The organism is uncultured Victivallis sp. (genome assembly GCA_944389935.1).
Taxonomy (GTDB): domain Bacteria; phylum Verrucomicrobiota; class Lentisphaeria; order Victivallales; family Victivallaceae; genus Victivallis.
Map to the genome: position 1 here is coordinate 1 of CALXOE010000008.1, position 54,543 is coordinate 54,543.

At 58.2% G+C, this 54,543-nt stretch carries 59 protein-coding genes and 2 tRNA genes; 41 read left to right on the forward strand and 20 right to left on the reverse strand.

The features are described from left to right. The 3 genes from Q0J85_RS04010 to Q0J85_RS04015 all read left to right on the forward strand — a co-directional run. Positions 1-223: hypothetical protein (locus Q0J85_RS04010; RefSeq protein ID WP_294478430.1), on the forward strand; the 223-nt coding region annotated here is incomplete at its 5' end. Then, entirely contained in the window at positions 210-431 is a 222-nt protein-coding gene (locus tag Q0J85_RS15430) for a DDE-type integrase/transposase/recombinase (RefSeq protein WP_367274597.1), read from the forward strand. The genes Q0J85_RS04010 and Q0J85_RS15430, both read left to right, overlap by 14 nt. Before the next feature lie 390 nt (positions 432-821). Continuing rightward, a complete protein-coding gene (locus tag Q0J85_RS04015) occupies positions 822-1,112 on the forward strand; it encodes a hypothetical protein (RefSeq protein ID WP_294478432.1) in 291 nt (96 codons plus the stop codon). A 323-nt stretch (positions 1,113-1,435) separates the two neighbouring features. On the opposite strand, the gene Q0J85_RS04020 is transcribed toward Q0J85_RS04015, so the two are convergent. Further along, entirely contained in the window at positions 1,436-3,001 is a 1,566-nt protein-coding gene (locus tag Q0J85_RS04020; protein WP_294478434.1) for an ATP-binding protein, read from the reverse strand. Between the two features lie 589 nt (positions 3,002-3,590). On the opposite strand from Q0J85_RS04020, the gene Q0J85_RS04025 reads away from it, so the two are divergent. The 3 genes from Q0J85_RS04025 to Q0J85_RS04035 all read left to right on the forward strand — a co-directional run bounded on the left by Q0J85_RS04025 (position 3,591) and on the right by Q0J85_RS04035 (position 4,831). Then, positions 3,591-3,667, forward strand: a tRNA-Met gene (locus tag Q0J85_RS04025). A 13-nt stretch (positions 3,668-3,680) separates the two neighbouring features. After that, a tRNA-Met gene (locus tag Q0J85_RS04030) sits at positions 3,681-3,757 on the forward strand. 252 nt (positions 3,758-4,009) lie between these two features. Next, positions 4,010-4,831 carry an AraC family transcriptional regulator gene (locus tag Q0J85_RS04035; RefSeq protein ID WP_294478437.1) on the forward strand — a complete coding sequence of 274 codons (822 nt, stop codon included), beginning with the start codon at positions 4,010-4,012 and terminating at the stop codon, positions 4,829-4,831. Positions 4,832-4,837: 6 nt separating this feature from the next. Here the strand turns inward: Q0J85_RS04035 and Q0J85_RS04040 are convergent, their stop codons facing one another. Genes Q0J85_RS04040 through Q0J85_RS04055 form a run of 4 tightly spaced genes read right to left on the reverse strand, consistent with a single transcriptional unit; the run spans position 4,838 to position 8,859 of the window. Then, positions 4,838-6,121, reverse strand: coding sequence for a hypothetical protein (locus Q0J85_RS04040; RefSeq protein WP_294478439.1), 1,284 nt, complete (start codon positions 6,119-6,121; stop codon positions 4,838-4,840). Between the two features lie 7 nt (positions 6,122-6,128). After that, the gene (locus tag Q0J85_RS04045; RefSeq protein ID WP_294478441.1) at positions 6,129-6,608 is read right to left on the reverse strand and encodes a GNAT family N-acetyltransferase; all 480 of its coding nucleotides are present in this window, start codon (positions 6,606-6,608) and stop codon (positions 6,129-6,131) included. After that, the gene (locus tag Q0J85_RS04050) at positions 6,605-7,612 is read right to left on the reverse strand and encodes an acetyl-CoA carboxylase carboxyltransferase subunit alpha (protein ID WP_294478443.1); all 1,008 of its coding nucleotides are present in this window, start codon (positions 7,610-7,612) and stop codon (positions 6,605-6,607) included. Before Q0J85_RS04050 ends, Q0J85_RS04045 begins: the two co-directional genes overlap by 4 nt. A 29-nt stretch (positions 7,613-7,641) precedes the next feature. After that, a complete protein-coding gene (locus Q0J85_RS04055; RefSeq protein ID WP_294478445.1) occupies positions 7,642-8,859 on the reverse strand; it encodes a L,D-transpeptidase family protein in 1,218 nt (405 codons plus the stop codon). Positions 8,860-9,073: 214 nt separating this feature from the next. On the opposite strand from Q0J85_RS04055, the gene ilvB reads away from it, so the two are divergent. Genes ilvB through Q0J85_RS04070 form a run of 3 tightly spaced genes read left to right on the forward strand, consistent with a single transcriptional unit; the run spans position 9,074 to position 12,774 of the window. Then, positions 9,074-10,840 carry a biosynthetic-type acetolactate synthase large subunit gene (gene ilvB, locus Q0J85_RS04060; RefSeq protein WP_294478449.1) on the forward strand — a complete coding sequence of 589 codons (1,767 nt, stop codon included), beginning with the start codon at positions 9,074-9,076 and terminating at the stop codon, positions 10,838-10,840. Positions 10,841-10,854: 14 nt separating this feature from the next. After that, entirely contained in the window at positions 10,855-12,123 is a 1,269-nt protein-coding gene (gene aroA, locus Q0J85_RS04065; RefSeq protein ID WP_294478451.1) for a 3-phosphoshikimate 1-carboxyvinyltransferase, read from the forward strand. Between the two features lie 12 nt (positions 12,124-12,135). Next, a complete protein-coding gene (locus tag Q0J85_RS04070; RefSeq protein WP_294478453.1) occupies positions 12,136-12,774 on the forward strand; it encodes a hypothetical protein in 639 nt (212 codons plus the stop codon). Between the two features lie 12 nt (positions 12,775-12,786). Here Q0J85_RS04070 and murD read toward each other — a convergent pair whose 3' ends face one another. After that, a complete protein-coding gene (murD, locus tag Q0J85_RS04075) occupies positions 12,787-14,040 on the reverse strand; it encodes a UDP-N-acetylmuramoyl-L-alanine--D-glutamate ligase (RefSeq protein WP_294478454.1) in 1,254 nt (417 codons plus the stop codon). Between the two features lie 98 nt (positions 14,041-14,138). Here murD and larB point away from each other — a divergent pair, with 98 nt between their 5' ends. Genes larB through Q0J85_RS04090 form a run of 3 tightly spaced genes read left to right on the forward strand, consistent with a single transcriptional unit; the run spans position 14,139 to position 17,815 of the window. Beyond that, positions 14,139-14,888, forward strand: coding sequence for a nickel pincer cofactor biosynthesis protein LarB (gene larB / locus Q0J85_RS04080; RefSeq protein WP_294478456.1), 750 nt, complete (start codon positions 14,139-14,141; stop codon positions 14,886-14,888). Positions 14,889-14,913: 25 nt separating this feature from the next. Then, positions 14,914-16,632: a 2-isopropylmalate synthase gene (locus Q0J85_RS04085; protein WP_294478459.1), complete on the forward strand. Its 1,719-nt coding sequence runs from the start codon at positions 14,914-14,916 to the stop codon at positions 16,630-16,632. Next, the gene (locus tag Q0J85_RS04090) at positions 16,625-17,815 is read left to right on the forward strand and encodes a D-alanyl-D-alanine carboxypeptidase family protein (RefSeq protein ID WP_294478460.1); all 1,191 of its coding nucleotides are present in this window, start codon (positions 16,625-16,627) and stop codon (positions 17,813-17,815) included. The genes Q0J85_RS04085 and Q0J85_RS04090 overlap by 8 nt, the downstream gene beginning before the upstream one ends. 334 nt (positions 17,816-18,149) lie before the next feature. Here Q0J85_RS04090 and Q0J85_RS04095 read toward each other — a convergent pair whose 3' ends face one another. The 8 genes from Q0J85_RS04095 to Q0J85_RS04130 all read right to left on the reverse strand — a co-directional run bounded on the left by Q0J85_RS04095 (position 18,150) and on the right by Q0J85_RS04130 (position 27,665). After that, positions 18,150-18,707, reverse strand: a complete 558-nt coding sequence (locus Q0J85_RS04095; protein ID WP_294478461.1) for a hypothetical protein — start codon at positions 18,705-18,707, stop codon at positions 18,150-18,152. A 366-nt stretch (positions 18,708-19,073) separates the two neighbouring features. Then, positions 19,074-22,142, reverse strand: a complete 3,069-nt coding sequence (gene secA / locus Q0J85_RS04100; RefSeq protein WP_294478462.1) for a preprotein translocase subunit SecA — start codon at positions 22,140-22,142, stop codon at positions 19,074-19,076. A 1-nt stretch (position 22,143) separates the two neighbouring features. Continuing rightward, positions 22,144-22,710, reverse strand: a complete 567-nt coding sequence (pyrE, locus tag Q0J85_RS04105) for an orotate phosphoribosyltransferase (protein ID WP_294478463.1) — start codon at positions 22,708-22,710, stop codon at positions 22,144-22,146. Positions 22,711-22,902: 192 nt separating this feature from the next. Next, the gene (locus tag Q0J85_RS04110) at positions 22,903-23,295 is read right to left on the reverse strand and encodes a hypothetical protein (protein ID WP_294478464.1); all 393 of its coding nucleotides are present in this window, start codon (positions 23,293-23,295) and stop codon (positions 22,903-22,905) included. Positions 23,296-23,323: 28 nt separating this feature from the next. Beyond that, positions 23,324-23,788 carry a PTS sugar transporter subunit IIA gene (locus tag Q0J85_RS04115; protein ID WP_294478466.1) on the reverse strand — a complete coding sequence of 155 codons (465 nt, stop codon included), beginning with the start codon at positions 23,786-23,788 and terminating at the stop codon, positions 23,324-23,326. 190 nt (positions 23,789-23,978) lie between these two features. Further along, positions 23,979-26,012: a SpoIIE family protein phosphatase gene (locus Q0J85_RS04120; protein WP_294478468.1), complete on the reverse strand. Its 2,034-nt coding sequence runs from the start codon at positions 26,010-26,012 to the stop codon at positions 23,979-23,981. Beyond that, positions 26,009-27,013, reverse strand: a complete 1,005-nt coding sequence (locus Q0J85_RS04125) for an ABC transporter substrate-binding protein (RefSeq protein WP_294478469.1) — start codon at positions 27,011-27,013, stop codon at positions 26,009-26,011. Before Q0J85_RS04125 ends, Q0J85_RS04120 begins: the two co-directional genes overlap by 4 nt. A 22-nt stretch (positions 27,014-27,035) precedes the next feature. Further along, positions 27,036-27,665, reverse strand: coding sequence for a hypothetical protein (locus Q0J85_RS04130; RefSeq protein WP_294478472.1), 630 nt, complete (start codon positions 27,663-27,665; stop codon positions 27,036-27,038). A 187-nt stretch (positions 27,666-27,852) separates the two neighbouring features. Here Q0J85_RS04130 and Q0J85_RS04135 point away from each other — a divergent pair, with 187 nt between their 5' ends. The 7 genes from Q0J85_RS04135 (at position 27,853) to pdxB (ending at position 34,337) form a co-directional block, all read left to right on the forward strand. Further along, positions 27,853-28,443, forward strand: a complete 591-nt coding sequence (locus Q0J85_RS04135) for an RnfABCDGE type electron transport complex subunit A (protein ID WP_294478474.1) — start codon at positions 27,853-27,855, stop codon at positions 28,441-28,443. An 18-nt stretch (positions 28,444-28,461) separates the two neighbouring features. Beyond that, positions 28,462-29,307, forward strand: a complete 846-nt coding sequence (locus Q0J85_RS04140) for an RnfABCDGE type electron transport complex subunit B (RefSeq protein ID WP_294478476.1) — start codon at positions 28,462-28,464, stop codon at positions 29,305-29,307. Beyond that, positions 29,304-30,632 (forward strand): electron transport complex subunit RsxC, encoded by a 1,329-nt coding sequence (gene rsxC, locus Q0J85_RS04145; RefSeq protein WP_294478478.1) that lies wholly within the window; start codon positions 29,304-29,306, stop codon positions 30,630-30,632. Before Q0J85_RS04140 ends, rsxC begins: the two co-directional genes overlap by 4 nt. A gap of 24 nt (positions 30,633-30,656) precedes the next feature. Further along, on the forward strand, positions 30,657-31,793 hold the full coding sequence (locus Q0J85_RS04150; RefSeq protein WP_294478480.1) for an RnfABCDGE type electron transport complex subunit D: 1,137 nt from the start codon (positions 30,657-30,659) through the stop codon (positions 31,791-31,793). A 6-nt stretch (positions 31,794-31,799) separates the two neighbouring features. Then, complete coding sequence (locus Q0J85_RS04155; RefSeq protein WP_294478481.1) at positions 31,800-32,474, forward strand: RnfABCDGE type electron transport complex subunit G; 675 nt, start codon at positions 31,800-31,802, stop codon at positions 32,472-32,474. Then, positions 32,471-33,157, forward strand: coding sequence for an electron transport complex subunit RsxE (gene rsxE / locus Q0J85_RS04160; protein ID WP_294478483.1), 687 nt, complete (start codon positions 32,471-32,473; stop codon positions 33,155-33,157). The genes Q0J85_RS04155 and rsxE overlap by 4 nt, the downstream gene beginning before the upstream one ends. 76 nt (positions 33,158-33,233) lie before the next feature. Next, entirely contained in the window at positions 33,234-34,337 is a 1,104-nt protein-coding gene (gene pdxB, locus Q0J85_RS04165; protein ID WP_294478485.1) for a 4-phosphoerythronate dehydrogenase PdxB, read from the forward strand. On the opposite strand, the gene Q0J85_RS04170 is transcribed toward pdxB, so the two are convergent. The 5 genes from Q0J85_RS04170 to Q0J85_RS04190 all read right to left on the reverse strand — a co-directional run bounded on the left by Q0J85_RS04170 (position 34,327) and on the right by Q0J85_RS04190 (position 38,691). Continuing rightward, the gene (locus tag Q0J85_RS04170; RefSeq protein WP_294478486.1) at positions 34,327-35,826 is read right to left on the reverse strand and encodes an NAD(P)H-hydrate dehydratase; all 1,500 of its coding nucleotides are present in this window, start codon (positions 35,824-35,826) and stop codon (positions 34,327-34,329) included. The two genes, pdxB and Q0J85_RS04170, sit on opposite strands and share 11 nt — an antisense overlap. A 59-nt stretch (positions 35,827-35,885) precedes the next feature. After that, entirely contained in the window at positions 35,886-36,434 is a 549-nt protein-coding gene (lspA, locus tag Q0J85_RS04175; protein ID WP_294478487.1) for a signal peptidase II, read from the reverse strand. Positions 36,435-36,438: 4 nt separating this feature from the next. Then, positions 36,439-36,825, reverse strand: a complete 387-nt coding sequence (locus Q0J85_RS04180; RefSeq protein WP_294478489.1) for a TraR/DksA family transcriptional regulator — start codon at positions 36,823-36,825, stop codon at positions 36,439-36,441. A gap of 158 nt (positions 36,826-36,983) precedes the next feature. Beyond that, positions 36,984-38,084, reverse strand: a complete 1,101-nt coding sequence (ychF, locus tag Q0J85_RS04185) for a redox-regulated ATPase YchF (RefSeq protein ID WP_294478492.1) — start codon at positions 38,082-38,084, stop codon at positions 36,984-36,986. A 175-nt stretch (positions 38,085-38,259) separates the two neighbouring features. Then, the gene (locus Q0J85_RS04190; RefSeq protein ID WP_294478493.1) at positions 38,260-38,691 is read right to left on the reverse strand and encodes an exosortase system-associated protein, TIGR04073 family; all 432 of its coding nucleotides are present in this window, start codon (positions 38,689-38,691) and stop codon (positions 38,260-38,262) included. A 212-nt stretch (positions 38,692-38,903) separates the two neighbouring features. Between Q0J85_RS04190 and queF the strand changes: the two genes are divergently transcribed. From queF to thiH, 7 genes are all read left to right on the forward strand, one after another. Continuing rightward, positions 38,904-39,338: a preQ(1) synthase gene (gene queF / locus Q0J85_RS04195; protein ID WP_294478495.1), complete on the forward strand. Its 435-nt coding sequence runs from the start codon at positions 38,904-38,906 to the stop codon at positions 39,336-39,338. Next, positions 39,331-40,557, forward strand: coding sequence for a bifunctional glutamate N-acetyltransferase/amino-acid acetyltransferase ArgJ (gene argJ / locus Q0J85_RS04200; RefSeq protein WP_294478496.1), 1,227 nt, complete (start codon positions 39,331-39,333; stop codon positions 40,555-40,557). The genes queF and argJ overlap by 8 nt, the downstream gene beginning before the upstream one ends. 22 nt (positions 40,558-40,579) lie before the next feature. Continuing rightward, the gene (locus tag Q0J85_RS04205) at positions 40,580-41,386 is read left to right on the forward strand and encodes a phosphoribosylformylglycinamidine synthase subunit PurQ (protein ID WP_294478497.1); all 807 of its coding nucleotides are present in this window, start codon (positions 40,580-40,582) and stop codon (positions 41,384-41,386) included. Positions 41,387-41,518: 132 nt separating this feature from the next. Beyond that, a complete protein-coding gene (gene thiS / locus Q0J85_RS04210; RefSeq protein ID WP_294478499.1) occupies positions 41,519-41,716 on the forward strand; it encodes a sulfur carrier protein ThiS in 198 nt (65 codons plus the stop codon). A 21-nt stretch (positions 41,717-41,737) separates the two neighbouring features. Next, a complete protein-coding gene (gene thiF / locus Q0J85_RS04215; RefSeq protein WP_294478500.1) occupies positions 41,738-42,346 on the forward strand; it encodes a sulfur carrier protein ThiS adenylyltransferase ThiF in 609 nt (202 codons plus the stop codon). 30 nt (positions 42,347-42,376) lie between these two features. Beyond that, positions 42,377-43,150, forward strand: coding sequence for a thiazole synthase (locus tag Q0J85_RS04220; protein ID WP_294478502.1), 774 nt, complete (start codon positions 42,377-42,379; stop codon positions 43,148-43,150). A gap of 16 nt (positions 43,151-43,166) precedes the next feature. Then, positions 43,167-44,264, forward strand: a complete 1,098-nt coding sequence (thiH, locus tag Q0J85_RS04225; protein WP_294478504.1) for a 2-iminoacetate synthase ThiH — start codon at positions 43,167-43,169, stop codon at positions 44,262-44,264. 4 nt (positions 44,265-44,268) lie between these two features. On the opposite strand, the gene Q0J85_RS04230 is transcribed toward thiH, so the two are convergent. Beyond that, positions 44,269-44,967, reverse strand: coding sequence for a hypothetical protein (locus Q0J85_RS04230; protein ID WP_294478505.1), 699 nt, complete (start codon positions 44,965-44,967; stop codon positions 44,269-44,271). Positions 44,968-45,067: 100 nt separating this feature from the next. Between Q0J85_RS04230 and aspS the strand changes: the two genes are divergently transcribed. The 15 genes from aspS (at position 45,068) to rplE (ending at position 54,537) form a co-directional block, all read left to right on the forward strand. Beyond that, positions 45,068-46,873: an aspartate--tRNA ligase gene (gene aspS, locus Q0J85_RS04235; RefSeq protein WP_294478506.1), complete on the forward strand. Its 1,806-nt coding sequence runs from the start codon at positions 45,068-45,070 to the stop codon at positions 46,871-46,873. 3 nt (positions 46,874-46,876) lie between these two features. Then, positions 46,877-47,881: a hypothetical protein gene (locus Q0J85_RS04240; protein ID WP_294478507.1), complete on the forward strand. Its 1,005-nt coding sequence runs from the start codon at positions 46,877-46,879 to the stop codon at positions 47,879-47,881. Further along, the gene (locus Q0J85_RS04245; RefSeq protein WP_294478508.1) at positions 47,878-48,462 is read left to right on the forward strand and encodes a lytic transglycosylase domain-containing protein; all 585 of its coding nucleotides are present in this window, start codon (positions 47,878-47,880) and stop codon (positions 48,460-48,462) included. Before Q0J85_RS04240 ends, Q0J85_RS04245 begins: the two co-directional genes overlap by 4 nt. Before the next feature lie 41 nt (positions 48,463-48,503). Beyond that, the gene (locus Q0J85_RS04250) at positions 48,504-49,238 is read left to right on the forward strand and encodes a DUF3047 domain-containing protein (RefSeq protein WP_294478509.1); all 735 of its coding nucleotides are present in this window, start codon (positions 48,504-48,506) and stop codon (positions 49,236-49,238) included. 79 nt (positions 49,239-49,317) lie between these two features. Further along, complete coding sequence (locus Q0J85_RS04255; RefSeq protein ID WP_294478511.1) at positions 49,318-49,542, forward strand: twin-arginine translocase TatA/TatE family subunit; 225 nt, start codon at positions 49,318-49,320, stop codon at positions 49,540-49,542. Further along, positions 49,539-50,474 (forward strand): twin-arginine translocase subunit TatC, encoded by a 936-nt coding sequence (tatC, locus tag Q0J85_RS04260; RefSeq protein WP_294478512.1) that lies wholly within the window; start codon positions 49,539-49,541, stop codon positions 50,472-50,474. Before Q0J85_RS04255 ends, tatC begins: the two co-directional genes overlap by 4 nt. A 62-nt stretch (positions 50,475-50,536) precedes the next feature. Beyond that, entirely contained in the window at positions 50,537-51,355 is an 819-nt protein-coding gene (locus Q0J85_RS04265; RefSeq protein WP_294478514.1) for a hypothetical protein, read from the forward strand. Between the two features lie 78 nt (positions 51,356-51,433). Next, positions 51,434-51,766, forward strand: a complete 333-nt coding sequence (gene rplV / locus Q0J85_RS04270) for a 50S ribosomal protein L22 (protein ID WP_294478516.1) — start codon at positions 51,434-51,436, stop codon at positions 51,764-51,766. Positions 51,767-51,784: 18 nt separating this feature from the next. Then, positions 51,785-52,492 (forward strand): 30S ribosomal protein S3, encoded by a 708-nt coding sequence (rpsC, locus tag Q0J85_RS04275; RefSeq protein WP_294478517.1) that lies wholly within the window; start codon positions 51,785-51,787, stop codon positions 52,490-52,492. Then, a complete protein-coding gene (rplP, locus tag Q0J85_RS04280; protein ID WP_294478519.1) occupies positions 52,440-52,853 on the forward strand; it encodes a 50S ribosomal protein L16 in 414 nt (137 codons plus the stop codon). Before rpsC ends, rplP begins: the two co-directional genes overlap by 53 nt. A 15-nt stretch (positions 52,854-52,868) precedes the next feature. After that, positions 52,869-53,066: a 50S ribosomal protein L29 gene (gene rpmC / locus Q0J85_RS04285; RefSeq protein WP_294478521.1), complete on the forward strand. Its 198-nt coding sequence runs from the start codon at positions 52,869-52,871 to the stop codon at positions 53,064-53,066. Positions 53,067-53,074: 8 nt separating this feature from the next. Then, positions 53,075-53,353 carry a 30S ribosomal protein S17 gene (gene rpsQ / locus Q0J85_RS04290; RefSeq protein WP_294478523.1) on the forward strand — a complete coding sequence of 93 codons (279 nt, stop codon included), beginning with the start codon at positions 53,075-53,077 and terminating at the stop codon, positions 53,351-53,353. Between the two features lie 18 nt (positions 53,354-53,371). Further along, on the forward strand, positions 53,372-53,737 hold the full coding sequence (gene rplN, locus Q0J85_RS04295) for a 50S ribosomal protein L14 (RefSeq protein ID WP_294478524.1): 366 nt from the start codon (positions 53,372-53,374) through the stop codon (positions 53,735-53,737). Then, positions 53,737-53,994 (forward strand): KOW motif-containing protein, encoded by a 258-nt coding sequence (locus Q0J85_RS04300; protein ID WP_294478525.1) that lies wholly within the window; start codon positions 53,737-53,739, stop codon positions 53,992-53,994. Before rplN ends, Q0J85_RS04300 begins: the two co-directional genes overlap by 1 nt. Before the next feature lie 6 nt (positions 53,995-54,000). Further along, positions 54,001-54,537 (forward strand): 50S ribosomal protein L5, encoded by a 537-nt coding sequence (gene rplE, locus Q0J85_RS04305; RefSeq protein WP_294478526.1) that lies wholly within the window; start codon positions 54,001-54,003, stop codon positions 54,535-54,537. The last annotated feature ends 6 nt before the right edge of the window (positions 54,538-54,543 follow it).

Consider the following 54,543-nt stretch of genomic DNA (forward strand, 5'->3'; position numbering starts at 1 on the left):
GGTTGTTGAAGCGGCAAGCGAGACGAATTACCGTCGTGCGGTTCAGGAGTTGGCGCGTGATGGGAAACTGCCGATCTTGTTTCATTCCGCGCATGGTTGGGTGCTGCGCACGAATTGCGATGAAATAGACATTTCAAAGCGCGTGATTGGTTTCGCTCCGATTCAAACGGGCATTTGTGATAGGAATCGTCGACTGGTTCAGCCGCAAGGTGTTGGCTTATAATGTAGTGAATACAATGGACGCTTTTCATTGTGTCGAAACATTAAGAATGGCTGTGGATTCCTATGGGAAACCGGAGATTTTTAATTCGGATCAAGGGAACCAATTCACCAACTCGGAGTTTATGGCGGAACTTCGGGATCATGGCATTCTGATCAGCATAGACGGGCTGATTACATCAGTTTGCCGCAGCTTCGCTTCGGGGTGGTAGCATTATGTGAACTTTTACAACTCCAAGTGGATTCATTCGGTACTCCAATATCGGATGCCGGATGAAGTCTATCTCGGAACTTGTAATCGGCAAGCAATGGGATATAGTAATTCAAAGGCTTTTACACCAATCTTTCAATAAGATGTTGTCCAAGCGAGGGGAGAAGCGCAGATAATTATGTCCTCAAAAAATTATAATTTGATTTTCCTCTTTTTCTTAGTCTGTTATTTTCTCATATTTAGTTGTATGTATATCTTTTTTAATGACGGGTCAATAATAGAAAATTTTATAGATTTTCTTACCATATTCATTTTTTTGGCAGGAGGGTATGCTGGATGCTTTTCAATAGTTTTTTTGTTCTTCCAATTTCAGCTAAAATGTTGGAAAATCATGTTGTCCTCAGTTGTACCACAATTGACATTGGCAACTTTATTTACTTTTTTTATTTCACATAATAGTCATACTGCATGGGAAAATGCCTCTTTAATTGGATTGTTTTTCCTGATTTTTCATCTATTGATTCTAGGAATATATTGTATATTTTCAATAATTACTTGGAGGGATACAAAAAATTGGATTCCTACATTATTAATTGGAATTATTGGTGGTAGCGGAGTAATATGGCAAATGGTTGGAAGTCAAGTTCTGCTGAGTTTTGGAGGTATGGGAATACTCAGTTGAAAGATATGTAAACTCCCCCGATCCCAACAAACCTTTTAAGGAACTTTTCTTCATGCTGTTAAGACATTACGAGACGATTGCCATGAAGCATAAATTTCCTGTGCTAAGCAGCGGGAAAATGGTTTGAAGAGTTTGTAAAAACGGGTAACACTTTTCTCTGTGGGATAACGTCCGGAAAATTGCACACATTTTGAGAGAGGGCACTTGAAAAAGGGCCTGTTTTCTGATTGATTATAGAGACCAAACTCCCAGGCCCCATGCGCGATATGCCGGAATTCTTAGGAGACCAATTCACATTCCGGCACGTTTTCTGGGAACAGGGATTATAAGCAGACTTCTTCCTGTTTCCAGTCGTCAAGCTGGCGGGTTTCCATGTTGAGGTTTGCGCCGATCAGGATGATCCGTTTCCCGGAATGCTGATATTTCCGGAAATACTCTTTTTCTTTGATCTGATCGAGGGCGCACTCCGCGTTCCGGTTGATTTTGAACTCGAAGAGGTAGATCCACTCGCCGCACATGGCAACGGCATCGATCCGTCCGTCGTTCGTACGGGATTCCGCCTCGATGTAAACGCCGAGCATCAGGAACAGCAAAAAGAAAATCGTCTGGTAATACTTCTCGTTGCTGAGCTGAATGTCATACGGGATCGCGGCCAGAAAGATTTTGAAATCCTTCATGATCCCCTCCGTATTGCCGCTGCGAACATGCCGTGCCAGACCGACCGCTATCCCCTCGAGTTCATCCTTGGTGATGGAGGTATAGGCATTCAGCAGATAGGTGTCGAATGCCGAACGAACCTCGAAATTCGGGAAATCGAGATGGTAAAAGGTCGCTCCGAAATCCACAAAGGAACTTTTGATGGTCAGATAACCGGTCTGGAGCAGAAGCGCCAGAGGCTCGATCCGGTCAACCTCATAAGCGGCGAACGCAATCCCGGAGACCGGACGGGTCAACGCATCTTCAAAATCGAAGTTCTTCTTTTTGATGAGCTCCAGCAGAAACGACGGTGTTCCGGTGGAAAACCAGTAATTTTTGAATTCACCATTGTCCGTAAAAAATGAGGCCAGAGAAACCGGATTGTAGACCGTCTCTTTTTGCGCGTGAAACCGGTAGCCGTTATACCAGTTTTTGATCTCCCTGAGGTACGCTTCGTGCGGAAGCTGCTGCCGGGATTCCGCCGCGGAAATCCATTCGGCGAAGTTGGTTTCAAACTCCCGCTGCGTGTACCCGAGCATGGTTGCGTAATCCGCATTCATCGTAATGTCGGTCAGGTTGTTGAGATCGGAAAACAACGAAACGTGGCAGAATTTCGAGACCCCTGTCACAAAGACGAAATGCTCCTGCTGTTCACAGGTTTTGATGGTGGAATAAAATCCCTTCAATACGAACAGCATTTCCTTCAGCTCAGGATTCCCGATATTGTTCAGGATCGGCTTGTCATATTCATCAACAAGAATGACTACCGGAGCATCTTTTGATACAGCGGAGATCAATGCTCCAAAGGAAGATGCCAATTCATCATTTTGTATCTGAATCGAGACTTGATATTCCTCCGCCTTATCTTGCAGGAGGCGGGTTATAAATTTTCTCAATGTCTCCGGTGTAGTTGCATCGCAATTTCCCATATCCAGATGGATGACGGGGTATTTTTTCCAGTCGTAGGACTTGTTGTAAATCGCCAGCCCTTTGAAGAGTTCTTTTTTTCCGGAAAAAACGGCTTCCAGCGTGGAAACGGTCAGCGACTTCCCGAAGCGGCGCGGTCTTGACATGAAATACATGGCGGGGGCGGAATCGATGAGCCGCCAGATGTACTCCGTTTTATCCACATAGAGGAAGTTGTTTTCGATCAACTTCTCAAATGTATAAATGCTGCTCGTCAATTTCTGCATGATTCATCGCTCCCAGTCAAGACATGTGTTAATGTACTGCCGAAAAGAATTGATTTCAAATGGATGATTGACAAAATGAGTGATCTTCAGAATGCCCTCTCTCAAAATGTGCGCAATTTTCCGGACATTATCACCAATTTCCATCGCAAATGGTATTTCATTGCAATGGAACGAATGCTCATCTCATGGCGTTCCGCGATGATTCTCCGTTCCAATTCTCTGGTAGTTCGGGCGTTGGCGAAAGACAGAAAATGCAGGTGTTCAAAGTTGCGACGGTGGCAGGCTTGACAATACAATCGATGAATCCTGATTCTGAAGTAACCCAGATGCAGCCCCATCGGCAAACCCTGTATATCGCGAATGCGAACACATTCCGGTCGCACCTTCAACGAACCGCATCGAGAGCAGTGAAAATCCTTGCGTTTGATGACCGAAATCAATTTTTCAGGTAAATCGTGGCTCAAACCGGAGAAGAACCGACAAAACCGCATCTCAAAACGACGCAGAGCCTCCCTTTTGCGGCTTTTTCCTGTTTTTTTTACCCTTGCGGCTTGTAAAAATGCAAAAGTCAACTATTTTAATAAGGCATGGCGGCTTAGCTCAGTTGGTTAGAGCGTCGGAATCATAATCCGCAGGTCCCTGGTTCGAATCCTGGAGCCGCTACCACTTTTGGTCGATTGGCGGCTTAGCTCAGTTGGTTAGAGCGTCGGAATCATAATCCGCAGGTCCCTGGTTCGAATCCTGGAGCCGCTACCATCTTCTCGCAGCTTCGGAGAAATCCGGGGCTGCTTTTTTATTCATTCCACCCCCGGGTGGCATACTCACAGCCTGGCCTGGTATCGCTGGGGTGGTCCGAGATCGGAATTTCGCTTTAAATCCCGATTTTTATATGGGTTTATTACATTCAGGCAAGGAAACGGGAATTCGTGCTTGCATTTCCCGCGCGGTTCATTATATTGAATTGATGAGAGGGGGCAAGGATCAAACAGGGAGACCGGAATGGTTAAAATGGATCACAGGAACGAAAAGGGCGGATATTCCCTGCTGCGGGACTATCACAGTCTGCTGGAACTCAGACTGCTTGAACTGGCCAATTCCCGTTTTGTCTGGAAAGGAAAAAACTCGTTTTCGTTCAACCGCTGCTTCCTCGTGATCGAAGGGGGCGGCCGTATGATAAACCATTCCGGGAATCAGGAGCTTGAATTACGTCAGAATCATGCGTATTTCGTCCCCCCTCGGGCGGAAATCTCCTGCGATTTTCAGCCCGGAATCTCTCTGCTGAGTCTCCATTTTCAACTTTATATTCTTCCCGGCGTCGAGGTGTTCGGCGGCGAACTTCTCTGCCGGGAGGCGGCTGTTGATCCGGAACGGCTTCGCGAATTCGCCGGATTGATGGCACGTACGCCGGACTGGGAGGTTTTCTGTCGTTTCGAGTCTCTGATCTGGCTGCTGTTCTCCCGCTTTCACGAACCCGACCACCGCCGCATCGAACGCTTCTGCGGGCTGAATGAAAAGTACGGGAAAATTCTCCGCTATGTCCACAGCAACATCAATGCGGAAATGGGCGTTGACGAGATTGCCGACAAGGCCGGTGTGAAACGGGACACGTTCTCCCGCCACTTTTCCAATGATTTCGGAATCCCGCTGAAAACGTTCGTCATGGATGAACTTATGGCGGTCTCGGAGCGGTATCTGCTGCATACGGAAATGCCGGTTCGCGAGATCGCCTCCCGGCTGAAGTTCAGCAGCGAATTTTACTTCTCCACTTTTTTCAAACGTCTGAAAGGAGTCTCCCCCACCCAGTTCCGGGCGTTTCGCCGGAAGATTTGACCCCGATCAGTTTGATTTGCTTCCGAACTCCGCCGGGATCAATTTCACGATCGGTATTGTCACGAGGAAACTCGGGATCGTGCAGACCATGACATACCAGAAGAAGCCCGTATAGCCGAGTGACTCCGCCATGTAGCCGGAGACTCCGCCGATCAGCATCATGCCGAGAATCGTCACGCCGGTCATGATTGCGAAATGGCTGGTCTTGAATTTTCCGGATCTCTCCGCAAGCGCGACCATGACCAGCAGTACCGCCGTGTATCCGAGTCCGTAGCCGAACTGCTCCACGGCGATGCAACTGCCGACCGCCCAGAGTGAGGCGGGGCGTTCCACCGCGAGGTAGACGTAGACGATATCCGGCAGATTGATCGCACACACCAGCGGCCAGATGCACTTTGCGAATCCGCGCGACGCCACGAGTACGCCGCCGAGAATCCCCCCGGCAATCAGCGCAATCGGGCCGACGGTGCCGTACAGTGTTCCGATCGCTTCCAGACTCAGTCCGAGCCCTCCCTGTTCCCGGCTGCTCTGCAGGAAAAGCGCCGCGATTTTACCGAGCTGCGCTTCCGCCAGACGGAACAGGAAGAGAAACAGCAGAATCCAGATGATCCCTTTCATCCGGAAAAAGCTCAGAAACGATTCGAGAAATTCGGACAGCACTCCCCCCTGCCGGGTCGCCGCGCAATCCCCGGCCGGACGCGGCAATGCGAGGGTGTGCCAAAGAAAAACCCCGCCCATCGCCACGGCGGCACAGAGCAGCGACAACGCCCAGCCGGACCGCAAACTGCCGTGCAGATGTTCGACCACGCCGGCCAGCGTGACAAGCCCTCCCTGCACCGACACCGAGGCGATTCGGTAGAACGTCCCGCGGATTCCCGCGAAAAACGCCTGTTCGTGCTTGTCGAGCGCGATGAGGTAGAAGCCGTCCACGGCGACGTCGTGGGTCGCCGAGGCGAACGCCAGCAGGAAGAATACACCGATGAGAATCAGGGAGAGACTCTCGCTCACGATCAATCCCGCCATGGCGGTGAACAGCAGCGCCATCAGAAGCTGAGTCGCAAGAATCCATTGCCGCTTGGTGCGGAACATATCCACGAACGGCGCCCAGAGCGGCTTGATGGACCACGGCAGCATCATGAGGCTCGTCCAGAGCGCGACGTAGCGATCCTCCATCCCGAGTGATTTGAAGAGAATCGCCGAGACGGTCGACACGGCCATGAACGGACCTCCCTCGGCAAAATACGCGGTCGGCACCCAGAGCCAGGCTCGTGTTTTACCGGAGAGGATCATTGTGAACTCAATCCTCCTGCGAAAATTCGATCAGCATGGCGGTTTCGTCGCAACAGTCGTTTTTCGGGCATTTCGCACAGTCGCTCCAGATCTTTTCCGGAAAGAGGTTGCGATCGACGACCCGGAAGCCGAGCGCCTTGAAAAACTCAACCTGGTAGGTCAGTGCGAACAGCCGGAACTTCTTCCGGCGGATTCGGAGTCCCGCAACCAGCGCTTCGATCATCGCGCGGCCGATTCCCTTGCCTTGAAAACCGGGTTCGACCACCATCGAGCGCACTTCCAGGAGGTCGTTGCCGAAGTCGCGTGCGGCGGCGCAGCCGCGCACCACGCCGCCGACCTCGGCAACCAGAAAGTTGCCGAGGTAGAAACGGATGTCCTCCTCGCTGCGCGCGAGCACGATCGCCTTCTCCGAGTAGATCGTCAGGAGTTCATGGATTTTTTTAACGTCCGATTCGACTGCTTCGCGAACCGTCAGGAGATTTTTCACTCGTCGGCCTCTTTTGCTGCTTCTGCCGGTGCTTCCGGCGTGAGCGGGAGTTCCGTGAATTTGCCCATGGCACGGAATTTTTCGTAACGCTGTTCGCGCAGTTTGCAGCCGGAGAGCTTGCGCAGTTCGGAGAGCTGTTTCGCGATCGCCTCGCCGACGAGTTTGGCGGCCTGTTCATGGTCGCGCTGAGCGCCGCCGAACGGTTCCGGAATGATGCCGTCGGCGATGCCGAGTTCAAGCAGTTTCTCCGCCGTGAGCTGCAGCGCTTCCGCCGCCTGCGGCGCGAATTTGCGGTCTTTCCAGAGAATCGCGGCGCACCCCTCGGGCGTGATGACCGAATAGTAGGCGTTTTCCATGATGAGAATCCGGTTGCCGACGCCGATGCCGATCGCCCCGCCGGAACCGCCCTCGCCGATGATGACCGAGACGATCGGCACCCGAAGCGTGAACATGTCGCGCAGATTCACCGCGATCGCTTCAGCGATGTGACGCTCCTCACTCGAGATGCCGGGGAAGGCTCCCGGAGTGTCGATGAGCGTGATGATCGGCACTTCCGCCTTGTCTGCGAGCTGCATGAGCCGCATCGCCTTGCGGTATCCCTCGGGGCTCGGCCAGCCGAAATTGCGGTAGACGTTGGACTTCATGTCCCGTCCTTTCTGGGTGCCGATCACCATGACCGGTTTGCCCTGAAATTTCGCAAAGCCGCCGATGATCGCCTTGTCGTCGCGGAAGCGGCGATCGCCGGAAAGTTCCATGAAATTCGGGAAAATATGGTTGATGTAATCGAGCGTGTAGGGCCGTTCCGGATGGCGCGCAAGCTGTACCCGCTGCCACGGGGTGAGCGAGCTGTAGATCTCTTTCATCGTCTCATTCATGCGTTCGGTCAACGAACGGATCTCCGCGGAGAGATCGAGCTTGCTGCTTTCGGAGAGCTCCTGAAGCTCCTGAAGTTTCTTGCGCAGCTCGATGATCGGTTTCTCGAATTCCAGATGGATTTCCGGCATAATGGTGAACTCCCTTGCGTGGTAAGTATTTATTCAACGATTTCGACCGGCGTTCTGGCCGGAATGATGATGTACAGTTTGGAAACGTCCGCGTCGCGCATGCGGATGCAGCCGTTGCTGAGCGATCGGGTGATGTCCGATTCATCCTGCGTGCCGTGGATGCCGTATCCGAGCAGCGGGCGGTCCGGACTGCCGGTCGGCGCGAGTTTCAGAAAATAGTTGCCGAGCGGATTCTCCGGGTCGCCGTACTTCACGACGCCGCCGCCGGGCATATACCAGTCCGGATTGCGCAGCTTGCTTGAGATGACGAATTTCGCCGTCGGGGTTTTGCCGAGTCGTCCGATCCCGACGTCGAAAACCGCGTAGAGCGTGTCGCGGTTGTAGAGCTCCAGCACGCGCGCATTCTTGTGAATCATGATCTTCCACGGTCCGGGGTGAATCAGCAGTTTCTTGCCGATTCTCAGGATGTTGTCTTTCTCCGGAACACGGTTGTAGTGCTTGATCGCATCGATTGTCGTGTGGTATTTCGCGGCGAGGGCGCTGTAACTTTCTCCGGGTCTGACCGGGTGGATCAGAGTCGAATCCCCCATTTCCGCGCGGGTCTCGAATGCCGTCAGATTCGCTTCCGTCAGCAGTGCGGCCGCCTGTCTCCACTCGGAGGAGTAGGGAATGACCGACGAATTTCCCAGAATCGCGCGAGCGCTTTCCGCGGCGGCGGCGAAATTTTTCTCTCCGAGGCTGGTCTCAGCCCGGGTGAATGCCGCGTCCAGCGACGGCTTCACATCGGTCGGGATGTCGGTTTTCGGCACGTCGGGACGGTCGATGATCGGATCTCCGATCCACGGCTTGCCTTTCTCGGGAAGCTGCGTCGCCTCTTCCGGCTGTTCAGGGGAGGCCTCGGGCGGGGTCTCTTCTGTCCCGGACGTCTCTTCGACTGTCGTTTCCGGATCGGGCGATTGCCCGTCGGCCGGCTGCGGCAGTTCGCTTTCCGTTCCGGGAGAGACTTCGACCGGATCCCGACTCTCTGCCTCCCGGACGTTTTCGTCATCGGCGGGGAGGGTCGTGCTTTCCTCCGGCGGCAGGGCCGGAAGTTCCTCCGGCGTCCCGTCCGATTTCGGAATCAGAAAATAGACGATCGCGCAGGTCAGGGCCGCGACGACGATGAAGATCGCCGCGAGACGCAGACGCATTCCGGCCTTGTTCGGTCTCCCGTCTCCCTGATCGAACTCGTAATCGATCTTTGCCATATCTGATTTCGTCCTCCCGGTTTCATGAGCGTTACAGCGAAACAGGAATAATATAGTGCAAGATCCCTGTTTTTCAATGAGATAATTTGATTTTTGCTGGAAAGAGCGGTATATTTACCGATTGACTGAACCGGAGCCGGGGGAAATTGCGGAAAATCCCGGGCTTTGCCGGAGACAGACTGGAGAAATCATTACAGCGTAAGGAAATAAAACGATGGATACACCAAAGACGCCGACTCTTTTGAAAGGCAGTGAAATCACGATCAAATGCCTGGAGCTCCTCGGAGTTGAAGTCGTCTTCGCATATCCGGGCGGGCAGGCGATCGAGCTGCACCAGGCGTTGTCGAAATCGAAGATGCGCGTGATTCTGCCGCGCCACGAGCAGGGCGGGGCGTTCGCCGCGGGCGGTTACGCCCGGATTTCGGGCAAAGTCGGCGTCTGTATGGCGACGAGCGGCCCGGGGGCGACGAACCTCGTTTCCGGCATTGCGGACGCCTATATGGATTCCATTCCGACGGTTTTCATCACCGGGCAGGTCTCGAGTTCGATGATCGGCAAGAACGTGTTTCAGGAGACCGACATCATCGGGGTGACCCGTCCGATCGTGAAGCACAGCTTCCTCGTGCTTGACGCGAAAGATATCCCGCAGATCATGAAAGAGGCGTTCTACATCGCCTCCTCGGGTCGTCCCGGCCCGGTGGTGGTCGACATCCCGAAGAACGTGCAGCAGCAGCGGGTTGAATTCAACTTCGATGTGCCGGTCGCGCTGAACTACTATCATCCCGATCCGGTGTTCGATCCGGCCGATGCGGAGAAGATCCGTGAATTGATCGCCGCGTCGAAGCGTCCCTGCATCTACGCAGGCGGCGGAATCATTTCGGCGGGAGCCTCTGCTGAACTTTTGAAGTTCGCCGAGAGTTACAACATTCCGGTGGTGACCACGCTGATGGGGATCGGGGCGTTTCCCGAGAAGCATCCGCTGTCGCTGCGCTGGCTCGGCATGCACGGGTCGGTGTTCGGCAACTACGCCGCGAATGAGTGTGATCTGCTGCTCGCTTTCGGTGCGCGGTTCGACGATCGTGTGACCGGCAACCCGCAGAAATTCGCGACCCGCGCGAAGATCGTCCACGTCGACATCGACGACTCCGAAATCAACAAGAACAAGCCCGCCGATCTCGGGATTGTTGCAAATATCAAGGAGATGCTTGCGGCTTTGAACGAGCATCCCCTCCGGCAGGAGTACGCCGACTGGTTTGCGCGCATTGCCGAGTGGAAAGCGAAGTACCCGTATAACTCCTATCGCGTGAAGCCCGATCATGTGCAGCCGCAGTTTGTCATGCAGGAGCTTTCGCGCCTGACGGACGGCAAAGCCGTCATCGTTCCCGGCGTCGGCCAGCATCAGATGTGGGCGGCGCAGTATTACGATTACAGTTTCCCGCGCCAGCTGCTGACTTCCGGCGGTCTCGGCGCAATGGGGTTCGGGCTCCCGGCGGCGATGGGGGCAAAGGTCGCCTGCCCGGAAAAGACCGTCATCAACATCGACGGCGACGGCAGTTTCCAGATGAACATTCAGGAGCTCGGGACGCTTTTCGTCGAGGAGATCGACGTCAAGATGATCATTTTGAACAATCAGCACCTCGGTATGGTTGCGCAGTGGGAGGACCGTTTCTACGATCACAACCGCGGCAATACGGTGCTCGGACGCTGCAAGGGGTCGAACGGCTGCGGGACGGGAAAGGATTGCGACCACTGTGACGGCACGCGCTGCACGGGCGGGCCGTATCCGGATTTCGTCACGATCGCCTCGGGGTACGGGATTCCGGGGCGCCGGGTGTTCAAGCGGGAGGAGCTTGCGCCCGCCATCGAGGAGATGCTCGCTTACGACGGTCCGTTCCTGCTCGACGTTTATATCGGCTATGATGAACACGTTCTGCCGATGATTCCGCCGGGTGGCGACTACACGACCATCATCATGGAGTGACGGGGAGGCGTCGCATGAAACTGCTGGTGAAACCCTCCCGGGTTCGTGGAAAAATCGCCGTGACCGGATCGAAGTCGCACACGATCCGCGGCATCGCCGCTGCGCTCGCGGCGGAGGGGAAGAGCACACTCATCGCCCCGCTGGAGTCGGCGGATACCCGTTCGACGCTTGAAGCCGCGAAATTGCTCGGGGCAAATGTGACGGAGGGGGACGGCTTCTGGGAGATCGCGGGAACGGGCGGGAAATTTGCAGATCCCGGTCGTACGCTTGATCTCGGCAACTCCGGAACCGGAATGCGGATGCTGACCGGTTTCTGCGCCCGGCAGAATTTCCCGATCCGTTTCGACGGCGACGAGAGTCTGCGGACGCGCCTGATGGCAGGGCTCTTTGACGCGCTTGCGCCGCTCGGCTGCCGGATTGAATCGACGAACGGCAAGTGTCCGTTCACGGTCGAGGGGCCGCTGAAAGGGGGCGCGACGAAAGTGGACGGCACGACGTCGCAGTTTCTCACGTCGCTGCTTTTCATGCTGCCGACGCTGGCGGAGGATTCGACGGTCGATCTGGATTTTCTTCATGAGAAGCCTTATATCGGCATAACGCTCGCGTGGCTCGACGCTTTGGGAATTCGCTATGAGATGAGTGACGACATGCTGCACTGGCGCATTCCGGGCGGGCAGAAGATTCCGGCGTTCCGGCGGGTGATTCCGGCGGATTTCTCGACTGCGGCATTTCCGCTCTGCGCGGCGGCGCTTTGCGGGGACGGGGTTGTGATCCGGAATCTTGACTTCTCCGATGCGCAGGGGGACAAGAAAGTGTTCTCCTGTCTCGAACGGATGGGTGCGAAGATCGAGCACGGTACGGAGCTCACTGTTCTGCCGACGGGAGGAAAGTTGCACGGCTGCGCGATCGACATGAACGAAACGCCGGATGCGCTCCCGGTCATGGCGGTCGTGGCGGCGCTGGCGGAGGGGGAGACCCGACTCCTGAATGTGCCGCAGGCGCGCGTCAAGGAGACCGACCGGATCGCGGTGATGGCCTCCGAACTTGCGAAGATGGGGGCGGAGGTCGAGGAACTGCCGGATGGAATGGTGATTCGCGGCGGCGCGCTGCACGGGGCGGAGGTCTCGAGTTTCGGCGATCATCGCATTGCGATGGCGCTCGCGGTCGCCGGGCTCGCGGCCGAGGGAGAAACGGTGATCGACCGGGCGGAGGCGCCATCCGTCACTTATCCGGATTTTATCCGTGATTTTCAGAATATCGGAGCGGATTTCACTGTATTGTAATGGGTTGCGAATATGAAAAAGTGGCGGATCATCCTGTTTCTGGCGATGACTCCGCTTTTTTTTGCCGGCGCGTCCGAGGCGAAGCCGCCGACCCGGAACGAGCTGCTGATAAAGCTCTATTCTTTCATGCACGGAAAAGAGGCGGAGCCGGTTGAGTCGGCGCGGATCGAACTGGCCGGGCCGCATAAACTCGAGTTCCTGCGCCGGGGAAAGAAAAGTTCGCTCCTCCGTGACGGGAAGCCCGCCGTTGTTTTCGACGGGACCCGGTGCTGGCGGGACGGGACGATCGGCGGCAACGATGAGACCTGGATCTTCCAGCTGCTCTTCGCGATCCGTCCCGTGCCGGAACTGTTCGGTGATCTGAAACTCTTTCCGCGTCCCGGAACGGAGGGCGTTTATACGTTGCTCGGGCGGCGTGACCGCTATCTGACCACGGCACTCATCGCGGTGGACGGCGCGTCGGGGCGGCTCGAATCGGTGACGGTCATGCGTGACGGTGTCACGCGCCGTTTCCTCCCGTCAGAGTTCCGGCGCGAGCGGGGACGGAACATTCCGGGAAAGCTGCGGATCGACGGCGAGGAGTACGAAACGCGTCGTGTGGAGTGGAATCTCCCGCTCGACGACGCGCTTTTCCGCTTCCCCGCCGAATGACTCCGCGCCTTTTCAGAGCTGTTTCACGAATGCGGCGAACCGGTCGCCGCGCTCCTTATAGTCCCGGAACATATCCATGCTGGCGCAGGCGGGAGCGAGCAGCACCGTGTCCCCGGGCTGTGCATGGTCGCACGCTGTGCGAATTGCCCGCTCGAACTCCATGCCGCAGTCGGCGGTCGGAATCGACTCCGGCAGCGCGGCGGCGATCTTTGCGCGGCATTCTCCGTAGAGCACCGCGAACCGGATCCGGTCGGCGAATGGCGCGAGCGGAGAAAAGTCCATCTCCTTGTCGAGCCCGCCGAGGAGCAGCACAACCGTCCCCGGAATCGCGCGCAGCGCTGCGACGGTCGAGGCGGGATTGGTCGCCTTGGAGTCGTTCACATAACGGACGCCGTTTTTCTCGCAGACGAGCTCCTGACGGTGGCGGCCGGGTTGGAACATGTGGATCGCAAGCCGGAACTCCGGGGAGAGCACCGTTTCGAGCGGAAGCACGCGCAGACAGAGCTCGACTGCCGCCGCGAGATTTTCACGGTTGTGCACTGCCGAGAGCGCGGTGTTGCCGAGGTCGATCAGCACTTCCTCTTCATCGATCATCAACGCATCGCCGTAAAGTGTGACCCGGCGCGGCACGGGGGAGTCCATCGAGAGGCCGTAGACGCGGTTTTCCGGCGCGACCCGGTCGAAGATCCGCTGTTTGACTGCGGCATATTCGGCGAACCCGCCCGCATAGCGGTCGACGTGGTCCGATTCGAGGTTCAGCAGCGCCGCTGCGAACGGCGCGAATGTGTCGCACCGCTCGAGCTGGAAAGAGCTGACCTCGACGACCGGCAGCGCGTCGGGGGAGAGTTTTCCCTCGCGCAGATCGGCGGCGAGTTCCGAGAGCGGCAGTCCGATGTTCCCCGCCGTGCGTGCCTCGACACCCGCAGCGGTGAGCAGTGCGGCCGTGAGTTCGGTGGTCGTGGTTTTCCCGTTGGTCCCGGTGATTGCGAGGAGTTTCCCCGGCCAGTTGCGGAATCCGAATTCAAGTTCGCTGATGAATTCGCACTGCCCCTTTCCCGCGCGGCGCATTGCGGCCTGCCAGAGCGGTGAGACGAGCGGCTTCATGCCGGGGCTGGTCACGATGAGATCGGCTTCCGCGACGGCGGCGTCGGCGTCGAGTCCCGGAGAGTCGGAAAGAATCGCGGTTGAAAACCCGAGTGAGGCGGCCAGCCGTTCGGCCGCCTTTCCCGAGAGTCCGCCGCCGAGAATCAGACAGTGCTGCTGCATGGTGTTTCCTTCGATGTTTCGATGGTATTTTTTTGGAGATAACGTTCTTAATATAACTTGATATTTTGCCGGCCGCAAGTTATATTCTTTCATTCATCATGAGAGCAAAAGATAAAATTCTCGAAGAGGCCGCGGCAGGGCGTCTCGGTTTCGTCGAAGCCGTGGCGGAATTGGCCGCCGCCTCCGGTGCGGTCGGGGAGCTGAAAGAGGCGAAGATCGACCACGCCCGGGAGGCTCGCTGCGGTTTCCCCGAGTTCGTTTACGGTGCCGGGAAGAGTCTGGAACAGCTTCTGGAGATCATTCCGGAGATCCATGGCCGGACCGGCTCGGTGCTGGTGACCAGGCTTCCGGCGGAGACCGGTTCGGCACTGGTGCAGGCGTTTCCGGCCGGGGAGTACGATCCGGCGGCCCGGACGTTCCGGATTCGCGATCCGGAGCGCAGGTTGACCGGCAAGGTGCTGGTTGTCACGGCCGGCAGCAGCGACCACGGCGTGGCGAAAGAGGCGCTCCATACGCTCGAAGCATGCGGCATCGGCGCGGAACTCGTGGCGGATGTCGGCGTGGCCGGGATCGAACGGCTGTTTGCGTCTCTCGACCGGCTGCGTTCCGCCGATGTCTGCATCGTGGTCGCGGGGATGGAGGGAGCGCTTCCGAGTGTGGTCGGCGGTCTCGTCCGCTGTCCGGTGATCGCGGTGCCGACCAGTGTGGGTTACGGTGCCGCGTTCGGGGGTGTCGCGGCGCTGCTCGGGATGTTGAACAGCTGTGCATCGGGCGTGACCGTCGTCAACATCGACAACGGGTTCGGTGCGGCGTGCGCTGCGGTGAGAATGATCAGAGCAAACAAATAAATGAACATATATACGGTTGCAGAAAATGGAAAGTTATCCGAAATATCGCTATCCGGAGCCGGTGAAGATCGAAAATCGGCAGTGGCCGGATCGTCTCATTACCAAAGCGCCCGTCTGGGCCTCCGTCGATCTGCGTGACGGCAACCAGGCGCTGCCGGAACCGATGACCCCCGAGCGCAAGCTCGAATATTTCAATATGCTCGTGAAGATCGGTTTCAAGGAGATCGAAGTGGCGTTTCCCTCCGCTTCCGCAGACGACTTTCACTTCGTGCGGATGCTGATCGAGGAGAATCTGATTCCGGACGACGTGACGATTTCCGTGCTGACCCAGGCGCGCAAACACTTGATCGACAAGACTGCTGAATCGCTGCGTGGCGTGAAGCGGGCGATCATCCACTGCTATGTGCCGACGAGCGATCTGCACGGCCGGTTCGTTTTCAACGATACGCGCGAACAGGTTCTCGAGATGGCGGTCACCGGGACGCGCCTCGTTCGCGAGGCGATCGCCCGCGAGGGGTTGACGGAGGTGTGCGGCTACGAATTTTCGCCGGAGGAGTTCACTGACAGCGACCTTGATTTCGTGGTGGATCTCTGCTGCGCGGTCAAACGCGAGTGGGGCCCCTCGACGCCCCGCGATTTCATTCTGAATCTGCCGGCGACGGTCGAGCGGCGGCCGCCGAACCAGTATGCGGATATGATCGAGCTGTTCTGCCGCAAATATCCGTATCTTGCGGAGACCACCATCAGCATTCACGCCCACAACGACCAGGGGTGCGCGGTTGCGGCGAGCGAACTGGCGATTCTGGCCGGAGCGACCCGCGTCGAGGGAACCATCTTCGGGCATGGAGAGCGGACCGGCAACCTCGACCTTTCGGTGCTGGCGCTGAATCTCGAATCGCGCGGGATTTCGACGGGACTGTCGTTTCACAATATGCCGGAGATCGTCCGGATCGTCGAGCGCAACTCCGGAATTGAGGTGCATCCCCGTCATCCGTATGCGGGGGATCTGGTGTTCACGGCTTTTTCCGGGTCGCATCAGGATGCGATCCGCAAGGGGCTCGAGCGGCGGCGGGAGATCTCCGATTTCTTTCAGCAGGGGTGGAAAGTTCCGTATCTGCATATCGACCCGGCGGATCTCGGCCGCCAGTACGAGAAGCTCATCCGGATCAACAGCCAGTCCGGCAAGGGCGGTGTTGTTTATGTGCTTGAGAAAGAGTTCGGAATCTATCCGCCGAAGAGCATGCACCCCGAGATCGGCGCTGTCGTCCAGAAATACATCGACGAAACCGGCGGCGAGATCGACTCGAAAAAGCTGCGCGAAATCTTCAATTCCGCGTTTGTGAACATCGCCGGCCGATACCGGATGGAGAACTATCAGCGCGCTTCGGTCGGCGACCGTTCGGGCGCGACGTTCTCCTGGTTTATCGACGGGAAGCAGTATGAGTTGACCGGGCAGGGGAATGGTCCGCTGTCGGCGGTGGTTCATTCGCTCAAGAGTTCGGGCTTGATGCCGTTCTTCAAGCTCGAGGATTTCTCCGAAAGCACGCTCGGGAAAGATGCCGACGCCCATGCCATCGCGTTTGTCGGATTGCGCTGCGGCGGGAAAGGGGAACACCTGATCTACGGTGCGGGTGAGCATTCCAACATCGACCGCGCCGCGATCGCCGCGCTGGTCAGCGCCATGAATCGTGCCGCTGCCATGGGCGTATTCCGGAAGGGGGAGGGAGCGCCCGAACATGAATGAAGTGAACCGGGCCCGCTGGAAACTTCTGGGCGGGATTTTCATTGTCATCATCCTCATTCACGTGATTGCGGTGAGCTGCATTGTCGCGAGTCATCATCCGCCTGTGGATTCTGCGGCAGCGGCTTCTTCGGAGGAGTCGTCCCGGGAAGTTGCCTCGAAAGAGCCGGAAAAGGCTCCGGAGGAAGAGAAGAAATCCGGCGGCTTCTGGTCATGGCTCTTCGGTGGCGGGGGTGAGGAGGAGAGTGCCTCGGCCGCGCAATCCGGCGGCTCCCGGCAGGCGGCCGTGCAGAAACGCGACTGGCGTTACAAGAAGCCTTCGACTGATCCGCAGTTCGGCACGCCGTTCCATTTCGAGTATGCGAAGCGCGGGGATTTCTCTGCGCGGGAGATTCCCGGCAGCAGCGGTGCGAAGAGCGGAATCATGATCGACCTTTCGACCCGCAATGTGCTTTGGGAGAAGAATTCGACGAAACCGGTGCCGATCGCGTCGATGGTCAAGATGATGACGCTCTACACCGCGTTCGAGGAGCTCGAGGAAAATCCGAAATTTTCGCTCGATTCCCCCGTGAAGATTTCGCCGGAGGTTTTGAAAGTGCCGCGCACCGGGATCATCTGGCTCGACCCGCGCGAGACCTTTCCGCTGTCGGATCTGATGAAAGCCGCCGCGATCAAGAGCGCAAACGACGCCGCCGTTCAGATTGCGATGTTTCTCGGCGACGGCAGCCAGGAGGCATTTGTCGCGAAGATGAATGCGAAAGCGCTTGAACTCGGGATGACCAGCAGCAATTTCGTGAGTGCCTGCGGGTTGCCGGACCGGAAGAAAGGCAATTCGGTCAGCACCGCGCAGGATCTGATGATCCTCGCCGAACATCTGCTGCAGTACCCCCAGTACCTTGAGTGGAGTTCGACCCGGCTCGATTACATTCGGGAAGGCAAAAAACGCACGATGCTGAATACGACGAACCGTCTGGTGAATGCCCGTTATCCGGGAGTGGACGGACTAAAAACCGGATATACGGACGATGCCGGTTACTGTTTGACATTCAGTGTGTTGCGCAACGGGCGCCGGATCATCGGCTGCGTGACCGGGTTTGACTCCGCATCGAAAGGGCGTGATTCTTTCTGCCAGAAGCTGATCGAGTGGGGCTACAAACGGGCGGCCGAGCTCGAACAGAAGAAATAGCGCGGTGGAATGTCGGGGCGGGAAGAGCGGTTTCCCGCCCCGTTTTTTATTGTTCGGGCGGAAAAACACATCTGATGTTTTTCCAGAAAAGCCGATAACTGCCATGAAGCTGACCGGAGTCCGGCTCTGACATCTTTCCACGACAAAAAGGAGAACTCGACAGCTTGCAAACTTTACGAAAGCGGTATAGGGAACAAATGTTCGTAGAATTTTGGACCCTACCGAGGCCTCGGTCAGTGCACCGTCAGTACGCTATTTTTTGTTCCTAAGAATAAAAGCATCCTCCACATTTTTGTTGCCGTCGGTGATGCAGGTGCAAGTTTGCAATCTGCGATCATTGTTTTGGCGGTACTTTCTCTGTGCTTTCTTCTTGAGCCGAATTCTCGACTTTTTGCATAAGTTCCTGATAACGTTTCTCTTCCAACCTCTGCAATTCTGCGGCACGTTGTTCTCTAGTAGGAAATGAAAGACAAAGCCATATTGTGATTGCACACCATAAAACATACAAAACCGTAGTTTTAATCTTGATCTTTTTATTTTTTGAAAACTGTATCCAGAATATTAAAAAACTCGGAAAATGTAAAAATAAAATTACTGGCATATTAACGAAATAGAGAAGAATTATATACAACCACTCTGTTTCTAGTACACCTAATACAACCAATAAAATATATGCCAAGTATGTAGATCCCCCAAATATATTGCTCAAAATCAAAATTTGTGATTCTTTTACTAAAAATAATTGAAATAAAACATCAATACCAATAAAAAGCAGAACAGAATACCAAAATCGTTTTTTTCGTGACACAATCGCCTGGTTATGCTTATCCTTACAAAAAATGATAATAAACACAAAGACGGTAATCCCCTGGAACATCACAGCCCAAACCATGATAATTACAATCCTCCTGGACTTGCCTGCGAACCATGATGTGCTGCATCGCCTGTCATATACGGCAATCAATGGTTCTGCTTTCTTCGCGTCAATAAGAGTAAGATAGCATGGAGAATCCTGATTGCAAATCGGAATTCCTGGAGCATGAATCAATTTGCGGGACACAGAAAGAGGCAGGAAAGAACCTCGACTCCGAACCCGGATCGTCGCAGCCAGCCATGATGCTGGCTGGAGTCGGGAGTGGTTTGGAAAAGGAAGAGCGCGAGAAAAAACTTCCCTTTCTCGCATCCGGACTGACATACAAAACGTCCCGCGGCGTTGATTCACCGCGGGACGTTCCATTCTGTCCGATGTTGCCGGAGCTTACTGCTCTTTGCCGCAGCACTTTTTGTATTTCTTGCCGCTGCCGCACGGGCAGAGATCGTTCCGGCCGATCTTGGGAGCGGCCCGGTGAACCGGCATCTGCGTCACCCCGCTCTCCTCCTCCGCTTCCGCCTCCCCCTGCGGCATCGCTTCGGGCATCATGCCAGGCAGCGGCGGCGGCAGCGTGATCGTCCCCTGACCGAATTCCGGCGAGGAGACCGTGATCGAACCGCCGTCAAACTGGCCGAACGTCTGATGAATCAACTCCTGCGGCAGCGTCGCAAGAATCTCCTCGAGCGTCGCAAGCCGCGTGACCGTCACCCGGAACAGGTTGTTCGCCACATCGTGATAGATCTGATCCATCAGCGTCTTGAAGATCTTGTACGCCTCCTGCTTGTACTCGACCAGCGGATCTTTCTGCGCATAGACGCGCAACGACATGCTCGAACGCAATCCGTCCATCGCATAAAGGTGCTCCTGCCAGAGCCGGTCAATCGCCTCAAGCACCGTGTGCCGTTCGAGATACTGAACCTGCTCTTCCGGCAGATCGGCGTTGCGTTCCTTGTACGCCGCCTCGATCCGGTCGACGATCTGAAGCGTCAGTTCGTCGGCGGAGTGAAGCCGCCCGTCCGCGCCGATCCCCGCAGTCAGCTCCTCCTCCTTGAATGAGAGCGGGAACGTCGTGTTCAGGTAGTTCACAAGCGCTTTCCTGTCGAACGCATTGCTCTTGTCCGAGGTTTCAGAAGCGGGTCTGGCCGCGATCATCTGAATCTCATTTTCAACAACCTGCTCGATAATGCCGAACAGCACGTCGTGCGGATCCTCCGAAAGCAACGCCTGCTTGCGCAAGCCGTAGATGATCTCACGCTGCTTGTTCATCACATCGTCGAAGTCGAGCGTCCGTTTACGGATCGCGAAGTGCTGCTGCTCGACACGCCGCTGGGCGGTCTCAATCGACTTCGTCAGCCACGGATGCTGCAATTCGTCCCCTTCTTCGAGCCCGAACCGCTCGAAAATCTTCACGATCCGGTCGGAGCCGAAGAGACGCATGAGGTTGTCCTCGAGCGAGACGTAGAACTTCGACGATCCCGGGTCTCCCTGGCGCGAGCAGCGCCCGCGCAGCTGACGGTCGATGCGCCGCGAGTCGTGACGCGAACTGCCGATCACATGGAGTCCGCCGAGTTCCGCCACACCGGGCCCGAGCTTGATGTCGGTACCGCGTCCAGCCATGTTCGTTGCGACCGTCACCGCTCCGACCTGCCCCGCGCGCGCCACGATTTCGGCTTCACGCTGGTGATTCTTTGCGTTCAGGACATTGTGCGGAATATTCCGCATTTTAAGCATGCGCGAGAGAATTTCCGAATCCTCAACCGAGATCGTGCCTAACAGTACCGGCTGCCCCTTTTCGTGACGTTCGATCACATCTTTCAGAATCGCGTTGTACTTCTCGCGTTTCGTCTTGAAAATCGAGTCGTTCTCATCCTTGCGGATGCAGGGACGGTTCGTCGGAACCACGATCACGTCAAGCTTGTAGATCTGATGAAACTCGTTTGCCTCAGTTTCCGCCGTACCGGTCATGCCGGCGAGTTTCTCGTACATGCGGAAGTAATTCTGGATCGTGATCGTCGCCATGGTCTGGGTTTCCTGCTCAATCGGAACCCGCTCTTTCGCCTCGAGCGCCTGGTGCAGACCGTCCGAGAAACGGCGGCCCGGCATGATGCGCCCCGTGTGTTCGTCGACGATCAGAACCTTGTTCTCCTGAACGACGTAGTTCACGTCTTTCTCGAAAAGGCAGTAGGCTTTCAACAGCTGCGAAAGGTCGTGCAACCGCTCGCTCTTGGCGGCGAATTCACTCTGAAACGCCTCGCGTTTCGCGGTTTTCTCCGCTTCCGTGAGAGCTTCGTCCCGGTCGATCGCCGCAAGTTCGCTCAACAGATCCGGCACGATGAACGCATTCGGATCGTTCGGGGAGATCGCCTTGCGCCCCTTGTCGGTCAGATCGGCCTCATGAGTCTTCTCATCCATCGAGAAGTAGAGTTCGCCCTGAACCTCCTGCAGCAGTCCGCGGTTCGAGTCGCTGCGCACGCGCGTTTCGAGCTTTTCCAGCTCTTTCAGAATCGCACCGTCCTCGAGCACGTGCAGCAGTTGTTTGTGAGTCGGCATGCCGAATTTCACCTGCAGCAGTTTCACGAGCGCGTTTTCCCGGTCTTCCGCGGAGAGATTCTCCTGGGAAAGCGCGGCGCGAGCCTCGCGCACGAGCCGCGAACAGAGCATGTTCTGCTTGTTGTAGAGGTCCGAAACCAGCGGCTGCAACTCATCGAACTGGTGGGTCGACATCGGCACCGGGCCGGAGATGATCAGCGGCGTACGCGCTTCGTCGATGAGAATGCTGTCGATCTCGTCGATGATCGCAAAGTAATGGTCCCGCTGCACAAGCTGGGCGGCTTCATTGGCCATGCCCATGTCACGCAGGTAGTCGAATCCGAATTCGCTGTTTGTGCCGTAGGTGATGTCGCAGGCGTACTGCTCGCGGCGGACATGCGGCGGCTGCTGATTCTGGAGACATCCGCAACTGATCCCGAGGAAGTTGTAGATGTTGCCCATCCAGTTGGAGTCGCGCAGCGCAAGATAGTCGTTCACGGTGACGAGCTGGCAGTTCTTCCCGGTCAGCGCGTTCAGGTAAAGCGGCATGGTCGCGACGAGAGTTTTGCCTTCGCCGGTGGCCATTTCGGCGATGTTGCCGCGGTGCAGCGCGATGCCGCCGAGGATCTGCACGTCGAACGGAACCATGTCCCAGACCATCTTCTGACCGCAGACTTCGATCTCCTTGCCGACCAGACGGCGGCAGGCGTTCTTGACGGCGGCGAACGCTTCGCACATGATATCGTCGAGCGTCTCCCCGTTGGCCAGCCGCGCCTTGAATTCGTCGGTCTTGGCGCGGAGTTCCTCGTCAGTGAGCTTCTGGTATTCGACTTCGATCGCGTTGATCTTGCGGACGAGCGGCGCCATCCGTTTGAGGTCGCGTTTCGATTTGGTGCCGAAAACGGCTTTCAGGATGGAAGTCAGCATCTTATTTCGACCCCGGCCGATCGATCGGCATGTTGGTTTTGCACAGCGGGCACTCGGCCGGATCGAACGTCGGCAGCGAAAGTTTCAGCGCACTCTTGAAAGGAACGTCGAACTTCGCATCCCCACCGGAACGGTCGACGATGACCGCGATCCCGACCACATCGCCGCCGAGCCCCCGAACGAGATCGACGGTCTGCTGAACCCGGCCGCCTTTCGTGACCACATCTTCCGCAACGAGCACTTTTTCACCCGGCTTGATCGTGAATCCGCGTTTCAGCACGAGCTGCCCATCCTCCTTGTCCGCGAAGATCGCACGCACACCGAGCGCCCGCGCGATCTCCTGCCCGACAATGAGTCCGCCGACCGCGGGGGAGATGACCGTTTCGATCTTTTCGCCCCGGAACTGATCCGCGAGATAGCGGCAGACCGTTTCAGCCTTGTCCGGATACTGGAGCAGCAGCGCGGCCTGGAAGAAACGGTTGCTGTGCAATCCGCTGCGAAGCTGGAAGTGACCGGTGAGAAGTGCGCCGGAATCTTCCAGAATCTTGATGATTTCCTGTTCTGTCATGTTGAAAGTTCCCTCTGTTATCTTTAAAAACCGACAAACTCTTCCATATTCAAAAGCCGCACATTCCCGCGTGCGGCGCCGTTGCAAAAACAAACGCCGGCTCCAGAACCGCCGGGATCAACCCCCCCCGCCCGGAACTGCCGGCGCCCGGCGGCGCAAGTCCGCCCGCCCTCTCCTTGAAAGTGCTATTCTTCAGCGGAACGTATCCGGAGAAGCCGGTTCGACCCAGAGATGGAAATCCACTTTCCGATCGCCGACTTCAAGCGTAATCAAAGTGTTGAGACGTGTCAGCAGAAGCGCATACGGAATTCTCACTTCTCCTCCCGCGACGTTGACCGACACGTTGCTGTCACCGAGAATATCTTCCGCCTTGCGGATGGCAACCATGAGTTCGAGCATGCGTTCGAGTTTATCCCTGAGCCCCGCATCGAACGCATAGGGATGATGGCATTTCGGGCAGACCGCCTGGAAATCCCGATTGACGATGTCCGCAAGGTTGAATTTGACAACGCCGTCGCAATCCGGTGCGAAACAGTGAAAATCGATCTGCGCCTTGGCGCCGAGCTGGCTGGCCGGTTTGGTCATTTCTCGAAACTCCTCCCGAAATTCGGATTTACTTCGCGTCGTCGCGGTGAATGAGGTCGAGGATCTGCGCCGGATTTCCGGCCGCGTCAATCAGCTCCTGGATCAGCGAGGAGTTGCGCAGTTTCCGGGAAATGCTCCCGAGAAGCTGCAGGTAAGCCTCCTGATTCTCGTCCGGCGCGACCGTGAACACCACCACGCGAACCGGCTGATCATCCTGGCTCTGGTAATCCTCGATCGGATTTTCACAGACACCGACGATCACATACGGATGGTTGATGTCATTGACCCGGATGTGCGGCAGTGCGAGCATCCCGCCCACGCCCGTGGTCATCATCTGCTCCCGTTTCCAGGTCAGACGGAAAATCACGTCCCGGTTCAGTTTGGTCAGATCCGCGGCGCGGGTAATCAGCTGGTCCATCACCTCGAGCTTATTCCGGCCGTCAAGGGACATCACTGAATCCTTGGTCACGTACTGAGTGAAATCATACTTCATTTTTTATCTCCGTAAACACACTTGCGGCCGATCCTGCCCCGGCCCCGGGACAAGGCTTCCGTTTCGCGCGGCCGACATTCCTTACCCGAATTCAAACGTCAATTTTTCCTTTAAGATATCCCCCCGTTTTCAATTTTGCAACACGGTTTTGAACTTTTTCCATACGAAATACGCTATTTTTTATGAAACCTCAGGAGGATTCTTCCGGAATCCTTCCGACGGCATTGAATCGCAGAATCAACAGCGTGATATCATCCGCCTGTTCGGCGCCGCCGGCGAACTGGTCGACCGTGCGCAGAAGATCCTCTCCGAGCGCCGCTGCCGAGGTGGCCGGACGGGTCGCGATCAGCCGCCGCAGCGTCTCGACTCCGAAGAGTTCGTTCGACCGGTTGGCTGCCTCCGTCACGCCATCCGTGTAGAGCACGACGCAGTCGCCCGCCTCGAGCCGGATGCTGTCGGAACTGTATTTCGCGTCCGGCACGACTCCGAGTGCCGGGCCGTGCCGGCTGGTCAACAGCCCGGTCTGCCCGTCCCGCCGCCGCAGGCACGGCGGATTGTGTCCCGCATTCGTGTATTGAAACACCCCCGAACGCAGGTCGAGGATGCCGAGAAAATAGGTGACGAACATCAATGTCTCATTGTTTCGGCTCAGAAGTTCGTTGATCCGGGTGACGAGCGCTCCGGGATCCTGGATTTTTTCGGCCTCGCCGCGCTGCAGCGTCTGGATCACCGCCATGAAGAGCGCAGCCGGAATCCCCTTGCCCGATACGTCCCCGACGATGAAGCAGTAACGACTGCCTCCGATCGGAAAGAAGTCGTACAGATCTCCGCCGACCTGCCGGGCCGGCCGCAGCGAGGCGTACAGCGAAAACTCCTCTGTGTCGGGCAGCGGCGGAACCATTTTCGGCAGAATTCCGAGCTGAATCTGCCGGGCGACTTCGAGTTCGCTCTCGATGCGCAGGCGGGCTTCCGTCGTGGTTTTCAACTCTTCGACATAGGCCTTGAGGGCCTCCTGCATCGAGCGGAATGCGCGCGTGAGTCGCCCGACCTGGTCGAGCCCTTTCGGTGCGGGCAGCGGAGTGTCGAAATCTCCCTCGCCGATCGACTGCGCCGCATCGGTGAGCTCCTCGAGCGGTCGCGATATGCGCCGCACAAGCATGCCGACCGAAAACAGGCAGAGCAGCACCCCCGCCGCGGCGAACGGAATGACCCGGCGCGTGAGTTCATGGAGCGGCGCGAGCAGCTTCGCTTCCGGATAGGCGACTCCGAGGCTCCAGCCCGGGGCGGCGACCGGCGCGTAAAAGATCCGCTCCATCCCCTCCTGCCGGTTGAAGACTCTCCCCCGCGTCCAGCCGGTTTTGCCTGCGAGCATGGCGTGACCGATCATGCGGAGTTTTTCGGAGGCGTCCCGGGAGGGGAAGAGTTTCCGCTTGAGCAGATCCGCGTAGCTGAAAACCGTCGAATCGATGATGAGCGGCGCCTCCTGTCGAAGTTCTTCCGTTTCAAACGGATGCGTTTTGTTCTCCGGAAACGCGACGAAGCGGCCGAACCGCGAGAGCAGAAACTCCTGCCCGTATCCGTAAACGTCCGCTCCCGCCGCGAGGGTGCCGAGTCCTTCGAGCGAGAGATCGAAGCCGACGACCCCGATGAACTTTCCGGCTGCGTTCCGGATCGGTTGGGAGCGTGTGCTCATCTCGGTCCCGGTGAACGAGTCGAGATAGGGTTCGGTCCAGACTGCGTGATTGAGGAGTTGCGGAATCGTGAACCAGTCGAATTTGAAGTAGCGGTATTCGTTCCCTCCGATCTGGTTGACCGCGATTTCGCCGTTTTTGTCCACATAACCGTAGAGCATGAAGTATTCCCGGTCCGGGTCGCCGCCAAAGGGAACGTAGGCGACGCTGATTCCGCAGAGTGACGGCACCGTCTCCCGCAGTTGCGCGAGCGTCTCCCGGATCATCCGCTTTTGCGCTTCCAGACCGGGCTGGTTGACTTCGAGCGCGAGCGCGAGCTCCCGGGCGGCGGTTTCGATCGGCGGGAATGCGCTGTTGATCCGTTCTGCCGTGAGGTTCACCGCTGCCGTTGCGGTCAATCCGACCTCTTTGCTCAAAATCGCGTAGGTGCGCAGATAGACGAATCCGCCGATGCCGCCCCCCGCCGTCAGCAGAAACAGCAGCAGGACCGCATTGATCCGGGTTGAAAAACTCCAGTCGCGGAAGCGTTTCATTTTCCGCCTCCGGTCTTCGTCCCCGGGCAGAAACGGGAGTAATCGACGGCGGAGTCGATGAGTTCGTACTTCCGGAAGACCTTGACCGCAAAATCGTAGTCTCCGCGCTGGAGTATTCCCGACTGCGGTCCCTCCAGGGCGAGGGAGCTGCCGTAGAGTTTGAACATCCAGAGCTGATGGGCCGGATCGAAACGGCTGTTGTCACGGTCGCAATATTTCCGGACATAAGCGAGCGCCTGTTCCGGATTGCGCAGCGCTTCGCGCCATCCCTCCAGAATCGCCTTGCCCAGAGCCGCCGACACTTCAGGGGCGGCTTTCTGGGTCGATTCGAGAGTGTAAAGGCCGTCTTCCGGGATATTCATCCGGTTGTCGCGCAACCGGAAACAGACAAGTTCATCCGGTTCGTATCCTGCGGCGAGGAGCTGGTAGTATTCGTTATATTCCATGGCGCAGATCACATCGGCCGCCCCCCAGAGGAAGAGACCGATCCCGGTGTTCATCGGGATGATGCTGCCGTTGATCTTCCGTTCCCGCAGAAAAGCGAGCGGAACCGCGCCGAAGTCCACTTTCCAGACCGCGAAACGGCGCGGCTTGCCGGAGGGAGTGGGGCTGCTGAGGTCCGCAAGCGTCTCGATGCCGTTCCCCGCGGCGGTGATGAGCATGACCATCGACTCTTTTCCGAGCTGGCAGACATTCACGAGCGGGACTCCTTTTGAGCGTTCCACGAGCGCGGTCCCGAGCGAGGCGATGATGAAATCCGAGTGTTTCGAGGTGAGATAATCGACGATTGAAAGTTCGGCGGTCTTGTGGCGGATCTCCACGTCCAGCCCGTATTTCGCGAAGATTCCCGCCTCTTTCGCGTAATAGATTCCCGCGAACTGCGCCTGAGGCTGCCAGGTCATCGTGATGCTCACGGTGCGGTTTTCGGCAGCGGCTCCCGCCGCCGCAAAAAGCAGCGCAAGAACCGCCGGAAAAACACGTATGCCGCTGAACAGTTTCATCGAATCTCCCTGAATGAAACGGTTACTGGATCAGCACCCGACGGAATTCGCAGGATGCCCTCGAATCATCCGGGAAAATCTGCGGGGACATGGTTTTCAGTGTCTCCTCCCAAACGGAACCCGGGGCGGTGAACACCCAGATCGCCTCTGCTTTCCCGGGGGTCGTCTCCGGCAGGATCCGGGTCAGCCCGATGGGCAGCTTCCCATCCTCCGCAAGTTTCGGCAGATTAAGCGGATAAACGGCACGGAGCGTCTCCCCGGAGACGGAGAGCTTAACCAGCAGATGCCCCGGGACCATGGTCAGAGCCTCCGCAGCGGGCAACGTTTTCAGGGAGCGGATCATGCAGTCCGCATAGAGTTCGCCGTTCACCCTGAAGCACTGCGTGTAAAATGTGGAACGGTGAATGGTTTCCTCTCCCTCTTTTTCCGGGAACTGGGTGACTTTTGTCTCCCCGTTCTTTGCGATCTGAAGTTGCAGAAGATTGGTTTTCTGAGTTTTTCCTTGCAGTTTCTCGAGCCGCCAGAGTCCGACCAGCTCATCCGGGACGGGGATTTGATTTTCCGGCGTATAGTACGGTTTCAGAGAGACGGACATACATCCTGAACAGCACAGAACCAGAAACAGCAGCGGCAAGCTCCGAAGAAATCTCATACTTACGCCTCCAGTGTTGAGTTTCCTTAATTAGTATAACACGTGCGCGGGATTCCTGCAAGTCCGGGCGGCACAAAATGGGGAAACCTTCCGGAAATGTCTTGACAAACCAACCGATCCGGTCTACATTAAATACACTGTTGTGTTTTCTCGAAAATGCACTTAGGAAAGGGAAGGCAAAAAGGGAATGAAGTATCTGGAACTAACCATCGGCGCGATCTTGGTCTACAATTTCGTGCTCTCGCGGTTCCTCGGGATCTGCCCGTTTCTCGGGGTATCCAAGCGGCTGGGAACCGCGCTTGGGATGTCCGGCGCAGTCATCTTCGTGATGACGATCGCGTCGTTCATCACATCACTGGTCTACCGGCATCTGCTGCATTTCACGATCGGCGGGAAAGAGTATGACCTCTCGTTTCTGCAGGTGCTGCTGTTCATCCTGATCATTGCGGGACTTGTGCAGCTCATCGAGATCATGCTTCAGAAGCTCAGCCCGAAACTTTATCAGGCGCTCGGCATCTATCTGCCGCTCATCACTACGAACTGCGCCGTTCTCGGTGCGGCGACGATCAATGCCGACAGCAACTTCACGGTGCTCGAGGCGACGATTTTCGGTTTCTGCTCGGGGGTCGGATTCGCTTTGGCGCTGGTGCTCTTCTCGAGCCTGCGTGAGCGGCTCGACCTGGCCGAGGTTCCGAAACCGTTCCAGGGAACTCCGATCGCACTCATCACCGCCGGAATTCTGGCGATGGCGTTCGTCGGTTTTTCGGGACTCTGCTGATACGGGGAGAGAGGAACGATGAATACGATCATTCTGGCAATCATCCTGATGGCGGGAACGGGTCTTGTTCTCGGCGTCGTCATCGGTATTTTCGCGAAACTTTTCCGGGTGGAGAGCGATCCGCGGGTCGATCTTGTGACCGAGCTGCTGCCCGGCGCAAACTGCGGCGGCTGCGGCACGGCGGGCTGTTCGGACTTCGCCAAGGCTGTGGTTTCCGGTCAGCTGCCCCCGTCGAAGTGCCCGGTTTCCTCGAGCGAGCAGGTCAGCGCGATTGCGCGGGCGCTCGGAATCGAGGCGGGCGAATCGTTTAAACAGAAAGCGGTGGTGCTCTGCGGCGGCGACCGCGAACAGACCATGCGTCTTGCCAGTTACAACGGCGTGGCCGACTGTGTGTCGGCGTCGCTGGTGGCGGGCGGTCCGAAAGGGTGTTCCTACGGCTGCCTCGGCATGGGATCCTGCGCCCGGAAGTGCCCGTTCGGCGCGATTGAGATGATCAACGGTCTCGCGGTGATTCACAGGGAACTCTGCGTCGGTTGCGGTACCTGCGTGGCGGTCTGCCCGCGCAACGTGATCAAACTCGTTCCCGCCGATGCCGAAGTTCATGTCTACTGCAACTCCCCGTTGAAGGCTCCGGCCAAGCGGCAGGTCTGCAAAGTCGCCTGCATCGGCTGCCGCAAGTGCCAGAAAGCCGCCCCTGACAAATTCATCATCGAGGGGTTCAAGGCGACGGTCAATTACGCCAATACCCCGCTGCCGACTCAGGAGGATGTGCAGGCTGCGGGTTGTCCGACCGGAGCGTTGCTCTCTGCCGAAGAGCATCTCCGCATTGAAAAGCACGATCCGGAATGGAGCGCTGAGAAATGAGCAAGAGTTCCCGCAATGTCATGGGGTTCGATGGGGGAATTCATCCCTCCACCGACGGAAAGAGTCTGAGTTCGGGCAGCGCGGTGCGGCAGGCGCCGTTGCTCGACCGTTATACCGTGGTCATCTCCGAAAGCGTCGGCAAACCGCCGAAGCCGGTTGTGAAAGCCGGGGATGAGGTGAAGAAATACCAGCTGATCGCCGCTGCGGACGGGTTCGTCTCCGCGAATCTCCACTCTCCGACCAGCGGTAAAGTGGTCGGCATCGTCGACGTGCCCGGTGCGATGGGTACTCCGGTTCCGGCGATCCAGATCGAATCGGACGGAAAAGACGAACCGTGTGAACCGATGCCCGCGCTTGAATGGCGTACTGCGCCGGTTTCGGATCTGCTCAAGCGGATCTCCGACGCCGGTATCGTCGGCATGGGCGGTGCGGCGTTCCCGACGCATGTGAAACTCTCTCCTCCGCCGGAGAAAGAGGTCGATACGCTGATTCTGAACGGTGCCGAGTGCGAACCGTACCTGACCGCCGACCATCGTCTGATGCTCGAACAGCCCGGGAAAGTTCTGGAGGGAGCTGCCATTGCCGCGCGGATTCTCGGAGTGAAGAACATCTTCCTCGGGGTGGAGATCAACAAGCTCGATGCGATCGAGGCGCTGAACAAACATGCCGCCGAATTCGGCGTCACTGTGGTGGGATTGAAAGTTCAGTATCCGCAGGGGTCTGAAAAACAGCTCATCATGGCGATCACGGGGCGCGAGGTTCCGACCGGCGGGCTTCCGATGGATGCGCACTGCGTGGTGCAGAATGTCGGTACTGCGGCGGCCGTTGCCGATGCGGTGATTCGCGGCATTCCGCTCGTGGAGCGCATCACGACCGTCACCGGCGAAGTTGTGAAGAATCCCGGCAACTGGATGCTGAAGCTGGGCACTCCGGTCATCAAGGCGATCGAATTCGCCGGTGGCGTGACGGAGGAGCCGGGTAAACTCATCATGGGTGGTCCGATGATGGGTTTTGCGCAACGGAGTTTCGATGTGACGATCTGCAAGAACAGTTCGGGCGTGCTGCTGCTGCCGGTCTCCGAGAGTGTCGCCTACGGTTCGACCAGCTGCATCCGCTGCGGACGGTGTGTTCAGGGCTGTCCGATGAATCTGCTGCCGTGTCTGCTCGGGAACGTGATTGAATCGGAACGGTTTGATCTCGCGGCTCAGAATCACGTCATGGACTGCCTGGAATGCGGCTCCTGCGCGTATGTCTGTCCGGCTCATCGTCCTCTGGTGCAGCATATGCGCCGCGCGAAAGCCGAAATCCGCAAACGCAAGAAATAACACTTTCGGGATCGAATCGTAATCATGTCTGAAGAAATCAAAAACGAAATCAAACTTCCGACCGGCGACAAGCTGGTTCTGAGTTCATCGCCCCACATCAAGGATTCCGACAGTGTGCGGCGGATCATGTACAAAGTTCTTCTCGCCCTGCTGCCGGCATGTGCGGCGGGTGTCTACTTCTTCGGCTGGCGCGCGGCGTTGGTGATGGTTCTCACGATGGCGTTCTGCGTCGGTGCCGAGGCGCTCTGGTGCTGGCTGGCGAAAAAACCGGTCGTCGGGACGATCTCCGATGGAAGCGCAGCGGTGACGGGTCTGCTGCTGGCATTGAATCTGCCGCCGAACATCCCGTTCTGGGTCTGCCTGATCGGTGCGTTTCTCGCGATCTGGCTGGCGAAGCAGGTGTTCGGCGGAATCGGCAACAATCCGTTCAACCCGGCGCTGGTGGCGCGGGTCGGGCTGCTGATTGCGTTGCCGGCGCTCATGACCTGGTGGAGTCCGGCCCGCGGAATGAGTCCGACGGCGCCGGATGCCGAACTCTGGTATTCGCCGTCGACCATTCGGGCGGCGAAGTCGGTCGACGCGGAGAGCCATGCGACGCCGCTGGATTCCATCAGTTGCGCGACGCCGCTCGGCGTGGTCGGTACCACGAAGAAGATCATGGGGAAATCGATTGAGGCGCAGGAGAATTTCGCCGCGGTCGCGAGCAACGAGCAGATGGTTCGATACTTCCTCGGGTGCAAGGCGGGCTGTATCGGTGAGACGAGTGTTCTGGCGCTGCTGATCGGCGGGGTGATTCTCGTGCTTTTCAAGCTCATCAACTGGCGGGTTCCGGTGGTATTTGTCGGCACGGTTGCCGTGTTCACCGGGATCGTCAACTACTTCTGCCCGGGGGTGACGCCGCCGCCGCTCTTCCACATTCTGACGGGCGGGCTCATGCTCGGGGCGATATTTATGGCGACGGACATGGTGACCAGTCCGATCACATCGACAGGTTGCATCGTTTTCGCGTTCGGCTGCGGTGTGATTACGACGGTGATCCGCATCTGGGGGAACTATCCGGAGGGGGTCAGTTTCTCGATTCTGTTCATGAATGCGCTTGTGCCGCTCATCGACCGCTTCTGCACGGTGCGGCCGTTCGGTTATGTGGCGAAACGGGGGTAAGCGGAAATGAATCTCAAGAATACGGAAAACTTCTTCGTTCTCGGTCTTTTTCTCGCGGTGCTCGGGCTGATCTCAGCGGTGCTGCTTGCGGTCTTCTCGGATATTGTGAGCGAGCCGATTGCTGCGGCGGAGCTGCGCACCACGAACGAGGCGCTCAGGCAGATTCTGCCGGCATTTGACAACCAGCCGTCGGAAAACAAACTTATGCTCCGGCAGGGTGATATGGAGATCACGTTCATGGGTGCGGTGAAAGACGGCAAGCTCATCGCTGTGGCGGCGAGCGGCGCCTGCAAGGGATACGCCGCTCCGGTGCAGGGGTTGATCGGATTTGACCTCGACGGCAAGATCCGGGCGGTGCTGATTACGAAGCAGAATGAAACCCCCGGACTCGGAGCGAATGTCTGTCAGCGCCAGTTCAAAAAGACGATCTTCAATCTGTTCGAGAAGCGTCCAGAGGGAATTGCCCCGAACTCGTTCCTCGATCAATTCAACGGCAAGAGCGCAGTGAAAGGGAAAAACTGGAAAGTCCGGAAAGATGGCGGACGGATTGACTACGTTTCCGGTGCGACGGTCACAAGCCGGGCGATCACGGAACTGGCCGATTCGGTTGCGCAGTGCTTTCTCGCGAACCGGGCGGAAATCATCGCAAAACTTTCTCCGGCGGGAGGGAATGAAAAATGAGTATGCTGTCTGATTTCACCAAGGGAATCTGGAAAGAGAACCCCGTGCTCGTGCTTCTGCTCGGAACCTGTCCGACGCTGGCGGTCACGAGCAGTGCGACGAACGGCCTCGGCATGGGGCTTGCGACGACGGGTGTGCTGTTCGGCAGCAACCTTGTGATCTCGCTGATCGCGGGAATCGTGCCGAAGAAAGTGCGTATCCCGGTTTACATCGTGGTGATCGCGACATTTGTGACGATCGTCGATCTGCTGATGAAAGCGTATGCGCCGCCCGCGCTTTACGCCGCGCTCGGCATTTTCATCCCGCTCATCGTTGTGAACTGCATCGTGCTCGGCCGCGCGGAGGCATTCGCGTCGAAGAACGGTCCGGTCCGCTCGATGCTCGACGGTGTCGGCATGGGGCTCGGCTTTACGCTGACGCTGACGATGCTCGGCGTGCTGCGTGAGTTTCTGAGCACCGGGGCGGTGTTCGAGACGAAAATCATCACGGCGTGGACGACCGACTTCCTGCTGCCGTCGGCGGCGCCCGGCGCGTTCATTCTGGTCGGTTCCATCCTGGCTCTCAAGAACTATTCGAACTACCGGAAAGCGGTCAAGGCAGGGAAACTTTACGTCCCGCCGAAAGGGCTCGACTGCCGCCACTGCAATATCTGCTCCGCGCACCTCGAAGAGGACGAAAAGTAAAAGGGATGGCGAAACAGCGGACCGGGGAAGAGCAGTTTCCGCGGTTCGCTTTTTTTGTTGAATCGGGAGGTTCGGAATGAAGATTGTTGCCGATGACAGGATTCCGTTTCTGAGAGGGGTGCTCGAGCCGTATGCCGAGGTGGTCTATCTGCCGGGCGGGGCGATTGCGCCCGGTGATCTGCGCGATGCGGATGCGCTCATCACCCGCACCCGTACGCGCTGCAACGAGCAGCTGCTCGCGGGGTCGCGTGTACGGTTTATCGCGACCGCGACGATCGGCTTCGATCATATTGACACGGACTATCTCGAACGTGCCGGAATCGCCTGGACGAGCGCGCCGGGCTGCAACGCCGCAAGTGTGGCGCAGTACATCAGCAGCGCTCTGGTTTCATCGGGCGGCGATCTGCATGGAAAGACGCTCGGTGTCGTCGGCGTCGGCAATGTCGGATCGAAAGTCGCCGCTCTCGGTGAGATGCTCGGCATGCGCGTGCTGCGGAACGATCCGCCGCGGGCTGAACGGGAGGGAGCGGACGGTTTCACGGAACTTCCTGAACTGCTGTCGGAATCGGATTTCGTCACGCTCCATACGCCGTTGACGCGGGACGGAGCGCATCCGACGTTTCACCTCTGCAATGCGGCGTTTCTCGCCGGAATGAAGCGGAATGCGCAACTCTTCAACAGCGGGCGTGGTGAAGTCGTCGATTCCGCCGCGCTGAAAACAGCGCTGAAAACCGGGCGAATTGCGGGTGCGGTGCTCGACGTCTGGGAGAATGAACCCGGGATCGACCGCGAACTGTTGAATCGCGTACGAATCGGCACGCCGCACATCGCCGGATATTCGACCGACGGCAAGGCGAACGGAACGGCGATGTCGGTCCGGGCAATCGCAAACTTTTTCGGAATCGCGGAACTTCGGAACTGGCATCCGGCCCGGTTGCCGGAACCGGAGCAGCCGGTGGTCGTGCTTGACCCGGAAGATTCCGCCATGCGGCAGATCGTCCGGGCTCTGCTGCACACCTATGAGATCGGTTTTGATGACCGGAATCTGCGCAACGATCCGGCCGGATTTGAGACCCAGCGCGGTCGTTACCGGGTGCGTCGGGAGTTCCCCGCGTTCACGGTGCGCAATGCGTCGCCGGAAGCGCGGGCGATACTCGAGAAGCTCGGATTCAACTTTTGAACGAACGGACCATGGCGGCGGCGCGGGCCGCGAGTTCCGGCAGGTCGTCCGCGATGAGTCCGGGCGCGCCGAGTTCCCCGGCCAGCCCGTGCAGAAAGACGCCGAGCTGCGCCATCTCGAACGGTCGCTCCGGGTTTCTCGCGAGCAGCGCGCCGATGATGCCGCCGAGCACGTCGCCCGATCCCGCCGTCGCGAGCGCCGGACAGCCGGAGGAGTTCAAACTGTACCGTCCGTCCGGTGCGGCGACCACGGTGTGCGGCCCTTTCAGAACCGTGACCGCACCGAGTTCCGCCGCAAGCGCGAGCGCAAACTGCGTGCGCTCCTCGAAGTATGGAATGGCGAAAGCGTCGGCGAGCCGTCTCGCTTCGCCCGGATGCGGCGTGATGACGAGTCTGTCGCGTCTGACCCACCGTTGGGGTTCCCGGGCGGCAGTGTTCAACGCATCCGCGTCGAGCAGCAGCGGGCCGGGAAATCGCAGAAGTTCCGAGAGCACTTCCCCGGTCTCTTTGCCCATTCCCCAGCCGGAACCGGCCGCGACGGCATCGGATTGAGCCATCATCGCAGCGAGTTCAGGAAGCGATTTCCGGTCGAAACACCCCTCCGCACTGCGGACCACCCGTACGATCAGTGCGCCCGGCAACGCCGCGAACGGGCGCGCGGGCACGGCCAGCCGGACGATCCCGGCTCCGGCCCGCAATGCTGCATGGGCGGAAAGCGCGGCGGCTCCGCTGTAATCGATCGACCCAGCCGCGATCAGCAGTCGACCGCGCTGATTTTTGTAGGTATCGAAAGCGGGAGGATTCAGCAGTTTCTCCGCATCGGCGGCGAAAAACGCCTCTTCGGCGTCTCCGCTCGGCGAGTCCGGGTCGGCGAGGCCGATATCCACGAGTCGCAGCCGTCCGGAAGCCGCCGGCCCGTCCCCGTGAAAGTGGCCGCGTTTGGGAAAGCCGAATGTGATGGTCAATTCCGCCCGGATCGCGAGCCCGGAATCGGCAGTTCCCGTGTTGCCGTTGATTCCCGAGGGGAGGTCGATTGCCACAATCGGGCATCCGGAGCTGTTCGCCGCGGCGATCCAGTTGCGGAACTGCGGGCGGAGTTCTCCGGCGAACCCGGTTCCGAGCAGCCCGTCAACGATGAGGTCGCCGCGGTGAAAATCCGCAGCGGAAAGGGTGTCGCGCACCTCCACCGGAATCATCTCAGGCAGATCGCCCGCCGCTTTGGCCGCTTCTCCGCGCAGCATCTCGAGCGGCCCGGTCGCGTAGATAACGGCGGGGATTCCGAGCAGAGGAGCTGCCACCAGGGCGTCCCCGCCGTTGTTGCCGCGCCCGGCGAGGATGACCGCCCGGCGGAACGCTTTGCCCTGCGCAAAGCGACGGATCTCTTCTGCAGCGCCCTCTCCGGCGCGCCGCATGAGGGTGTAACCGGAAACACCGGAGTCGATGGCGCGGCGTTCCAGATTTCGCATGGTTTCGATTGAAATGATCTTCATAAAAAAAACTCCCGTTCGGATTGGAACGGGAGTTACAGTATCATCATGGAGCAGGAAAATCAAGTCTCCTGCGGGGAATCCTCTCCGGACTCTTTCTTCTTCGACGGTCGCAGCAGTGTCGAGAGAATGAACAGGGCGACGCCGACACAGATGGCGATGTCCGCCACGTTGAACACCGGCCAGCGGAAGCGGTCGTACCAGTGGAAGTCGAGAAAATCCACAACCGCTCCGAGCCAGAGGCGGTCGATCGAGTTGCCCGCCACGCCGCTGAGTACGAGCAGCAGCGCGAAATAGCGTTCCGGATACCCCTCGGCCAGGCGGCGGAAGAAAAAAATCACCCCCGCCGCAACAACCAGCGCCACCAGCAGCAGAAACCAGCCGTGGCCGGAGAGAATACTCCACGCCGCTCCCTCGTTCCGGACGTAGGTCAGAGAGAAGAACGGCTGCCAGATCGGAAGACTCTCCCCGAGCTCGAATCGCCGCATGACGATGAACTTCGTCAGTTGATCGAGTACGAGCACAACGACGCCGAGCCCGGCGGCCCAGCCGAGTGTCCGGTACTCCCGCCGGCTTTTCGGCTCGAGCACTTCCGGTTTCCAGAAAGACACGAAGTTACCTCATCTGCTCGTGTTTGGATTTGCATTTCACGCAGAATACCGCATAGGGACGGATCTTGAGTCGTCCTTCGGAGATCATCTCGCCGCACTCCTGACAGCGGCCGTACTCGCCGTCGGCGAGCCGCTGGAGCGCATCTTCGATGAGCTGCAGAACGTTGCTCTCCTCGGTCAGCATCCGCAGTTCCATCTCGTGACGGGAGTTGTCGCTGGAGACATCCGCCATATGAGTGGTAACGCCGCGCTTGTCGGCATTGCTGCAGTCGAGCGCGTCTTCCGCATGGTACTGCATCTGGTTGGTGACGATGTCCCGGGCGTGCATCAGGGCATCATAGTATTCTTTTTCCTTGCCCTCGAAGACAAGATTGGTTTTCTTCTTCGCCATAGTTGAACCTCTATCTTCAATGGTTATTCTTGTCGTTCACCCAGTGCCGCGCCGTTTTTCTTCCGGCGTGGATAAATAATATATATTGTTTCTGCACTTTTTTCAATACTGAAACAGGGCAAATTCGTTCCCGCGGAACAGTTTTCAGCAAAAAAACACTAGACCGAGAAACGGACGTGGATCACGTCGCCGTCCTGGATCAGATACTCCTTGCCTTCGATCCGCAACTTGCCGGCGGCCTGCGCTTTCGCCCAGCCGCCCGCCGCGACGAGATCCTCGTAGGAGACGGTTTCCATGCGGATGAAGCCGCGGCAGAGGTCGGTGTGGATCTTGCCCGCGGCCTGCGGCGCGGGAGTTCCGCGCGTGACGGTCCAGGCGCGCGACTCCATCGGGCCGGCCGTGAAAAACGTGATGTAGTCGAGCAGCCGGTATCCGGTGCGGATGACGCGGGCAAGGCCGGTCTCCTTGATTCCGAGCTCCTCCATGAACATCGCGGCCTCCTCCTCTTCGAGCTGGCCGAGTTCCTCTTCGAGTTTCGCGCAGACCGGGACGACTTCCATCCCGTGTTTCGCGGCGAATTCCACGAGCGCTTTCGCCTTTTCGGAGTTCTCGAAGTTGCGGAAATTCTCCTCGTCGGTGTTCGCACAGACGAACGCGGGCATCATCGAGAGAAGTCCGTAACTCTTCACCCAGTCGACGAGTTTCGGATTGCTTTTGTCATATTCGGGGATATGCCCTTCGGCGAGCTGATCCGCGAGCGATTTGATCAGTTCATATTCGAGTTTCGCGTCCGGGTCGTTGGCGCGCGCGAGTTTGTACGCCTTGTCGCGCCGCTTTTCAAGAGATTCGAGATCCGCGAGCATGAGTTCCGTCAGAATTACATCGAGGTCGTTCACCGGATCGACCCTGCCGTCGACATGGACGACGTCGCCATCCTCGAAGAGCCGCACCACGTGCGCGATCGCGTCGACGTTGCGGATGTGGCCGAGAAACTGATTGCCGAGCCCCTGTCCCTGGCTCGCGCCTTTCACAAGTCCGGCGATGTCGATGAACTTCAGCGTGGAGGGGACGATTCTTCCGGACTTCTCCAGTTTGGCGAGCACCCCGAGCCGCTCATCCGGAACCGGCACGATTCCGGTGTTCGGCTCGATTGTGCAGAACGGAAAGTTGGCCGCTTCGGCGCCGCCCTTGCACAGCGCGTTGAACAAAGTGGATTTGCCGACATTCGGCAATCCGACGAATCCACAGGAAAAACTCATGATCTGCTGTCCCGGTTGATGAGGATGTTTCCTCGTTTCTGATTCAGTTCAAAGTTGTTAATATACCACGGAAACCCCTCTCTTTCAAGCCTCCGGCAGTCGCGGAATCCGGCGAAAAGGCAAAAAAAATCTCCGAAACCGGGAACGGTTCCGGAGATCGATGAGTATCGCTCTGTCAGTAATCGGAAGAGACGATCATGTCGGTGTCGTAAACGAAGTCACCCCAGTTGTGTTCGATGTCGACGACCCAGGCCGGACGCATGATCGGGCCGTAACCCCAGCCGGCGTCGTTCGGGTCGTTCGGGCAGCCCGGCAGCGGGAAAAGGAACGTCACGATGTCGACCACGCCGACAACTTCACGGGCGACCGTGAAGCAGACCCCCTTGAGCGGTCCGTAGGTCAGACCGGCGATGCCGCCTTGTTCCTGGGTGACGTCATACCCTTTCATCAGGATCTCCAGCGGCCCGAATGCGACGTTGGCGATGCCGCGACCGAGTTTTTCGACCGGCCGCATCACCCAGCAGTCTTCTGCAGCCTGTGTGGAAACGGCTCCGACCATCATCACCGCCAGAATTGCCGACGCCAGAACTGTCTTACGGAATTTCATTTGGTTCATCCCTCACAATTTGATTTACGCACAGAATCGCCGTTTAAACGAATCTCGTTTTCCTATTCCTTGAGCAATATACAGACTGATTTGGCAAAATTCAAGAAAAAAATCCTCATTTTTTCGCTTTAATATCGAAAATCCGCGGAAAAGATGCTATTTTAAAGAGAAATATCTCAAAACAGCGAACTTAATGACAAGGCAGAATCGATATGAATCCCGAAAAAAGCCGGGAGCGGTTTCGCAATCTGACGCTGCTTTCCGCATCGGAGCGCAACTATCCGTCCTCCCCCGCGGAGGCGCACCTCGAGGCGTTTGACAACGTCTATGCCGACCGCGACTACATCATTGAATTCGACTGTCCGGAGTACACCTCGCTCTGCCCGGTGACCGGTCAGCCGGATTTCGGCCACATCATCGTGCGTTATGTGCCGGACAAGAAGTGCATTGAGAGCAAATCGCTCAAACTGTATCTTTACTCGTTCCGCAACACGAATACGTTTCACGAGGAGTCCGTGAACACCATCCTCGACGCCGTCGTGAGCGCCTGCTCGCCGCGCCGCGCCGAGGTCATCGGCCGCTTCCGTCCCCGCGGCGGAATCGCGATCAACGTGAAAGCAACTTACGGGGAGAAGATCGATGAGTAATTTCAAGCGCATTCCGAACGGATCGGTCACGACCCCGCGCGGTTTCCGGGCGGCGGGAGTCACAGCCGGATTCAAGCGCAGCGGCGCGCCCGACTTCGCAATGCTGGTCAGCGACGAGCCCGCGAATTTCGCCGGGGCGTTCACAAGCTGCACGTTTGCGGCCGCTCCGGTTCAGGTTTGCCGCAAGCGCGTGCTCACGACCGACACGATCCGCGCGGCGGTCATCAACTCCGGCAACGCGAACGCCTGTACCGGCGAGACCGGGCTGGCGAATGCCGAGGCCACCTGCGTGCTGGCGGCGAACAAACTCGGGATCAACCCCTCCGATGTGGTGGTCTCATCGACCGGCCGGATCGGGACTCAGCTCCCGATGGATACGATCAAGAGAGGAATTGAACTCGCGGTCGCGGCGCTCTCCGACGACGGCGGGAAACGGGCCGCAGAGGCGATCATGACGACCGACACCGTTCCGAAATCGGCCGCGATCGAACTCGAGCTCGACGGGATCGTGTGCAGCATCGGCGCGATGACCAAGGGGGCGGGCATGATCGATCCGTCGCTCAAGGTTCCGCACGCGACGATGCTCTGCTACATCACGACCGATGTGAAAATCTCCAATGCGCTGCTCGCGGAGATGCTCGGGGAGAATGTGGCTGATTCGTTCAACCGGATCACCATCGACGGCGATATGAGCACGAATGACACGGTCATTGTGATGGCGAACGGACTCTCCGGCGTGGAGGTCCTCCCCGACACCCCGGAGGCTGAACTCTTCCGCAAGGCTCTGCTCGAGATCATGCAGCAGCTCGCGCGCGAAATGGTGATGGATGGCGAGGGCGTGACGAAGTTCGTGAACGTCGAGATCTTAAACGCCCGTACCCGTGAGGACGCGAAACTCTGTGCCGAGTCGGTCGCGAATTCGCTGCTCTGCAAAACCGCCTGGTTCGGCGGCGATCCGAACTGGGGTCGCGTGGTCGCGGCGCTCGGTTACTCCGGCGCGAAGTTCCGGCCGGAGAAAGTCGATGTCTTCTACGATGGGATTCCGGTTGTGAAAGAGGGCGGCGACGCCGGCACTCCGGAGGAGGATCTGGTCGACATCGTCCGCAAACGCGAATTCTCCGTCACGGTTGATCTCCACGACGGCGATGAGAGCTACTGGGTCTGGACGAACGACATCTCGTATGAGTATGTCAAGATCAACGCGGATTATCACACCTAAAACTTGCAGGATGCACATAAGAATGAAAAGATCTGACGTTAAAGTTCTGGTCATCACCGGATTCGGGCTCAACTGCGAGCGCGAGACGGCGGCTGCGTGCCGGCTGGTCGGCGCTGAGCCGCAGCAGGTTCACCTGAATGACCTGATTGCGGGGAAGCACACGCTCGAAGAATACCATTTTCTGATTTTCATCGGCGGATTTTCGTTTGGAGACCATCTCGGTTCCGGGACTGTTTTCGCGAACCGGGTCAAGTTCCAGCTGCGCGAACAGCTTGAGAAGTTCGTCGCCGACGGAAAACTGGTCATGGGAGTCTGCAACGGATTCCAGACGCTGACGCGTCTCGGCATGGTTCCGGCGCTCAACGGCGATTATTTTTCGCAGACGGTTGCGCTGGCGCACAATGATTCGGGCGTGTTCCGCGACGACTGGTGCATTCTGAAAGCCGATCCCGCTTCTCCCTGCGTCTTTACGAAAGGGGTCGATATGGTCCGGCTGCCGCTGCGCCACGGCGAGGGGAAGTTCGTCGCCGCCGACGCGGTGCTGGACGAGATCGAAGCGCGCCACCTGGCGGCGGTGAAATATGTGAATGCGGACGGGAGTTTCGCAACGGAGTTCCCCGCGAATCCGAATGGCTCGCTCCGTTCCATCGCCGGAATCTGCGACCCGACCGGACGGGTGTTCGGGCTGATGCCGCACCCGGAGGCGTTCCTGTCGCCTTACAACTCGCCGAGCTGGACGGCCGACAAGTCCGCCGGAAAACTCGCGGCAGAGGGGGAGGGCGTGGTTTTCTTCCGCAATGCGGTCGATTACATTGCCGAACACTTCTAAGCGGTTTTCACCGTGGGGGCCGGGGGATTCGAGGATCCTCCGGCTCTTTCGTTTTTTCATTGAAAAAAACGGGAAAACGTGCTATATTGTAAGGAATTTTGAATGAAATCCGGATAAGGAGCCCGGGAGAGGATGAAAATCAGTTTCAACGGCATATCGCAGGAGGTTGCGGCCGGAACGACCATCGCGGAGTTTCTCGTGCAGCAGGGCGTTCAGCCCGCCGCGGTCGTTGCCGAGCGGAACGGTGAAATTCTGGATGCCGGGGCGCTCGGCGACGTTCTGAATGAGGGGGATGTGTTGAACGCATTCCGTGTCGTCGCGGGGGGCTGATCCGGGGGAGGCGCGGCAGCGATGAGGGAGATCAACGCGTATCTCACTGCACAACAGCGCGACTTGCTCGCGCGCGCCCGGATCGGGATTGCAGGCGCCGGAGGATTGGGTTCCAACTGCGCAATGCATTTGGTTCGTTCCGGAATCCGCCGGTTGGTCGTGGCCGATTTCGACCGGGTTGCGGAGAGCAATCTGAACCGGCAGTTTTTCTTCGCCGACCAGGTTGGTCAGAGGAAGGTCGAGGCGCTCGGCGTGAATCTGCTGCGCATCGTTCCGGATCTTGAGCTGGAACTGCTCGATGAGGAGGTGACCGGCGGGAATGCCTCCGCTCTATTTGGCGCATGCGACATTGTGGTCGAGGCGTTCGATTCGAGTTGCGCCAAACAGATGCTGATCCGGACGATGATGGCGGCCGGAAAAACGGTCGTCGCCGCGAGCGGTATCGGCGGATGGGGGCGCAGCAACGCTTTGCAGCTGCGCCGGATGGCCGCCGGGAAACTCTATGTGGTCGGAGATTTCGAGAGTGACGTGGGCGATCGCGGATTCGAGCCGTTTTCGCCGCGCGTCGGCATCGCCGCGGCGATGCAGGCAAACACGGTAATCGCGCTCCTGCTCGGAGAAGAGCCGTAGGAAGCGCTTAACACAGGAAGAGAAATCATCATGAAAGATCTCATTATCGCCGGAAAAAAATTCAACAGCCGTTTTTTTCTCGGCACCGGCAAATTCGCGTCCAAACAGCAGCTTGCGGCCGCGCTTGAGGCTTCCGGCACGGAGCTGGTCACGACCGCGTTGACCCGCGTCGACCTCGCCGCGCCCGGTACGGACGACATCTTAAGCGCGATCGACCGCTCGAAAGTCGAGATCATGCTGAACACCTCCGGCGCACGCAACGCCGAGGAGGCGGTCCGCATCGCGAAACTCGGCAAGGCGGCCGGTTACAACTGGATCAAACTCGAAGTCCATCCCGATGCGCACTATCTGCTGCCCGATCCGGTCGAGACGTTGAAAGCCGCCGAGCAGATCGTCGGCATGGGGCTGGTTGTGCTGCCCTACATCAACGCCGATCCGGTGCTTGCGCGGCGGCTCGAGGAGTGCGGCACGGCGGCGGTGATGCCGCTCGGCGCGCCGATCGGATCGAACCAGGGATTGCGCACGCAGTCGATGCTCGAGATCATCATCGAACAATCGAACATTCCGGTCGTGGTTGATGCAGGCATCGGGCTGCCGTCCCACGCGGCCGCCGCGATTGAGCTCGGAGCGGACGCGGTGCTCATCAACACTGCGGTCGCCGCCGCGGACGATCCGGCGAAGATGGCTGAAGCGTTCAAACTCGCGATCCGCGCGGCCGAACTCGGCGTTCTGGCCGGTCCTCCGGCGCCGCATTCGGGTGCATCCGCGACGAGTCCGCAGGACACGTTCGACATTTTCCGGTGAGAGGGGGGAGCGAATCATGTTTCCTGAACTCCGCTTTTCCGAATCCGAAATCCGCCGCATGATCGACTCCGCCACGCCGGAGGCGGTTCTGAATTCGCTTGCGAAAGAGAAACGCAATTACTTCGATCTGCTCAATCTGATCTCGCCCGCGGCGATGGAGTGTCTGCCGCAGATGCGCGAAGTGTCGCGCAAATGCCGGTTGCGCTACTACGGCAAGACGGTCACGATCTATGCGCCGCTCTACATCTCGAACAGCTGTGTGAACGGTTGCAAATACTGCGACTTCAACATCCGGCACAAGTACGAACGCAAGAGCCTGACGCTCGATGAGATCCGGCAGGAGGCGGATGCGATTCTCGCGATGGGGATCGATTCGCTGCTGATCGTGGCGGGGGAGGATCCCGTCCGCATGAGCGTCGACTATCTCTGCGAAGTCGGACGGATGCTCAAGGAGAAGTTCTCTTATCTGAGTCTTGAGATCGCGCCGCAGGAGGAGGAGGGGTATCGCCGCCTCTTTGAAGCGGGCTACGAGGGGCTGACGCTCTTCCAGGAGACTTACAATCAGGAGCTCTACAAGGAGTTGCATCCGGTCGGGCCGAAACGGGTCTACGATTTCCGGGTCTGGAGTCAGCTGCGGGCGGGCCGGGCCGGAATGCGCAATCTCGGCATGGCGTTTCTGCTCGGGCTCGACGAGTGGCGCATGGAGGCCGCGAGCCTCGCGGCGCACGCGATCTATCTGCAGAAACACTGCTTTGAGAGCAAAGTGCAGTTCGCTTTCCCGCGCATCACGGCGACCGAGGGGGGATTCCAGCCCGCGCATCCGGTCGACGATGCGGATCTCGAACTGATGATGCTCGCGTTCCGGATCGTGTTTCCGGAGTGCGGCATGACGATTTCGACGCGCGAGAATCCGGAGTTCCGCGACCGCATGGTCCAGCTCTGCGCAGACAATATGAGCGCGGGTTCCCGCGTGACGCCGGGCGGCTATGCGGTACTCGCGGACGAGGTCGGGCAGTTCACGCTGAACGACTCGCGCAGCGTCGAAGAGGTCGAAGCGGCGATCCGGCGGAACGGCCAGGAGGTTGTCCGCAAATACTGGGATCGCGCGCTGTAAGCGATCATTGCGCCGGAGTGGAGGGGGTCGGAGGTTTCCAGCACTCCTCCGCCGGCGTGCAGCCGTTCTTCATGGCCCGGATCGCCTCGAGCATGTTGACCAGCAGCTTGCGGTCGTGGCGGGAGTAACCGGTTCCGAGCCGTTTGAGTTCCGCCTCGATCTGCCGCTCGGCCTGGTCGAAGAGCCCGAGTTCTCGCGAAAGTTCCGCATACCGCAGCACGAGCTGAGCATTGACCGGGGAGCGTCTCCGTTCCGGGCGGACGAGATACTTTTCGGCGGTGCGTAGCGCTTCATCCGGCAGGCCGAGATGGTTGCGGAAGAGGTCGAACCGGATCAGCCAGAGCTGTGGATATTCCGGCGACTCCTCGAGCATTTGATCGACCCGGTTGAGTGCGGCGAGATATTTCTGCTGCTTGATAAGTGCGTTGACCGGTCCCATGAGCGGGGCCGGTTTTTCCCGCCACCGTTTCGGTGCGAGCAGAAAATCGACAAAGCCGTCCGCGAATTGCGGCAGGTAGAGCCGGACGAACAGCGCCCCCGTGACGAATCCGCACGGCATGGTTGCAATCATGAACATGATGACGCCGGGGGAGTTGCCGTTTTTTGCGCTGATGCCGGCCATGGCGACACAGCCGATGGTCAGGCAGCACAGGAACAGAAAAACCACTCCTCCGAGAATTTTCGCAAGACGTTCATGCCACATATGCCGGAAATCCCGCTTTTAAATTGCCAAAACCGTGCTATATTAGTTTACAATAGTATAGATACACCCATAAATCAAATGATGCAAGGAATTTTTTGAGATGAGCATCTATCGCACCCACACCTGCGGAGAGCTCCGCAAATCCGAGGTCGGCAAGAGTGTCCGCCTCTCCGGCTGGATTCACAGTGTCCGCGACCACGGCGGCGTGATCTTCATCGATTTGCGCGACCACTACGGGATCACCCAGGTGGTGATCGATCCGGAATGCGCGTTCTATCAGTCGCTCGATCGCTGGCGCGTCGAGACGGTCGTGCGGTTTGACGGCAAAGTCGTCGCCCGTTCGGCCGAGACGGTCAATCCGAAGCTCGCGACCGGTGAAATCGAAGTGCAGGCGACCGACATGGAGATCCTCGGGGAGGCCGAGGTCCTGCCGTTCCTCGTTGCGAAAGACGACCAGGCGCCCGAGGCGCTGCGTCTCAAGTACCGTTTTCTCGATCTGCGGCGCGAGGAGCTGCACCGGAACATCATCCTGCGCAGCCAGGTCATCGCGGAGATCCGCCGCTACATGACTGCACTGGGATTCAACGAGTTCCAGACGCCGATCCTGACCGCGAGCAGTCCGGAGGGCGCGCGCGACTATCTCGTGCCGTCGCGTCTGCATCCGGGGAAATTCTACGCGCTGCCGCAGGCGCCGCAGCAGTTCAAACAGCTGTTGATGGTGGCGGGGTTCGACCGCTACTTCCAGATTGCGCCGTGCTTCCGCGATGAAGATGCGCGGGCGGACCGCAGCCCCGGCGAATTCTACCAGCTCGACGTGGAGATGAGTTTCGTCGAGCAGGACGATATCTTTGCGGTGATCGAAGGTCTGCTCGAGGATGTGTTCAGCAAGTTCAGCACGAAAGAGTTCTCGAAACCGCCGTTCGTGCGGCTGCCGTATCTCGAGGCGATGGACCGCTTCGGCTCCGACAAGCCGGATTTGCGCAACCCGCTTGAGATGATCGACGTGACCGAACATTTCCGCGGCTGCGGCTTCCAGGCGTTCGCCGGAACTGTCGAAAAGGGCGGCGTCGTCCGCGCGATCAAGGCGCCGAAAGTCGCCGGAAAACCGCGTAAGTTCTTCGACGACCTCATCAAGTTCGCGCAGGAGAACGGCGCAAAGGGCATGGCTTATATCATCTGGACGGAAGAGGGCGAAAAGAGCCCGATCGTGAAGTTCCTGACTCCGGAGATCGTTGCCGCACTCAAAGAGACCGGCAAGGTGGAACCCGGCGATGCGCTCTTCTTCCTCGCGGACAAGAAGAAAGTTGTGCAGAAGATCGGCGGAGCGGTCATTCCGGAACTCGGGCGTCAGCTCGGTCTCATCAATCCGAATGAGTTCAAATTCTGCTGGATCATCGACTTCCCGATGTTCGAGGAGGACGAGGAAACGGGTCAGATCATCTTCTCGCACAACCCGTTCTCGATGCCGCAGGGCGGCATGGAAGCGCTGCAGAACAGGAATCCGCTTGAGATTCTCGCGTATCAGTACGACATCGTCTGCAACGGGATCGAACTTTCGTCGGGCGCGATCCGGAATCACCGTCCGGACATCATGTACAAGGCGTTCGAGATCGCCGGGTACGATCGCAGCGTAGTCGATGAGAAGTTCGGCGGGATGATTCATGCGTTCAAACTCGGTGCGCCTCCGCACGGCGGCATCGCCCCGGGTGTCGACCGCATGGTCATGCTGCTGACCGATTCGCCGAATATCCGCGAGGTCATTGCATTCCCGTTCAACCAGCAGGCGCAGGATCTGATGATGAATGCCCCTGCGGAAGTTTCCATCAAACAGCTGCGTGAACTTCATATCGAGGTCAAGTTGCCGAAACGGCAGGAGAAGCCTGCCGCCGAAGCATCGCAGGGGTGATGCATGGGAAGCGTTCGATTCCGGCTTGGAGCGTTTCTGCTCGTGTTTGCGGCGTCTGCCGCATTCGCGGGCGGAGATCTGCTGAAATGGATTCCGGCCGGAACCGAATATGTGGTCGGGGTCGATGCGGACTCTTTGCGCTCGCTCTCCTGTTTCCGGGAGTTGACGGAGAACGGGTCGGAAGCGGGGGAGGTTCTGGCGGAGTTTGAGCGCAATTACAATCTGCGTTTTTCCGACTGCGCGGATCTTCTGCTTGTCGGTGGCGGCTCGCATTTGCGCGGGCTGCTGGCGCAGTGCAAAGTTCCGGAATCGGAACTGGCGCGGCGACTGCGGAATTTCGGCAGCCGTTTCTCTCTGGAAGGGGAGGCCGGCCGCCGACTTTACTGTGTCCGGGCGGAGAATCCCGGGGGCGGAAATCCGGTGACCGTCGGGGCTGCCTATCTGGCTCCGGATGTGGTGCTTGCAACGGAACGGAAATACGTTGCGCCTTTTTTTGCCGCACTCACTGTTCCGGCGGAGAGACGGGGGAGCCGCATTGCCGGTCCGGCGGGAGAACCGCTTGCCTGGTGTTCCATCGATCTGAAATCGATTCTCTCGCGGGGGAGGAAAAAGACTCCGGGAGATCTCGGCGGAGCTCTGTTCAAAGGGGTGAATCTCATTTACGCGGAGTGGAATACGATCGGTGACGGTGAGTTCTGGCGGCTCGATGCGATTGCGCGATGTGACGACGGGAAAAGTGCGCAGCGGTTCGCTTTTGCCGTGCCGACCTGGTTGCAGCTCGGGGGCTCTCTGCTGTTTTCCGACGATCCCGTGCTCGGCAGGGAGTTTCTGAAGCGGGTGAGGGTTATGCCGGACGGGGATCGGGTGATTCTGGAACTGGAGATTCCGCGTCCGATGGCGGAGCGTCTGATCCGTTATTTCGGGGAGCAGGCGAAGAAACGGATCATTCCGCCGGATCCGGTTCCGCAGGATATCCGGAGGCCGCGTCTGGAGGGTGTGCGCGATTGAACCGACGCCGTGTGAAATTGGTTCTCCGGTGGTCCGGAGTGGTGGTGCTGATTCTGATACTGGCGACGTTCTGGTTTCGTGAAGAGCTGCGGGATTTTGCGGTCGACGATACCCGGTATGCGGATGAGATCCGGGTCGCGGCGAATCGGAACGGGCTCGATCCGCAATTCGTCCGGGCGGTGGTTTTTCAGGAGAGTCGTTTCGATCCGTTCGCGCGCGGGCGGGCCGGAGAGGTCGGATTGATGCAGGTGCTTCCCTCGGGCGCGGCAGCGGAATGGGAACGAGTGACGGGACGGAAGAAGCCCGGTACGAATGCTCTGTACGATCCGGCGGTGAATCTTGAGATCGGCTGCTGGTATCTCGCGCGCGGAATGCGGAAATATGCCGCTTACACGAATGTGCACGAACTGGCACTCGCACGTTACAATGCGGGGGAGAGCCGTTCGGAGAAGTGGAAACCGGAACGGAAAGACGGCGATGTGATCGGCCGGATCACGATTCCGAGTACGAAAGAATATGTCGCGAAGATCATGAGCCGTTACCGGGCGTACCGGGAAGCGGAGAAGAGCCGGGGACGCTGAAGAGAGCGTTCCGCAGCCGGCAACCGGGAGATGAGGAGAAAATGAGTGTGAAAACATGGATGTTGCTGGGAACGGCGCTCGGAGTCGCTGCGCTGTCCTCTGCGGCGGAGCCGCCGGCGGTATCCGACGATGCGAAGCCCTCGCCGGATGCGGCCTGGTGTACGCAGTTTGATGATCCGGCGAAGCTTGAGAGTGACTGGAGATTTGACGGCAGTCGGTTTCTGGTTCCCCGGACCCGATTTACCGTGGCGTCGGAGCCGACCGCGTCGGACGGGAAGATCATGGCGGTGGACGCCGGGAAATCGACCGGTGTAATGCTCGCGGCGCCGTCGAAAGTCGATTTGACGAAGACTCCGGTCATGCGCTGGCGCTGGCGGGTGGTCAAGCCGATCGAACTGAAACCCGGGGAAGAAGAGCCGGACGATCAGGCCGTGGTGCTCTATTTCGGTGACGGTACGCTGCTGAAGCAGCGCTGTGTCGGTTACCGTTGGGAGGTGAATACTCCGGTCGGCCACAGCGGGCTCAGAAAATACGCCGCGGGGATGATGACCGTCAGCCACAAGACGCTGCGCAATCGGACCACGCCGCCCGGCGTCTGGGTGACGGAGGAACGCAATGTGGTTGAGGATTATCGCAAGGCTTACGGCAAAATGCCGGATCCCTATTTTATCATAAGCGTCGGGGCGAACAGTCAGTATTCCGGTTCGAACAGCCGCGCCGAGATCGATTTCATCGAATTCATCCCGGAACGCGGAAAGGAAAAAGCGGCGGAATAGAAGATCCCGGCGGGCAGCCGGGCGTCATCGACGTCATGACAGGGACAGATTAAGGAAGAGAAAAAGGAGGAGACCGGGCATGGGAAACATCGGCTGGATGGAACTGATCGTGATTTTCTGCGTGGTGCTGCTCTTCTTCGGGGCAAGACGGATTCCCGAGGTGGCGCGCGCATTGGGGAAAGCCTCGCGTGAATTCAAAAACGCCCGCGACTCGGTGGTCAGCGAAGTGAAAGAGAATTTCACGGAGGAGGATCCGCAGAAAGCCGCGAAACAGCTTCCCCGTTACGATAAGAAAGACGAATGAACATCGGCGGAACGGATTCGAGTTTTCTCGATCACCTCGAGGCGCTGCGGCGGGCATTGTGGCGCAGCGTCGCGGCGATAGCGGTGTTTCTGATTCCCGGGGTGTTTGCGGCGATGCCGGCGCTGGAGTGGCTGGTGCGGTACAGCTGCCCCGCTGAGATCAAACTCAATTATTTCACGCCGATGGAGCCGCTGCTGGTGCAGTTGAAGCTCGGGCTGATTCTGGCGGTGATCGCGGCGATGCCGGTCATTTTGTATCAGCTTGCGGGTTTTGTGGCTCCGGGGCTGTATGAGCATGAGCGTCGCGCGTGCCGACGGGTTATCTGGGCGGCGCTCGGGCTGTTTCTGGCGGGGGCGTCGCTCGGTCTGTTTCTGGTGACGCCGCTCATGATGCGTTTTTCGGCGCAGTTTGCGTCGGAGGCGCTCTCTCCGGTGATCGGGATCGGGGGCTTTGTGAATCTCGTCGGATTGCTCACGCTGAGTTTCGGGATCATGTTTCAGCTTCCGGTGGTGATGGTGTTTCTGGTGCGTTTCGGCGTAGTGGAGCTTGCGACGCTGCGGCGCAGCCGCCCGATCGCGGTGACGATCATCTTCATTCTGGCGGCGATTCTGACGCCGCCGGATATTGTGAGTCAGCTTCTGCTCGGGGTTCCGACCTGGCTGCTGTTCGAGATTGCGCTGCTCATTGCGGGTCGTGGAGAAAAGCGGAAGTCCTCCGGGAAGAGGTCAGAGGAGGGCGCGGAGGAGGAAGAAGCCTGCCCGGAAACGTCGGACGAAGAGGAGATGCACGAGCCGGAACCATACGCCGGGCGTCCGGAAGAAAACACGATGGATGCTGTTTATCGCGATTCGTATCGGAAAAAACGGCGAAAAAACCGCCATTTCGGAGTGATAAGCGGTCATTATCGTGGAAAAAGGGGGGCGAAAAAGTGAAAAAAAAGAGAAAATCTCGCTTTTTTAACGATTTACGCTTGCGAAAATGTATTTTCGGGTTTATGTTAATTACTCTTGTGGTGTGCAGTGTTGAGAAGACCTGTGCCGACGAGACGGTCTCCGGGGGTGGAGCTTCAGGGGCAGTGGTGACGATCCGGCCGAACGATGCTGAACGGCTGCGTGAGTTGAACCGGCTGCGGGAAGAGGCGATGCTGAACGCGGAGAAGATGAAAAGGCTTGAGTTAGAGCTGGAGGCTTCAAAAGAAGCTGCGGCGAAACTGGAAGCCGAGTTGATTGAGTTGAGGACAAAACTACAAGCGGAAAACGAGAGAAGTCGTCAGCTGCAGCTGTGGCTCGCAGGTGTCCGGGCAGAGGGGACAGTGCGAAAAGCCGGCGAGCGGGAAGAACAGATGCTGCAGGCGATCGGGAAGCTCTCGGAAGACGGAGTCGGGCTCGCCCTCGAGGCCGTTGATTTCTGCGACCAGGTGCAAACTCTTCTGCAGGAGCTGCCGATCGGGAAGGTGAGGCAGGCGGAATACCGGCTGAGGCTGGACGGTCTTGCGAGGAGGGCGCGCCGGTTCATTGCGATGGCGGATGGGCCTGCTGAGCCGCGAACGGGGATGGATGCGCTGCGAACGTGTCGGATCCTGGCGGTGGATCGGGATCTGCGTATCGCGATACTGTCCGTGGGGTCGGTCAAGGGGGCGTTTGCCGGAATGATCTACCACGTCGGGAAAGACCGGGAGGAGCAGCTCAAGGTGGTCAGTGTGCGGCCATCCGTCGCAGCGGCTGTTCTGATTCGGGGCAGTATCGAAAAGTTGTCTCCTGGGATGGAGGCTGCGGCGGGAGAAGAGAGGGCTGTGGAAGAATCGGGAAGGTGACTTCCGGGCCCTGAAATTAGGAAAAATATGGAACGAACGGCGTAGAGCGGTCCGTTCCGGAAACTCGAGAACCAGATTATGGAAGTAAGAGCTTTGACAAGGAATGTGCGGATCAGTCCGGAGAAGGCGCGGCACGTGTCCCGCCTGATCCAGGGGAAGTCCGCAGTCGAGGCGCTGGCGATCGTCGATCTGAGCCCGCGCAAGGCGGCCGGGCTGCTGGGAGACACGCTGCGCTCCGCCGTGGCCAATGCTGAGAACAACCTTGATGTGAACCGGAAAGAGCTGACCGTGAAAGCGGCGCTGGTCTCTCCGGGGCCGATCATCAAGCGTTTTCGTGCGAAAGCGCGGGGATCGGCGGGCCGGATCCGCAAGCGGACCAGCCATCTGGAAATTATTTTGACGGATAACTAGAGGATAGGGGATTGAATCGTGGGACAGAAAGTTAATCCGATTGGATTGAGAACAGCCCTCACCAAGAATTGGGAATCCCGTTGGTTTCCGAGCAAGGCGTTCGGCGGCAAGAATCTGTTTGGCGAATGGCTGCATGAAGATCTTGCGATCCGCAAGTACATCAAGGAGAAATTTGCGGCTGCGGCGATCGCGCGGATTCAGATTGAGCGGTTTGCGAACCGTGTGCGGGTCATTATTTCGTCGGCGCGTCCGGGGCTTCTGATCGGCAAGAAAGGAGCCGAGCTCGATGCGCTTCGCGCGGAGATTGCGAAGCTGGTGGCGGGCAAGGAAGTGTTCACTGAGATCGTTGAGATCCGGCGTGCAGAGACGAACGCGCAGCTGGTTGCTGAGAGCATTGCACAGCAGCTGGAGCGTCGTATTGGTTTCCGCCGTGCGATGAAGCGCGCCATCCAGACCGCGATGGAGATGGGTGTGGACGGCATCAAGATCAACTGTGCCGGGCGTCTCGGCGGGGCTGAGCTTGCGCGTGAGGAGCAGTACAAGGAAGGCCGAGTTCCGCTTCACACGCTGAAAGCGAATATCGATTACGGTTTCACCGAGGCGAACACCACTGCCGGTAAGATCGGTGTCAAGGTTTGGATTTGTCACAAAGACTCTACTGAGGAACAAGATTATGCCGTTAATGCCAAAAAGAGTAAAGTACAGAAAGGTTCAGCGCGGAAGTAACGCCGGACTGGCCACGTCCAACAATAAACTGGACTTCGGCGATTTCGCGTTGCAGGCGCTGACCCGCGGGTACGTTACGAATAATCAGATTGAAGCCGCGCGTGTTGCGATCAACCGTCATCTGAAGCGTCGCGGCAAAGTGTGGATCCGCATGTTCCCGTTCCGTTCTTTCACGAAGAAGCCGTTGGAAGTCCGTATGGGCAAGGGAAAAGGTGCGGTGGAAGGTTGGGTCGCTCCGGTTCTGCCGGGCCGGGTTCTGTTTGAGGTTTCCGGCTGCAGTGAATCGGTTGCGAAAGAAGCGATGAGCCGTGCGGCGAACAAGCTGTGCTTGCGTTGCAAGTTTCTGGCCCGGGAAGATTGATTGAGGTTGCATAAAATGAAGATCAAGGAAATCCGTGAGCTTTCGGATGCGGAGCTGGTGAGCAAGATCGCCGATCTGCAGCGGGAGAAGTTGAACCTCAAGATCCAGTCGCGTACGGGTCAGCTTGAGAAGACCGCCCGAGTCCGGCAGATCCGCCGTGACATCGCGCGCATTTACACCGAACAGACCGCCCGGGCGGCGAAAGTCCAGTGAGGGATAAAATGAGTGATGCTGTTGTTGAAGTCCGGGGTCACCGGAAGGAACGGGTCGGCGTGGTTGTGAGCGACGTTCAGGACAAGACCATCGTTGTGAAGGTCGACCGCCGCACGCCGCATCCGCTGTATCAGAAGATCGTGAAGGTCAGCAAGAAATTCACGGCACATGATGAGAAGAACGAGGCGAAGAAGGGTGATACCGTGCGTATTGCCGAGACTCGTCCGTTGAGCAAGAACAAGTGCTGGCGGCTGCTGGAGATCATCAGCCGTCCGGAGCAGGAATAACCTTCAGGAGATCGTGCAATGATTCAGATGCAGTCAATTCTGGAGGTCGCCGACAATTCCGGAGCGAAGTCGATTCTGACGATGTCGGTTCTGGGTCAGGCCCGGACGACTGCGGGGGTTGGTGACATCATCACCGGCGCCGTGCAGGAGGCTCTTCCGGATGGTTCGGTGAAAAAGGGGCAGGTGGTGAAAGCGGTGGTGGTCCGTACTGCGGCGAAGATTCGTCGTCCGGACGGCTCCTATCTGCGGTTCGACAAGAACGCCGCGGTGCTCATCGACAAGGACAAAAACCCGGTCGGTACCCGTATTTTCGGGCCGGTGGCGCGTGAGTTGCGGGACAAGGATTTCATGAAGATCATCTCGCTTGCGCCGGAGGTGCTTTGATGAAAAAATATCACGTCAAGAAAGGCGACAAAGTTGTGGTGAACTCCGGCAACTTCAAGGGTGAGGAAGCGACGATTGCCGCGATTCTCACGAAGAAGGACCGGGTTGTTCTCTCGTTCACGTCCAACAAGGATCGCGCGATCGGCAAGCGGACGGTGAAGAAGAGCAAGCTCAATCCGAACGGTGGAATGATCGAGCGTTCGGTGTCTGTGCATGTCTCGAACGTCAATCCCGTTGCCGCGGAAAAGACGGAGTAGTGAAAAATGCCTGATATGAAGAAAAAATACAACGAGGAAGTGCGCAGTGCTCTCCAGGCCAAACTCGGTCTGAAGAACGTGATGCAGATTCCGAAGCTTGAGAAGATCGTTATTTCGACCGGTATCGGGACGGATGCCGAGCGTGATGCGTTCACCGAGGCGAAGAAGCATATCGCAGCGATGACCGGTCAGCAGCCGGTGATCACGAAGGCGCGCAAGAACGTTTCAAACTTCAAGCTGCGTGTCGGCATGCCGGTGGGTGTGATGGTGACGTTGCGTGGCAACCGGATGTACGAGTTTCTCGATCGTTTCGTTCACAATGCGATGCCGCGTGTGCGTGACTTCCGCGGGATTCCGAAGACCGGTTTCGACGGTGTCGGCAACTACAATCTCGGTGTTTCGGACGTTTCGGTGTTCACGGAGGTTGATGCGGACAAGCTGAAGTATCCGCTCGGTGTGAATCTGACGTTTGTGACGACGGCCAAGACCGACGAGGCGGCGCGTGAACTTCTCAAGATGATGGAAGTTCCGTTCGAGGAATAAAGGAAG

Excerpts from the sequence above, each read along its gene's own strand:
- Q0J85_RS04015 (WP_294478432.1), top strand. The coding sequence starts at position 822 with ATGTTGTCCTCAGTTGTACCACAATTGACATTGGCAACTTTATTTACT.
- Q0J85_RS04020 (WP_294478434.1), bottom strand. The coding sequence starts at position 3,001 with ATGCAGAAATTGACGAGCAGCATTTATACATTTGAGAAGTTGATCGAA.
- Q0J85_RS04035 (WP_294478437.1), top strand. The coding sequence starts at position 4,010 with ATGGATCACAGGAACGAAAAGGGCGGATATTCCCTGCTGCGGGACTAT.
- Q0J85_RS04040 (WP_294478439.1), bottom strand. The coding sequence starts at position 6,121 with ATGATCCTCTCCGGTAAAACACGAGCCTGGCTCTGGGTGCCGACCGCG.
- Q0J85_RS04050 (WP_294478443.1), bottom strand. The coding sequence starts at position 7,612 with ATGCCGGAAATCCATCTGGAATTCGAGAAACCGATCATCGAGCTGCGC.
- Q0J85_RS04055 (WP_294478445.1), bottom strand. The coding sequence starts at position 8,859 with ATGGCAAAGATCGATTACGAGTTCGATCAGGGAGACGGGAGACCGAAC.
- ilvB (WP_294478449.1), top strand. The coding sequence starts at position 9,074 with ATGGATACACCAAAGACGCCGACTCTTTTGAAAGGCAGTGAAATCACG.
- aroA (WP_294478451.1), top strand. The coding sequence starts at position 10,855 with ATGAAACTGCTGGTGAAACCCTCCCGGGTTCGTGGAAAAATCGCCGTG.
- Q0J85_RS04070 (WP_294478453.1), top strand. The coding sequence starts at position 12,136 with ATGAAAAAGTGGCGGATCATCCTGTTTCTGGCGATGACTCCGCTTTTT.
- murD (WP_294478454.1), bottom strand. The coding sequence starts at position 14,040 with ATGCAGCAGCACTGTCTGATTCTCGGCGGCGGACTCTCGGGAAAGGCG.
- larB (WP_294478456.1), top strand. The coding sequence starts at position 14,139 with ATGAGAGCAAAAGATAAAATTCTCGAAGAGGCCGCGGCAGGGCGTCTC.
- Q0J85_RS04085 (WP_294478459.1), top strand. The coding sequence starts at position 14,914 with ATGGAAAGTTATCCGAAATATCGCTATCCGGAGCCGGTGAAGATCGAA.
- Q0J85_RS04090 (WP_294478460.1), top strand. The coding sequence starts at position 16,625 with ATGAATGAAGTGAACCGGGCCCGCTGGAAACTTCTGGGCGGGATTTTC.
- Q0J85_RS04095 (WP_294478461.1), bottom strand. The coding sequence starts at position 18,707 with ATGGTTTGGGCTGTGATGTTCCAGGGGATTACCGTCTTTGTGTTTATT.
- secA (WP_294478462.1), bottom strand. The coding sequence starts at position 22,142 with ATGCTGACTTCCATCCTGAAAGCCGTTTTCGGCACCAAATCGAAACGC.
- pyrE (WP_294478463.1), bottom strand. The coding sequence starts at position 22,710 with ATGACAGAACAGGAAATCATCAAGATTCTGGAAGATTCCGGCGCACTT.
- Q0J85_RS04110 (WP_294478464.1), bottom strand. The coding sequence starts at position 23,295 with ATGACCAAACCGGCCAGCCAGCTCGGCGCCAAGGCGCAGATCGATTTT.
- Q0J85_RS04115 (WP_294478466.1), bottom strand. The coding sequence starts at position 23,788 with ATGAAGTATGATTTCACTCAGTACGTGACCAAGGATTCAGTGATGTCC.
- Q0J85_RS04120 (WP_294478468.1), bottom strand. The coding sequence starts at position 26,012 with ATGAAACGCTTCCGCGACTGGAGTTTTTCAACCCGGATCAATGCGGTC.
- Q0J85_RS04125 (WP_294478469.1), bottom strand. The coding sequence starts at position 27,013 with ATGAAACTGTTCAGCGGCATACGTGTTTTTCCGGCGGTTCTTGCGCTG.
- Q0J85_RS04130 (WP_294478472.1), bottom strand. The coding sequence starts at position 27,665 with ATGAGATTTCTTCGGAGCTTGCCGCTGCTGTTTCTGGTTCTGTGCTGT.
- Q0J85_RS04135 (WP_294478474.1), top strand. The coding sequence starts at position 27,853 with ATGAAGTATCTGGAACTAACCATCGGCGCGATCTTGGTCTACAATTTC.
- Q0J85_RS04140 (WP_294478476.1), top strand. The coding sequence starts at position 28,462 with ATGAATACGATCATTCTGGCAATCATCCTGATGGCGGGAACGGGTCTT.
- rsxC (WP_294478478.1), top strand. The coding sequence starts at position 29,304 with ATGAGCAAGAGTTCCCGCAATGTCATGGGGTTCGATGGGGGAATTCAT.
- Q0J85_RS04150 (WP_294478480.1), top strand. The coding sequence starts at position 30,657 with ATGTCTGAAGAAATCAAAAACGAAATCAAACTTCCGACCGGCGACAAG.
- Q0J85_RS04155 (WP_294478481.1), top strand. The coding sequence starts at position 31,800 with ATGAATCTCAAGAATACGGAAAACTTCTTCGTTCTCGGTCTTTTTCTC.
- rsxE (WP_294478483.1), top strand. The coding sequence starts at position 32,471 with ATGAGTATGCTGTCTGATTTCACCAAGGGAATCTGGAAAGAGAACCCC.
- pdxB (WP_294478485.1), top strand. The coding sequence starts at position 33,234 with ATGAAGATTGTTGCCGATGACAGGATTCCGTTTCTGAGAGGGGTGCTC.
- Q0J85_RS04170 (WP_294478486.1), bottom strand. The coding sequence starts at position 35,826 with ATGAAGATCATTTCAATCGAAACCATGCGAAATCTGGAACGCCGCGCC.
- Q0J85_RS04180 (WP_294478489.1), bottom strand. The coding sequence starts at position 36,825 with ATGGCGAAGAAGAAAACCAATCTTGTCTTCGAGGGCAAGGAAAAAGAA.
- ychF (WP_294478492.1), bottom strand. The coding sequence starts at position 38,084 with ATGAGTTTTTCCTGTGGATTCGTCGGATTGCCGAATGTCGGCAAATCC.
- Q0J85_RS04190 (WP_294478493.1), bottom strand. The coding sequence starts at position 38,691 with ATGAAATTCCGTAAGACAGTTCTGGCGTCGGCAATTCTGGCGGTGATG.
- queF (WP_294478495.1), top strand. The coding sequence starts at position 38,904 with ATGAATCCCGAAAAAAGCCGGGAGCGGTTTCGCAATCTGACGCTGCTT.
- argJ (WP_294478496.1), top strand. The coding sequence starts at position 39,331 with ATGAGTAATTTCAAGCGCATTCCGAACGGATCGGTCACGACCCCGCGC.
- Q0J85_RS04205 (WP_294478497.1), top strand. The coding sequence starts at position 40,580 with ATGAAAAGATCTGACGTTAAAGTTCTGGTCATCACCGGATTCGGGCTC.
- thiS (WP_294478499.1), top strand. The coding sequence starts at position 41,519 with ATGAAAATCAGTTTCAACGGCATATCGCAGGAGGTTGCGGCCGGAACG.
- thiF (WP_294478500.1), top strand. The coding sequence starts at position 41,738 with ATGAGGGAGATCAACGCGTATCTCACTGCACAACAGCGCGACTTGCTC.
- Q0J85_RS04220 (WP_294478502.1), top strand. The coding sequence starts at position 42,377 with ATGAAAGATCTCATTATCGCCGGAAAAAAATTCAACAGCCGTTTTTTT.
- thiH (WP_294478504.1), top strand. The coding sequence starts at position 43,167 with ATGTTTCCTGAACTCCGCTTTTCCGAATCCGAAATCCGCCGCATGATC.
- Q0J85_RS04230 (WP_294478505.1), bottom strand. The coding sequence starts at position 44,967 with ATGTGGCATGAACGTCTTGCGAAAATTCTCGGAGGAGTGGTTTTTCTG.
- aspS (WP_294478506.1), top strand. The coding sequence starts at position 45,068 with ATGAGCATCTATCGCACCCACACCTGCGGAGAGCTCCGCAAATCCGAG.
- Q0J85_RS04240 (WP_294478507.1), top strand. The coding sequence starts at position 46,877 with ATGGGAAGCGTTCGATTCCGGCTTGGAGCGTTTCTGCTCGTGTTTGCG.
- Q0J85_RS04250 (WP_294478509.1), top strand. The coding sequence starts at position 48,504 with ATGAGTGTGAAAACATGGATGTTGCTGGGAACGGCGCTCGGAGTCGCT.
- Q0J85_RS04255 (WP_294478511.1), top strand. The coding sequence starts at position 49,318 with ATGGGAAACATCGGCTGGATGGAACTGATCGTGATTTTCTGCGTGGTG.
- tatC (WP_294478512.1), top strand. The coding sequence starts at position 49,539 with ATGAACATCGGCGGAACGGATTCGAGTTTTCTCGATCACCTCGAGGCG.
- Q0J85_RS04265 (WP_294478514.1), top strand. The coding sequence starts at position 50,537 with ATGTTAATTACTCTTGTGGTGTGCAGTGTTGAGAAGACCTGTGCCGAC.
- rplV (WP_294478516.1), top strand. The coding sequence starts at position 51,434 with ATGGAAGTAAGAGCTTTGACAAGGAATGTGCGGATCAGTCCGGAGAAG.
- rplP (WP_294478519.1), top strand. The coding sequence starts at position 52,440 with ATGCCGTTAATGCCAAAAAGAGTAAAGTACAGAAAGGTTCAGCGCGGA.
- rpmC (WP_294478521.1), top strand. The coding sequence starts at position 52,869 with ATGAAGATCAAGGAAATCCGTGAGCTTTCGGATGCGGAGCTGGTGAGC.
- rpsQ (WP_294478523.1), top strand. The coding sequence starts at position 53,075 with ATGAGTGATGCTGTTGTTGAAGTCCGGGGTCACCGGAAGGAACGGGTC.
- rplN (WP_294478524.1), top strand. The coding sequence starts at position 53,372 with ATGATTCAGATGCAGTCAATTCTGGAGGTCGCCGACAATTCCGGAGCG.
- Q0J85_RS04300 (WP_294478525.1), top strand. The coding sequence starts at position 53,737 with ATGAAAAAATATCACGTCAAGAAAGGCGACAAAGTTGTGGTGAACTCC.
- rplE (WP_294478526.1), top strand. The coding sequence starts at position 54,001 with ATGCCTGATATGAAGAAAAAATACAACGAGGAAGTGCGCAGTGCTCTC.